A 57,671-nucleotide genomic window follows, 5' to 3' on the forward strand; every position below is an offset into this window, starting at 1 on the left:
TCTGCGGTCGCTGCCGCCCGCCGCCAACTGTCCACGACATGGGCGTACTGGCGAAGCCCTTCCTCGCCAGCCGGTGTCAACGCATATCTCCCGCGCACCACGCGGCGGAACCAACCGTAGTAATCGCGCTGCAGGATCGCGGCGGCGCTGCCAACGCCGCTGCGGTCGCGCGCGTCCTTGGGCGACATTTCACCGCCGCCTTCCTCAATGGCGAGCGCCACGCGCAGCGCCCGTTCGCGGTAGGCTGTCACCAGCTTGGTGCCGGTGCTGCCGCCAACGTTGTAGTCGCCGCTGCGCTCGTGGAACTCGTGAAGCAGCTTCTCCACTCGGCGCTTAACCACCTTCGGCCCCGGCAAGTATAAGGCGCCGTCTCCCGGCTGGCACAGGACTTCCACGAAGGCGGGTTTTGTTTTATATCGAGTGACCGTGATCAACCCGAGTCCCAACCGGCGGCATAGCATCGTAATTTCGCTCCATCGCTGGTTGTGCGCCCCTTTTTTGGCGCGATTCCGTTCTACGGCTAGATACACCTCAGGGCTCAGGCGTTGGCGCTCCAACCCCTGCAGCAGCAGGGGAAGATTAAACGTCTTTTTGATCTCCACAATCAGCGGCTCATCGCGATCCAGCCGAACGCCAACCAAGTCGCAATGCCGCACTTCCCCCTTAATCACATACCCTCGCTCCTCAAAAAAAGCCTTCAACGGAGCGTACAATTCCGTCTCATGCTGTACCGCCATGACGATCCCCTTTTCCTCTTTGTTCCCATGATCCTGCTCAAGATTATATCACAAAGCTAAATTCCTACTTTTTCCATCTGAATATTTTCGTCGGAAAAAAGGTCAACTTCTCCCTCCCCGGCGCATAGGTATGTAATACACTTTTTTTATCGTGGATGCTCCATATCTGGTCATGTAAGTTCTAAAGATCGGGGACGCGGGAGAACCCCTAAAGCGGGAGTACAGGAGGTACCTAACATGGACATTTTTGAGCGAATTGCGGCTTATCGGGCGGAAAGCGACTCCTTGTCGTGGAGCGGCACATTTAAAGACTATGTTGAACTGTTGGCCAAAGACCCTTCGCCGGCGATGACCGCCCATGCCCGGGTTTATGAAATGATTAAATCCTACGGCATTGAAGAAGTAGACGGCCGAAAAAGGTATAAATTTTTTGAGCAGGAAATCTTCGGTCTGGATCGGGCCATCGAAAAGCTGGTCGAGGAGTATTTTCACTCCGCCGCTCGTCGGCTTGACGTACGCAAGCGGATTTTGCTGCTGATGGGGCCGGTCAGTGGGGGCAAGTCCACCATTGTAACGCTGCTGAAGCGCGGGCTAGAGAAGTTTTCCCGGACCGATAAAGGGGCGGTGTACGCCATCGCCGGGTGCCCGATGCATGAGGACCCGCTGCACCTCGTTCCGCATGAACTCCGGCCGGAAGTTGAGCAAACGCTGAAGGTTAGAATCGAAGGCAATTTGTGCCCGGTGTGCCAGATGCGGCTGAAAACGGAGTATGGCGGCGACATCGAGAACGTCAGAGTCGAGCGGGTGCTCTTGTCCGAAGAGGAACGGGTGGGGATCGGCACGTTTAGCCCCTCGGATCCCAAATCCCAGGATATCGCCGATTTGACCGGCAGCATCGATTTTTCCACCATCACTGAATATGGTTCCGAATCCGATCCGCGGGCCTATCGCTTTGATGGTGAGCTGAACAAAGCCAACCGCGGCCTGATGGAGTTCCAGGAAATGCTGAAATGCGATGAAAAGTTTCTATGGAATCTGTTGTCGCTGACCCAGGAAGGGAATTTCAAGGCGGGGCGGTTTGCGTTGATCTCGGCGGATGAGCTGATTATCGCGCACACCAACGAAGCGGAGTACAAAGCGTTTATTGCCAATAAGAAAAATGAAGCCTTGCAGTCGCGGATGATCGTCATGCCGATCCCTTATAACCTCAAGGTGTCCCAGGAGGAGAAAATTTACGCCAAGCTGATCGCCCAGAGCGATATGAATCACGTTCATATTGCGCCGCATGCTCTGCGGTCCGCCGCGATTTTCTCCATCTTAACCCGGTTAAAGGAGACGAAGAAACAAGGCGTCGATCTGGTGAAAAAGATGCGGCTCTACGACGGAGAAGAGGTTGAAGGATACAAGGACGCCGATTTGAAGGAACTGCAAAACGAGTACCTGGAAGAAGGCATGTCCGGCGTCGATCCGCGTTATGTCATCAACCGGATTTCCAGTGCGCTGATTAAGCAAGATTTGCATTGCATGGGCGCACTTGATATTTTGCGGGCCATCAAGGACGGTCTCGACCAGCATGCTTCGATTACGAAGGAGGAACGCGAGCGTTACTTGAACTTCATCAGCATCGCCCGTAAGGAATACGACGAGATTGCCAAGAAAGAAGTGCAAAAAGTGTTCGTCTACTCGTTTGAGGAATCGGCGCGTACGTTGTTCGAGAACTACCTCGACAACATTGAGGCGTTCTGCAACTGGACCAAAATCCGCGATCCCCTTACCGACGAGGAGATGGATCCAGACGAGCGGCTGATGCGCTCGATCGAGGAGCAGATTGGCATCTCGGAGAACGCGAAGAAGGCGTTCCGGGAGGAAATTTTGATCCGGATCTCTGCGTATTCGCGGAAAGGGAAGAAATTTGAATATAATCACCACGACCGGCTGCGGGAAGCGATCGAGAAGAAGCTGTTCGCCGACCTGAAGGACATCGTTAAGATCACGACATCAACCAAAACGCCGGATGAAAATCAACTTAAACGCATCAACGAGGTCAGTAAGCGGCTGATTGACGAGCACGGCTACTGCCCGGTGTGCGCCAACGAGCTGTTGCGTTATGTCGGCAGTTTGTTGAACCGGTAAAGCGCAGCAGTTGCAAGGTGGGGGAGATCCCTCCACCTTTTTTTGGTGTGCTGGGGCGTGCATCTACCTGTCCTTACGTTCTACCGCTCGTGTTTCTCCATTAAACAAACGGTTTTTCCTTCCCCCATTTTACCCACCTTACTCACGTCACTCACGTCGTACCTCTCCAACAATTTTATGTCCCACCATGCCACACTCGCTCCCTAATTAACCGTGACACGTTACCTTATGTTCGCGCTCCCCTAATTTACTGGCTTCACACCCCCACGCGGCACTTTATCCACCAACTAACTGGATTTTCTACCGCTAATTTCGTGTCGGAAAGGCTTGTTAAACAATTTAACTGGAAAAAGTACCGCTAATTTCGCATCAAACTCGCCAATCCAGCAAAATCGCCCAAATTAACGTTACTTTTTACTGCTAATCCTCTCCTAAGGGCAAAATGAGCAAAATTAACGGTAGGTTTTACAGCTAATATGTTTCCGCGTGTTGAAGTCCCTAAGCGAAGATCAGGTTCAACCAAGCAAACCTCAAGCAAACCCAACCCAAGCCCCATCCGTTGCCCCTTCAACTAACCTAATCACGCCCGACGGCATCTGGCAAGACCGGGCCGGATTTCTGCGCCAAGCATCACCGCCTACTGGGTATTCGCATACGATAATTTGAACTTGAAACGTTGGAGGCGAAGAACGAATGAGTGTTCAACCATGGGGTTATCCGCAGCATCGAGTCGTTTACCAGGCGAATCCGCAGCATGTTCAGCACTTGCGGACGGTTCGTAACCAGGTGCACGACATCTGCCGGCAGCATATGAATCAACGGGTGCGTATTGAAACGATGGATGGTCATGTGCATGTGGGCCGAATCGTGGGCTGCCAAGGCGGGTTATTGCAATTGGCTGTTCCGCGGCAAGGGGGCCAGCGCGCCTTTGGCGTTCCTTATTGGGGGCTTAGTCCCAGTGATGAGACCATTTTGACACTGGTTCTCTACGAGCTGCTGGTCATCGCACTGCTGTCCTGATGGACTCTTAAAGGGGCATACCATACTGAGTGCTCCCCAGATCAAACAAGAGCCGCCAGATCAATTGATCCGTGCGGCTCTTTCTGTTAGTTTGAAACCATAGGGGGCGATACCTTGGAAAAGAGTAACCAACTCATGATCATCGTTGCTGCCATCGCAATCTTAGCATGCACCTTCTGGGCCGGATATGCGATTGGCTTGAAGCAGAGGGCACCTATGGATCCTTCTGCTGTTCAGCAAGCCATTCATTCCAGATGGGTTCAGGCTGACACGCCGCCTTCGCCTGCGGTGACCGTACAAGGAAAGGCCATCGAAGTGGCTAGGGGCGGTTACTCGTGGTGTAAGCCTGTATATAACAGCAAAGGCAGCTGTGTCAGCGTGGATTCCAGCATTCTTGAAACCGAGCCCGTTGAAGTACCCGCAGGCGCTCCAATCGATACCGAAGCGCCCAAGGGCATCAAGGAATTTACGCTAACGGGGATGGATTCAGCAGGCGGGGCGCTCGAGCATCCCTACACGGTCCCGCAAGAGAAAGGAATCTATAAGTACCGCATCCATTGCGAATGGTTTCTGGATCAAGGCCAAAGCGACTTTTATTTCACCTTAAAAGTCACCTGAACTCAAAGCATCTTCCTCACATGCTTCTGCCCGTCATAAGAGAAGAGCGCCCGTTTATCCTCCACCACCGTCTCCAGATGCACCGGGCGGCCCCATAACTTGTAAACGTAAGGGAGTGTATGCTCCAGATACTTCAGGTCCAGCTCAATTCCTTCATATTGATGCTTCAGCAGCAGCTCGCCGGAGCGCAGGTAGTCGCCGTCTTGGACAACGATGTAGGGCGAGCCGCCGTTGACGCGGGAGGCGATCAGCTGGTCGCGGACATTTTCCCATGACTTGTCGGTGATTTTCCACTCCGGACCTTGCTTCTCGAAAATATACAAGTCCAGATCACGGACGAGATCCTTGGTCAAATAGCTGCGCAGGAAGGAAATGTCCGAATCGAGCTCACGCACCTCGAAGATTTTCTCACGGCCTTTTCCAGGCTCCCGGCCAAAGCGGCGGCGTTCCTCTTCGGTCGGGTTATCCCAGCGGCGCTCGATGTCCTCGAAGATCTTGAGCCCGAGGTAATACGGGTTCAGGCTTTGCCGCGACGGCTGGACGACCGAGGCGTTCAGCTTGGCGAATTCGACCGTTTCGTCGCTGGTTAGGTCCAGCTCACGGATGATGCGCTGATGCCAGTACGAAGCCCATCCCTCATTCATGATTTTCGTCTCCATCTGCGGCCAGAAGTACAGCATCTCCTCCCGCAGCATGCTCATGATGTCCCGTTGCCAGTCTTCCAACACTTCGGAATATTCCTGGATAAACCAGACGATATCCTTCTCCGGCTCAGGCGGGAAGTGGACGGCGGCCTCTTTGGCGTCGTCGTTTCGTCCGCTCGAAGGTTCATCAAGCGCCCAAAGATCGTCGTAAGGCCCTGCTTTCACCGAACCTTGCCGTCCTCCCTTTGCCCTCCGAATCTTTTCTTCCATCTGCTGTCGTTTATCATACCGCATCGGCTTGATCAGCTGCGGGTCGACGTGTTCCTGGATTGCCAGCACCGCGTCGATGAAGCTCTCCACCGTTTCCGCACCGTAGGCCAGTTCGTACCGGCTAATTCGCTCCGCGGTGGCGGCCATGCTCTCGACCATATCTCGGTTGGTGGCGGAGAAGCGCACGTTATTTTTAAAGAAGTCGCAGTGGGCGAGCACGTGGGCGATGATCAGCTTGTTCTGGATCAGTGAATTGCCTTCCAGCAAAAAGGCGTAACACGGATTCGAGTTAATGACAAGCTCGTAGATTTTGCTAAGTCCGAAATCGTATTGCATCTTCATCTTGTTAAACATTTTGCCAAAGCTCCAATGCGAAAACCGGGTTGGCATTCCGTAAGCCCCAAACGTATATATGATATCGGCGGGGCAAATTTCGTAGCGCATCGGATAATAATCAAGACCAAACGAGTCGGCGATCTCCATAATTTCTGCGATGGCATATTCGAGCTGTTCTAATTCGCTGCTCAACTAGCGGCACCTCCTTCGCGCTTGTGGAAGAACCGTTTTAACGCGTTGTAAACTTCGCCTTTTTCCTTAATGACGTAATACATGAATTTCTCTTGCTTGATCGTCCGGTAGGCGGACATCAAGGTACTGCCGCGATTGTACTGATTGACTTCCCCGTAGCCAAACATGTTGCTGCGCTTCATCAGCTCGCCAATCAGCTTGACGCAGCGCTCGTTATCGGAAGTCAGGTTATCCCCGTCGGAGAAGTGGAAAGGATAGATGTTGTAGCTGGACGGCGGGTAACGGGTGTCGATGATTTCCAGCGCTTTTTGATAGACCGAGGAACAGATGGTGCCGCCGCTTTCCCCGCGGGTGAAGAACTCTTCCTCGCTGACCTCCTTGGCCTCGGTATGATGGGCGAGAAACACAATTTCGACCTTCTCGTACTGACGCCGCAGGAATCGGGTCATCCAGAAGAAGAAGCTGCGCGCACAGTATTTCTCGAACGCCCCCATTGAACCGGATGTATCCATCATCGCAAGGATCACCGCATTGGAGTGGGGCACAACGACGTCCTCCCATGTTTTGTAGCGGAGATCGTCCGGCGTAATGCCGTGGATGCCAGGAGTTCCGGCGGTGGCGTTACGGCGCAGATTCTCCAGGATCGTACGTTTCTTGTCGATGTTGGACATGAGGCCTTTTTTGCGGATATCGTTAAAGCGGATAGATTCGGTTTCCAAATCTGCCTTGTCTTTTTCCTCGATATAAGGCAATTCCATCTCTTCGAACAGCATATCCTCCAGTTCTTCGATGCTAATCTCCGCTTCTACGTAATCGTAGCCCGGCTGATCACCGGCCTTGCCGCCTTTCCCGCCTTTTCCATTATCCTTCGGGCTGTCTTGGCCGAGTACGTCTCCCACCTCGCTGCTCCCGTCGCCTTGGCCAACATGCTTATGTTTCTGGTAATTATGGATGAAGCGGTACTCTTCCAAATTGCGGAGGGGGACCTTAATGATCTGCTTGCCGTCAGACATGATGATATTTTCTTCGGTGACGAGATCAGGCAGATTCTGCTTAATGACCTCTCTCACTTTCTCCTGATGACGTTGTTGATCCTGATACCCTTTCCGGTGCAGCGACCAGTCCTCTTTGGAGACGACAAAGTGATATCGATCAGGCGTTGGCATAGATGAACACCTCCATATCGGGATTTCCCGGTACGCTAGATTTTGTGGATGTAAATAAAGTATATTCACGGAGAGGTGCGATATGTGAGCGAGCTTGCGCTCGTTTGGAACAATCAGGCTGGAAAAAGGCAGAGATCCGGGTTAAGCTGGATATCAATGAGGGAGGCTGCCAAAGGAGGTCGCAACGGGTGCAAATCAATCAAGTTTGGCTAAACTTATATCAAGCTGCGGATCAATTTAAGAAGCTGGAGCCCTGGGTATGGCTGACAAACGTTCATTTGTTTGGCGTGCGCAGTCCACGGGATCACCGCATCGGATATTGCTGTGTAATGGGGAGCGGTAAGGAGATGTATGGACTGGCCGTTTATTTGGGAACGGAGGGCTTGCAGACGGTACTCGAGATGTTAAATGGGGAGTTCACCGGCGATCCGCTGTTTGCCCAGCATTGTTATATGCTGTCCTTTGGCAGCCGAGATGAGTTGTACCCAGAGGAATATGAACGGTTGAATGAGCTTGGTTTATCCTATCAAGGCAAAACCGCCTGGCCGTCCTTCCGTCTCTACGAACCCGGATACGTGCCCTGGCCGCTGACACAACGGGACGATATGGTTTTCTTGACGGAGATTCTCCACCAAGCGATCGAGGTGTGCCTGACCTATCGACAGAATCCCGATGCTTTGTTAGCAGGTAATGGGGAACGATTTCTCGTGCGAGTCCCGTTGACGGAGGGAGAAAGCGACACAATGCAGTGGAGAAGCGAATGGCAAGAGCCGGATCCAGCCGATCAATGGCAGCCCGCCGGACGAGCGGCCGTAGTGGACGAACTGCGGATGGTGAAAGCTCGGCGCGCAGTCAACGGCGATGCAGGGATCTGGGAGGTCGACAGCTTTTATATCCCGATGCCGATTGAGGAGGAAGGACGGCCGTTCTACCCCACCTTGAACATCATTGCAGATCAAGAGACTGGGCAAATTCTGCACTACGGGTTGACTCCACAGAAGGAAGCGTCTGAGAATCTTGCAGAAGGCTTATTAGCGCTGATCGAGATGCATCGGGTGAAGCCAACGCGGCTTGCGGTCCGTACTTCGAAGATGGAGGAAGAACTGGCGCGGGTGATCGCAGGCTTTGGGCTGGTCAGCCGGATCGAACCGCATCTTCCGGCGATTGAGGAGTTTCAGCGATCGGTGGGCGGCAGGCTGTTCTAACTAGATAAAATCAGATTGATCACCGGGACTCCAGCGTTATTACTGAGAGTCCCGTTTTTTTGTGCCTCAAGACGCAAAAAGGAAGGCCGGGGAGAGTCCCTGGTCTTCCTTTTTTATTTTGCATAAAACTTATGCCAGCTTCTTCGTATACAGGATACCAATCGTTTTGGCACCGCAATGGCTGGAGATGACGCAGCCGGCATTGGACACCGCAACTTGGCGGGCGTTCGTCTTGGCTTCTAACGCTTCCTTCAGCACCTTCGCGTCCTCATCCGCCAAGGAATGCGTGACGAAGATGAGATCATTATCCATCTCAGATAGATGGCTAAGCGCATTGTTTAACAGCTGATCGAGCGCTTTGTCCCGGCTGCCGCGAATTTTGTATGCTGGCGTCATTTTGCCGTTCTCGACCTTGATCACAGGCCGAATTTTTAGCAGACTGCCAACGATGTTCTGCATCCCCGAGCAGCGACCACCCTTATACAGATAATCCAGCGAATCGATGACAAATTCGGTCTCGACCTGCGGACGCACGGCAGTCAACAGGGCAATGATTTCTTCAACGCTCTTGCCTTCTGCAGCAGCGTTAACGGCTTTCATCACCTGCAGCCCGATGCCGCTCGATAAATTCAGGGAATCGAACACCGTCACCATCCCTTCGGCAAATTCGTCTGCGGCAATCAGCGCATTTTGATAAGTCGAGGACAGCTCTGAGGACAAGCTGATATAGAGAATTTTCCGGCCTTCCTCAATATGTGGACGAAACGCTTCGATGAAATCCGCCGGTGACGGTGCCGCCGTCTTAGGCAATTTGCCCGTCTCATCGACTTTCCGGTAGAGCTCGGGCACCGTCAGATCGATCCCGTCCTTGTAGGTTTGTTCCGAAAACGTCACATACAGAGGCACAATGCCGATGTCGTACTGCGCAATCCATTCAGCGGGGAGATCGCAAGTGCTGTCTGCAAAAATTTTAATGGAACCCATATAAATCCTCCTAAACGTCTATGGTTATCTATGGGACTTATGAAGCCGCCGATTTTCTTGCATACATAATCGCGACGGTATGGGGGCCGCAGTGGCTCGAAATGACGCAGCCAGCTTCTGCAACAGCGACTTCTCGTACACCGGTCTGCTCCCGCAAAATCACGGATAACCGATGGGCCTCCTCCTCCGCGAGCGTATGTGCGACCAAGATCAAATCCTCATCCATCTGATCTTTGTCGGCCAGGGCATTGTCAAGCATGAGCTGCACGGCTTTCTCCTCGCGGCCTCGTACTTTGTAAGCCGGGATGATGTTCCCGTCCACCATCTTCAGGACCGGACGAATCTGCAGCAGGCTGCCCATGATGTTCTGCATCCCGGAACAGCGACCGCCTTTGTACAAATAATCCAACGTATCAATGACAAATTGTGTCTCCACTTGGGAGCGTAAGGCGGCAACTTGTCCAGCGATTTCTGCGGCTTCCCACCCTTGCTCAGCCAGGCGTACGGCCTTCATGACCAGCATCCCGATCCCGCTGCACAGCGTCAAGGAATCTACGATATGAACTCGACCCTCGGGATATTCCGCAGCTGCGATAAGCGCGTTCTGATAGGTGGACGACAGCTTGGACGACAAGCTGATATACACGATGTCCATTCCTTGATCGATGTAAGGGCCGAAAGCGCTCATAAAATCCTTGGGGGATGGGGCTGTTGTCTTAGGTAATTGCCCCTCGGCCTCCACCCGGCGATAAATATCGAGCGGGGTAATGTCGATGCCGTCCCGGAACGTTTCATCGCCGAATACGACGTAAAGCGGAACCAGGCCGATATCGTACCGTTCGACCCAGCCAGCTGGCAGATCCGAGGTACTATCCGCAAAAATTTTCACTTTAGACATAAGCAGTCTCCTTGAGTAGTTGATGCAAATCACATGTAATGTAAAAGAAGAACTTTCATACATTCTATCAAAAAGAACAAGACAAGGAAAAGCCCCAAGACCGACCAAAGACCCGCGGGGTTTGGGGCTTTCGGCAGTTGTCCGCGATGGACGCCGCCGATTCGAGGGAAAGCTTACATGGTACCGCGTTATCCTAGGCCGTGAGGCTGCCAAGCACGATTAGCAAGATGAAGAGAACGAACGGCAAGACCGAAAAAATCGTGCCTAATATCGCAAACACTTTCCTCCGATTACGGATCGCCAAGCCTACGATGCCCAGAATCAATCCAATCAAGTCCAATAAGCCGGAAATCAGGAACAGCAGAACGCCAAGCACGGTCCCGCTTCGCTGCATCAGGTCTTCGGCGATGACCTCCGCAGGCTGGTCCACGAGATCCATCGCTGTAGAAATAATCAGTGCCAGCGCAGCGATATAGCCAATTACGGCAAGTAAGCTGAGTACGAAGGAGGCGATGCCGGGGCCGGAGAATTTCATCCGGTTTGTTGGCTCGTGGGGGGCAAAATAGGGTGATACAGGATCTTGCTCCGATTGACGATAATCCATCCCAAAACTCCTTTATAGACAGTAATGTAAACCTATTCAAGACCATCTTCAAATATCCTCCTGAAAATTGCAAGGATATTTTTGGTTGAAACGGTGGTGGAAATCAGGCTAAACCCTGCGGTATGATGGACACGAAGGCTATTGGACATGATCAGAAAGGGGCGAAATCGATAGTGCAGCGTAAATATGCGGGGATCGGAGCGATTGTCATGCTTCTCTCCGTGGCGTTTGGTGCGTTTGGCGCCCATATTTTGAAAGAGCGGATCGGGGAGGCAGCAATCGGCACCTTTGAGACCGGAGTCCATTATCAAATGATTCATGGCATCGCCATGCTGCTGACCGCGCTATTTGCCGCGAAGTGGGGAGACTCCAAGCGGCTGCTGTGGAGCGGACGGTTATTCCTGATCGGCGTGATCTTATTTTCAGGCAGCTTATATGGCCTTGCCACCTTGGACTTACGATGGCTTGGTCCGGTGACACCGCTTGGCGGCGTATCATTTCTAGCTGGCTGGCTAATGCTCGCACTGGAAGCCTGGAAGGCAGCACCGCGGGCGGGGGCTTGAAAAGGGCTGGCGCAACCTGCATCCACAGGAAACGCCAGCCCTTTTGACTGCATTGTTCAGATATTTTTCACGTATCTAAAAAATCGATGATCTCGCTTAGCTTCAGTGTGTAGACCTGCTTCTCGTCGACGTGGTATACACTCACAGCATAAGTTTCCGGAAGGAAGTTTAGGATTCGGCACGGCATACTCGTCCGCTTCCCGTTACGATTGATGTACAATCGGACAAGCTTATTGCCTGTAATGTAGCTTTGAATCCAGTCTTGGAATTCATCGCTTGTGGTCAACTCCTTGAAGTTGCTCGAAGCCGGCTCACTTTTCTTCTTCTCCACCGCAGCGGATGGCTTCGTCGTTTCTTTACCGCTATTCTTGGCCTTTTCGGCTTGGGCGGTATCAATGCGGGACTGCTTACGAGAAGCCAAGGTAGATTCGATGATTCGTCCCAGCTCGATTCCGGAATTAATGCGGTAATCTATAATGTCAGGGCTGTCGTTCAGCAGCTTCATCAGCGCTTGCAGAGCCATCGGGTTCGTTGTCCCTTTGACTAGAATCTCGACGTTAAATAAATAGCCCAATTCGTCATCTTGTTTCTGATGTTGACCGGTTTGATTTTCCATAATTCCCCCATAGTGATTTCAAGTTGGCAGAGAAAGGTCGTCCCTCTTCTGTTGAAAATCCTCAATAATAATAGCACCACTATGACAACAATCATAGCCCAAATTTCAAGAAATTTACACAAATCTATACATCTCATGGATCTTTTGTTTCGTCCTCCCGGAATCAGGGTAAAATAATGACAACTTTTAATTGAAGAAAGCAGGGGATAAGGATGGGCAAATCGGAAGCTACACCGGCAAAGAATACGAAGAAATCCAGCCTGGAGCAGCTGCTGAATGAACAGGTTGCTAACCTAAACGTGCTTTATGTCAAACTGCACAACTACCATTGGTATGTTAAAGGGACGAACTTCTTTCGGCTGCACGCCAAATTTGAGGAGCTATATAATGAAGTTACTGAACAAATGGATGCCATTGCCGAGCGGATGCTCGCACTGAAGTGGAACCCGGCAGCTTCGCTGAAGGAGTATCTGGACTTGGCCACCATTCAGGAGGCTACCGGGAAGGAGGAGCCGCAGGCCATGGTTCAGCATGTGCTTGAGGATCTGGCAACCTTAACGGAGGCGTACAATGAAGGGATTGGGCTAGCCGATCAAGCGGAGGATAACGTCACCAGCGATTTATTAACCGGTTATCTCGGCAAATGGGAAAAACAGATGTGGATGCTCCGGGCTTACCTGGATTGATAGATCTTCTCTGAGCCAAAGGCAGAGATCACGCATTCCAAGAGGGCTTGGCCGCAAGCGCGGGCCGAGTCCTTTTGCATTGTCTGGGATGACGATATTGCATAACAATGAACATCCGCCGTCATACGTTGCTTATGGATATAAAGTAGGTTAGAATGAAATGAGAATCAGTGAGAATCACTTAGAATTATTCTAATGTGATAATTGTTATGATATAATGGCAAGAACGAGGGCGGCGGCCCTAAGCAAATACCGTAATTTTCGTGAATGGAAGGAGCAGTTACATGGCAACGCATTTTGTAGTTGAGGGTTTGAAAGCAACAATCGAGGAGAAGGAGATCCTGAAAGGGATTAACCTTGAGATAAAAGGCGGAGAAATTCACGCCATCATGGGTCCGAACGGAACCGGGAAAAGTACGCTGGCTTCTGCGCTGATGGGTCACCCGAAGTATGAAGTTACGGATGGTAAAGTGACGCTGAACGGGGAAGACGTGCTGGAGATGGCCGTTGACGAACGCGCCCGCGCTGGGATGTTCCTCGCGATGCAATATCCGAGCGAGATCGCTGGCGTAACGAATGCAGACTTCCTGCGCAGTGCCATTAATGCCCGCCGCGGTGAAGGGAATGAAATTTCCCTGATCAAATTCATTCGTCAAATGGAAGAGCAAATGAAAGTGCTGGAGATGAATCCAGAGTTTGCGCACCGTTATTTGAACGAAGGTTTCTCCGGCGGGGAGAAGAAACGGAACGAAATTTTGCAAATGCTGCTGCTGGATCCGAAGATCGTTATTCTGGACGAAATCGACTCTGGTCTTGACATCGACGCTTTGCGGATCGTGGCCAATGGTGTTAACTCCATGCGCAGCGAAGACCGCGGCTTCTTGATTATTACTCACTATCAACGTCTGTTAAACTACATCAAACCGGACTTCGTTCACGTCATGATGCAAGGCCGTATCGTGAAATCCGGCGGTCCTGAGCTTGCCGAACGCCTGGAAGCGGAAGGTTACGATTGGGTCAAAGAAGAGCTGGGTATCGTGGACGAAACAGTTGGTCAAGAAGCCTAATCGGAAGGAGGAGTAAAGAATGACGACACAAACCGTACTTCCGGTAGAAGCGGAGCAACTCAAACAACTGTCCGCGAAGCGCGGCGAACCGGACTGGCTGACCGACAGCCGGACGAAGGCGCTGCAACTGGCGGCGGAACTGGAACTGCCCAAATTGGAGAAGACGCGGATTGACCGCTGGGATTTGAGCAACTTCGGAACACTTGCTGAAGCTCGGGGTGAACATACGCAGCAGTTACCTGACAGCATTCAATCGCTGGTGGAATTGAATGAGCAGAGCAATCTGCTGGTTCAACGGAATGCAGATACTGTATTTACCAAGTTGGCACCGGAGCTGGCAAGCCAAGGCGTGATCTTCACCGATTTGGAGACCGCCGTGCGGGAGCATGGGGATCTGGTGAAGGCGCACCTGCACAGCGTGATCAAGCCGGATGAGAATCGCTTGGCCGCTTTGCATGCAGCTTTGTGGAATGGCGGAGTTTTCCTGTACGTTCCGAAGAACGTGGTGATTAATACGCCGCTGCAAACAATTTTCCTGTTGGATGACGCGAGCTCTTCGTTCACGCCTCACGTTCTGATCGTGGCGGACACGAACAGCCAAGTTACCTACGTGGATAACTATATTTCAGTAAATCTGAATGGAAACATCGTGCATAACGGTGCAGCCGAAGTGGTCGTAAAGCCGGGCGCCAAAGTCCAATTCGCGACGGTGCACCATTTGGCTGAGCAAGCAACAGATGTGACCTATCGCCGTGCTGTTGTTGAGAATGATGGCAGCATCGAATGGATCATCGGCGAAATGAACAATGGCGATTCGGCGAGTGAGACGCTGTCGATCTTGAAAGGGAACGGCTCGAACTCGGATGCGAAGGTCATCGCCGTGGGTTCGGGGAAACAACGTTTGAACTACACGACGAAGGCCATCCATTACGGGAAGAGCTCGAACAGCCAAATGATTACCCGCGCCGTAATGCGGGAAGAAGCTACTGCGATTATTAACGGGATCACGAAAATCGAGAAAGGTGCCACGAAAGCGGACGGTCAGCAAACTGAGAAAGTGCTCATGCTAAGCCCGAAGGCTCGCGGTGACGCCAACCCGATTCTGCTGATTGACGAAGATGACGTTTCCGCAGGACACGCCGCTTCCGTTGGGCAGGTGAACCCAGAGCAAATTTACTACTTGATGTCCCGCGGGATTACCCGTGCAGAGGCGGAACGCTTGGTAATTTACGGCTTCTTGGCGCCGGTCGTTTCGGATATCCCGCTGGAACCGTTGCAGAAGCAACTGCAAGGTCTAGTGGAAAGGAAGCTGGGACAATGAGTATCCATGCTGAAGAGCTGAAGAAGCAATTTCCCATTCTGCAGCAAGAGATAAACGGGCATCCGCTCGTTTATCTCGACAGTGCGGCTTCCTCGCAGAAGCCGACGGTCGTAATTGAAGCGTTAAAGCATTATTACGAATGGGATAATGCGAACGTGCATCGCGGCGTGCATACGCTGGGCAGCCGGGCGACCGATGCTTATGAGAATGCCCGCGAGAAGGTAGCCAGATTTATTGGGGCTGCGCGCCGGGAAGAAATTATTTTTACCCGTGGCACTACGACCTCGCTGAATTTGGTTGCATCCTCTTACGGAGCAGCGAATGTCGGAGAAGGCGACGAAATCGTCATTACTCCGATGGAGCATCATAGCAATCTGATTCCTTGGCAGCAATTGGCGTTGAAGAAGAAGGCTGTATTGAAATATATCCCGCTGCAGCCAGACGGTCATATCGATTTGGCGGATGCGGAGAAGACGATTACCCCCAAGACGAAGATCGTGGCGACCGCTTACGTATCCAACGTCCTTGGCGTTGTGAATCCGATCAAGGAGCTCGCAGCCATTGCTCATCGCAACGGGGCGGTTATGGTCGTTGACGGTGCGCAAAGCACCCCTCACATGAAGGTTGACGTACAGGAACTGGATGTTGATTTTTATGCTTTTTCCGGTCATAAGATGTGCGCACCAACTGGAATTGGGGTACTCTATGGTAAGAAGCAATTGCTGGAAGCCATGGAGCCGATCGAATACGGCGGGGAAATGATTGATGATGTCGGATTGTATGAGTCAAGCTGGAAAGAGCTTCCTTGGAAGTTTGAAGGCGGGACGCCGATTATCGCAGGTGCGGTTGGATTGGCGGCGGCCATCGATTTCCTTGAAGGCATCGGACTTGAGGAAATACACCGTCACGAGGCCAAGCTTGCCACTTATGCGATGAACCGCCTGTCTGAGATTGAAGGGCTGACTCTTTATGGACCGCGCGAGCGCGAAGTGGGATTGATTACCTTCAACCTGCTGGACATTCATCCGCATGACGTTGCGACCGTGCTTGACGCTTCCGGCATCGCCATCCGGGCCGGACATCACTGCTGCCAGCCGCTGATGCGTTGGCTTGAAGCCAGTGCAACGGCTAGAGCGAGTCTGTATTTATATAATACGGAACAGGATATCGACCGACTGGCGGAAGCTTTAATCCAAACAAAGGAGTATTTTGGATGATGCAACTAGACGACTTATACCGCCGTGTCATTATGGATCATTATAAAAATCCGCGGAACCGCGGGAAGTTTGAGGAAGGCGCGCTGACGGTTGATCTGAACAATCCGACTTGCGGCGACCGCATTTCCTTACAGTTGATTGTGGAAGGAGACGTCGTCAAGGACGCCCGCTTTACCGGGGAAGGCTGCTCCATCAGCATGTCGTCGGCATCGATGATGACGGAGGCCGTCAAAGGTCGGACGATTGATGATGCAATGGAGCTTGCTGGACGTTTTTCCCGGCTGATGATGGGAGAGACGGTGGAGTTTGACGACTATGAAGATCTCGAGGCCTTATCCGGCGTTAGGAAATTTCCTGCCCGCATCAAATGCGCTACATTAGCTTGGAATGCGCTGAAAAAAGGAATCCAAGCGGAAAACTAATCCCCTGAGGAGGTAGCCGAACATGGCCAAGAAAGCACCGGAATTAGAAGAGTATAAATACGGTTTCCGGGATGAACATAAGGCGATCTTTCAATCGGGTAAAGGCTTGACCCGTGAAATCGTAACGGAAATCTCCCGGATCAAAGGCGAGCCGGAGTGGATGCTTAACTTCCGCCTGAAATCGCTGGAGCAATTCGAGAAAATGGCGTTGCCGCGTTGGGGCGGTGACTTGAGCGAGCTCGATTTTGACGATATTCAATACTACGTGAAGCCATCTGAGAAACAAGGCAAGACATGGGAAGAAGTTCCGGCTGAAATCAAAGAAACGTTTGATAAGCTGGGGATTCCAGAAGCCGAGCAGAAGTTCCTGGCCGGTGTCTCCGCGCAATACGAGTCGGAGGTCGTATACCACAGCATTCAGAAGGACCTTGAAGATCAAGGGGTTATCTTCATGGATACAGATTCCGCATTGCGTGAGTATCCGGAACTGTTCAAAGAGTATTTCGGGACGGTAGTTCCTGCTGCGGACAACAAGTTTGCAGCTCTGAACAGCGCCGTATGGTCCGGGGGCAGCTTCATTTACGTGCCGCCAGGTGTGAAATGTGAAGTGCCGCTTCAGGCATATTTCCGGATCAACTCCGAGAACATGGGTCAGTTCGAACGTACGCTGATCATCGCCGATGAAGGCAGCTTTGTACACTACACCGAAGGCTGCACGGCACCGATCTACAGCACGAACTCGCTGCATAGCGCGGTCGTGGAAATCATCGTGAAGAAGGACGCTCGTGTTCGCTACACGACGATCCAGAACTGGGCACCAAACATCTATAACCTGGTTACTAAACGTGCGGTAGCCGAAGAGAATGCTACGATGGAATGGGTTGACGGCAATATCGGTTCGAAGCTGACGATGAAGTACCCGGCAGTTATCTTGAAAGGCCGCGGCGCGAAAGGCAGCGTGCTGTCCATCGCCGTTGCCGGCAAAGGTCAGTTGCAAGATGCCGGTGCGAAAATGATCCACTTGGCGCCGGATACCACATCGACGATCGTATCGAAGTCGATTTCCAAGCATGGCGGCAAGGTAACTTACCGCGGTCTCGCTTCCTTCGGCCGTCAAGCGGAAGGCGCGAAATCGAACATCAAATGCGATACGCTGATTCTCGATAACGAGTCGACGTCGGATACGATCCCATACAACGAGATCATGAACGACAACATCACGCTGGAGCATGAGGCGACCGTATCGAAGGTGTCGGAGGAGCAGCTCTTCTATCTGATGAGCCGCGGTCTGACCGAAGAAGAAGCAACGCAAATGATCGTTATGGGCTTTATCGAGCCGTTCACGAAAGAGCTGCCGATGGAATATGCGGTAGAGATGAACCGCTTGATCAAATTTGAGATGGAAGGCTCGATCGGTTAAAAGTTTAGGCCAAACGAAAGGAGAAGCCCCTGAGCGGGACTTCTCCTTTTTTTTGCGTGGTTGGGCTTTACTGACGGATCGTTACGCTGGTTCCGATCGGCACGATCCGGGCTAGCTCGATGACGTCCGGGTTATACATTCGGATACACCCGTGTGAAACCTCTTTGCCGATGGAGGAAGGATCATCAGTGCCGTGGATCCCGTAATGGGGCTTGGACAAGCCCATCCAATAGGCGCCAAACGGCCCGCCGGGATTGGGGGCCTTGTTGACGATCGCAAACGTTCCTACTGGGGTTTGCGTAAGCATTTTTCCGATCCCTACCGGAAAGCCACGAACGACGATGTCGTTATCGAGCAGATACAGCATACGATCCGATATATCCACGATGATGCGGTAATTGGGCATGTAGGCGCGCCTCCCGTTGTTTTTTGCTAGTGTATGACGGTTAGGCATAAGTTGGTTGGGCGAATGCGTAAGAGCCGATCGCCAAGGCTTAAGGCAAAATAAAACCCGGGTCCTATGCAGGCCCGGGAGAAAAAGCGTATTAGAGATAGACTTCTGCGATTGAGGTTTCGCGTTCTTTGGACAGGTCGACAAATCGGGAATCCGTCTTGACCAGCGGACGGAAGAAGTCCGTTTGATTCGTCATGACGATAGAACCGATCTCGCCGGTGCTCAGCATCACTTTCTTGCCGATGAAGTTCGGCAACAGATGACGGATCAATGCTTGCGTTGGCTCCGGGCTCAACTGGCCGAAGCTAAGGCTGTTTAACTCGCGCAGCACGGACAGCAGCTCCTGCTTCGAGCGGTAGACCCGGTTGGAGGTCATCGCCGCATACACGTCTGCAACCGCGGCGATCTTGGCGAACGGATGGATATCCTTGCTTGTTAAGCCATGCGGATAACCGCTGCCGTCCTCCCGTTCGTGATGCTGCAGCGCCACCAAGGCCGAAAGCTCGTCTCCGGTAGAATTGAGAATAATGTCATGACCGTATTCGGAATGACGCTTCACTTCTTCGAATTCCTCCGGCGTCAGCTTGCCGGGCTTGGATAAAATGCTCTGTGGGACCTTGCTCTTGCCGATATCGATCAAGTAGCCGGCTTTCCCAGCCTTGTAGGCTTCTTCCTTAGGATACCCTAACCAGGAGGCGATATAATAACTGAGCATGCCGACTTGCATGGAATGATGGTAAGTATAATTGTCACCGTCACCAATCATCAGCAATAAAGAGACGACGTCCTTCTGGTTATCCAGTTCTGAGATCATCGGCTCTAACAGCTTGTCCACTTTCGCTTCGTCGATCGTCCCGTTCGTTAGCGCTTTCAGGAACAGTTCCTCGAAACCGTCAACGGCTTCATCCATATATGGCTTGGCCCGGAAGGCAGGATCCGAAGGGAATTCGGCGTCTAAGGTTTGCGGTTCGATATCTACGTAGTCGATCCCATGCTGCATTAGCTTAACGATGGAATCGCTGCTCAATTCACAGCCTTTCTGCAAAACAAAAACGCCGAAATGATTAAATACGTCATGTTGGAGACGGTCGCCTGGACTGAGCTCCATAATATGTACTTTCAAAGACGATGACACCTCGTAATCTTCCTGTTTTTCTTAATCATATCAGGAAACAAATGGGTTGACAACGAAATTGTTAGGTTTGTCAATCACCCGAAAGGAGGTGTTCTCCCGGTACACGAGGGTCCCACGGACCAAGTCCATGGCCCTTCCACTCCGAACCGTCTTCCCAGATTTCCTTTTTCCAGATCGGGACAATCTGCTTAAGACGTTCAATGGCATAACGGCTGGCATCATAGCAACCGCCCCGGTGCGGAGCAGATACGGCGATGACAACGCTGATTTCCGCGATATCCACGCGACCGATCCGGTGGCTGATAGCACAGCGAGTTCCTGGCCAGCGCTCCGCGATCTCATCACCGATTTGACGCAGCTTGGCTAAGGCCATCGGCACATACGCTTCGTATTCGAGATGTACGGTCCGTTGACCTTGTGTCCATTCCCGGGTAGTCCCGGTGAATGTGAGAACGGCGCCATGGTCGGGACTGATGACCTTCGCCGTAATCTCCTCCACGGACAGCGGTTCTTCCGTGATGATGTAGAGTTGATCGTCTGCTGCGTCGTCAGAAGCATCACCTGAACTTGATTCGCCGCCGGATACCGGCGGGATCAGCGCAATCTCGTCCTCCGCATGGATGGGGGTATCCCCTGCAGCGTACTCTTGATTGACCGCAACGAAGGAGGCGGAGATCAATGCAGCTGCCGAAGGGTAAGCCTCAGTCAACGCTTCCTTTAATGAGGCTGCCGTAATTGGACGTTCTGGATAAGGATATACAAAGCTTAAGGTTGACGTACCGATCCGGTCCGCCAACCCGGCAAAAAGAGCAATTTGAATATTCATAGGAGTCTCCTCGGAATGGTTTGTTAGTAATATACATTATAACAAGACAACGATCAATTTTAAGGTATATAATACACATTGAACTCTAAAATTTAGAATAAGCCGAATAGATTGAGAGGGCAAGGAGGTAGTGCTTATGCCGGAGATGAACCAGGAAACGTTAACGATACTCTACACCAACGATATTCACAGCCATTTTGAAACGATGGGGCGCATCGCGGCGATGATTGATGAGTTGCGTGCCGAGGCGCCGGCTTCTACGCTCCTTCTCGATATCGGCGACCATATGGACCGGGCGGCGTTCGAAACGGAAGGGACTTTAGGACAGGCCAACGTGGACGTGCTGAACCTAACGGGATACGATGCGGTAACGATCGGCAATAATGAAGGGCTGACCTTTACGCCGGAAATGTTGGGCCAGGCTTACGCTGGCCTGCATAGTTCTGTCGTATGCGGCAATATCATCGAGATGCAGACAGGACAGCCCCCGGCGTGGATGCAGAGTCGTCTCATTATACACAAGCAGGGGTTTAAGATCGGGCTGGTGGCTGCGACGGCTGCGTTTGCCGAGTTTTATGAGCTGCTGGGCCTGGAATCCCTGAATCCGCTGGACACGATCGCCAGGGATGTAAGTCAGCTGCGCGATGAGGTCGATCTGGTTATCGTGATGTCCCATTTAGGCCTGTCGATGGATCGGCAGCTGGCTGAGACGGTTCCGGGCATCGACCTGATCATCGGCGGTCATACCCATCATCTGCTGGAGGAGCCGCTGCGTATCGGATCAACGGTGATCACGGCTGCCGGGAAGTTCGGCAACTACTTAGGTAAGGTTGTTGTTTACCGGGAGGCCGGAACTGGCCGTTTGTCGATGGACGGCATTTGTCTGCCTGTCGGGGAAGGGCCGAAGCTGGAGCAGGTAGAGACAGCCATCGCCCTGCAGCGAGAAGCAGCCAAGCTCCGTTTGAATCGCACGGTTGCGGTGACGGATCGCGAATTGCCGGTGTCTTATGAGGCGGAATCGCCGTTTGGCAATCTGCTGGCTCAAGCCGTGCGACGCCATACCGGCAGCGAGTTCTCTCTGGTGAACAGCGGTCAGCTGCTCGCCAGCCTGCCAGCTGGAGAGATCAGCGAAGGAATGCTGCATGAACGGTGCCCTTCGCCGATTAACCCTTGTACGATGCGGCTGTCTGGGGAAGATATTTTGGCAAGTCTGGAGGAATCGCTGCTTGAGGAGAAGAGGGGTAAATTCATTATGGGATTTGGCTTTCGGGGAAAGGTGCTTGGCGGCATTTGCGTTGACGGATTGGAGATTGAATACAACCCTGACGCTCCCCCTTTCGAGCGGATCATCCGGGCAAGCGTTGCGGGCAAGCCATTGCGGAGCGACCAGACGTATCTCGTAGGCACGCTGGATATGTTCACCTTTGGCGTCGGTTATGAACGATTAAAGCGGGGGACGGAGAAGCGTTATATGCTCCCTGAATTTTTGCGCGATCTGCTCCGCTTTGAACTGCAGACGGCCGGCGCAGTGGATACCTGTTTTCAATCCCGGTGGAAAAAAGTAGAATAACTATAGCGCGAAGTCACACTCGATCAGGAGGAACGAATGAGTCTTATTGTCTCGATTATTTTAGCCATTGTGGAAGGTTTAACCGAGTTTATTCCGGTCTCGTCGACGGGACACATGATATTAACTGCCAAGCTGATGGGATACGATGATCAGTCGCCGGAGATGAAGACCTTTGAAATCGTCATTCAGCTTGGGGCGATCCTTGCCATGGCTTGGGTTTACCGGGAACGGATCTTAAATCTGCTTGGCTTAAGCAAAAAAATAACGGTCGTTGACCTGAACGCCCCGAAGGGCCGTCTTAATTTAATCCATATTCTGCTGGGGATTGTGCCGGCGCTGGCTGTCGGATTTTTCTTCCGCGATTTTATCAAAGGCCTGTTCAGCTCGCAGACGGTATTGTGGGCGCTGGTCGTTGGCGGCATATTCATGATCTTTGCCGAATGGTTTAATAAGAACAAAGCGGTGGTTACCGCGCAAGAAATGGATCAGCTGACCTACAAGCAAGCGCTGCTGATCGGGTTGTATCAATGTATTTCCGTGCTCTGGCCCGGCTTCTCCCGGTCTGGATCCACGATCGCCGGCGGGATGCTGAGCGGTGCCAGCTACAAAGCGGCTGCCGACTTCTCGTTCCTTATCGCCATCCCGATCATGTGTGCGGTGTCCGCTTACGAAATGCTGGATTCATACCGCTATTTAACATCTGAAACGATCGGGTATTTCTTGATCGGTTTTGTGGTTGCTTTTGTGGTAGCCTATGTGGTTGTACTGGCGTTCTTAAAACTCATCCAAAAGGTACAGCTTCGCCATTTTGCTTATTATCGGTTTATTTTGGCGGCCTTGTTCTGGATCTTTATTATGCGTTAATTCTGTTCAAAGACCGACGATATTTCAAGCTGGAATGAAATCCAGGAAAAAGATTTATAATGAGGACGGGAGAAACGTCTTCTTGCACAGTAGATATGTCCGCTTTCGCTCTCTAGTCGGATTGCGGGAGCGGACGGATTAGAATGGTGGTAGTGGAGAATGAGAAAACAGACGATAGCGATAAATGAAGGTACTCGGCCGATCAGCCCGAGTTATGATCCATGGGACCCGATTTTGTCCCTGCGGGAGTTTGGTCGGCATGCCTTAACCAGCGTCGAGCTGACGGTAACGAATTTATGCAATATGCGTTGCGAGCACTGCGCGGTTGGCGACAGTCTCGTGCTGAAGGAACCCGAGCAGCTTCCGCTGCCGCTGATTCTGAAGGCGCTGGATGAAGTTGAACATTTGCAGACGATTAGTATCACGGGCGGCGAGCCGACATTTCGGCGCCAAACCGTGGAGGAGAAAATTATCCCGCTGCTGAAATACGCCAAGGAGCGCGGGATTCGTTCGCAAATCAATTCCAATCTGACATTAGACTATGAACGTTACGAGAAGCTGCTTCCTTATTTGGATGTGATGCACATCTCGTTTAACTATACAAGCGAACGCGATTTCCATGAGATCGGATTCGCTCGCAGCGGACACCCGGTCAAGCCGGAGGTCGCTTATAAAATGTACGAGACGATGATTGAGAACACACGCAAACTCAGCGAAGCGGGCATGTTCGTGTCTGCCGAGTCGATGATTAACTATCGGACGCACCGCAAACTGCCGGAGATTCATCGCATGATCGTAGAAATGGGCTGCAAAAGACATGAGGTCCATCCGATGTATGCGGCCGATTTTGCCGAAGGGTTGCCTGTGCTGGCGTTAAGCGATATGCGAGCGGCGATCCACTCGCTGCTGGACGCTCGGGATCCGGACGTATGGATGCTGTTCGGAACGCTGCCTTTCTTTGCTTGTAACGGGAATGAAGAAGACTTGCAGCTGCTGCGCAGGCTGCGGAAAGAGCCTAACGTGACCGTTCGCAATGATCCGGATGGACGTAACCGCGTAAATGTGAATATGTTCACCGGGGATGTCTTTGTAACGGATTTTGCTGCCATCCCGGCCTTTGGCAATGTGCGGGAAGGGAAGCTGGACGAGATCTTCAGCCGCTGGCTGACGGAGCATCCATTAAACCAGAAGGTCAACTGCCACTGCGATGCGGCTGGTTGCTGCGGCCCGAATCTCTTGGTTGCGGACATGTATTATCAAGATACGGATTTTAAATCGCGTAAAGCGGCTGCTCTATAAGTAGAACTAAACTAGAAAAGAGGCGTATGACATGCCGGTAGCCCTCGATGCTCATACCAATTTTGAAATCGGCAAGCTGATATGGAACTTACTGATCGTCCTAATTCTCGTCTTCTTAAACGGATTCTTTGTGGCTGCCGAATTTTCGCTCGTGAAGGTTCGCCAATCCCGGCTGACTCAACTGGCCCGGGAGGGCAACCGCCGGGCGAATTACGCACTGAAGGTCAATAAGCGGCTCGACACCTACTTGTCGGCGACACAGCTTGGCATCACGCTGGCATCGCTGGGGCTCGGGTGGGTCGGAGAACCTGCGGTGTCCGAGCTGTTAATTGAACCGCTGATGCATAAGATGGGCGCAACCGATCCCACTCTGATCTCCACGGTCTCGGTGGCGGTCGGTTTTGCGATCATTACGTTTTTACATATTGTGATGGGGGAGCTGGCTCCAAAATCGCTGGCGATCCAAAAGTCGGAAGCAACGTCCCTATGGCTGTCTTGGCCGTTGTTGATGTTTTATCGCTTATTCCTTCCCGTGATCTGGCTCTTGAATACAGCGGCAAACGGCGCGCTCCGGCTGATTGGAATTGAACCGGCCAGTGAGAGCGAGGCGGCGCATTCCGAGGAAGAAATTCGCATTCTCATGGATCAAAGCGCCAAAAGCGGCGTCATCGATAAAGATGAAATGAAGCTGGTGGACAATATTTTCGACTTCTCCGACATGCTGGCCCGTGAGGTCATGCTGCCGCGGACGGATATGGATTGCTTGTACACGAATTTGAGCTGGGAAGATAATATGAAAATCGTAGCCAACACGAAGCACTCCCGCTATCCGGTTGCCGTCGAGGATAAGGATCAGATCATCGGGTTCGTACATATTACCGACCTGCTGCTGCCCGATTCGGAGAAGCCGCTTCGTTTGGAGGAGATGGTTCGCCCGATCCTGAACGTGCCGGAGTCGATGGAAATCAGCCAGGTGCTTCGCTTGATGCAGAAGAAGCATTCTCAAGTAACGCTTGTCGTCGATGAATACGGCGGAACGGCCGGACTGCTGACCGCGGAAGAAATTCTCGAGGAGATCGTTGGCGATCTCCATGACGAGTTCGAGGATGAACGTCCGGATATCGAGAAAATAACGGATGATGTCTATTCGGTGGACGGCCGCTTGTTGATCGAAGAAGTCAATGAACTGGTCGGCAGCGACATTGAAGACGAGGAAGTGGACTCCATCGGTGGCTGGTTGTTTAAGGAGTTGGAAGGCACCCCGGCCAAAGGCAAAAGAAAACAGGTTGACCGCTTCTTATTCGAGGTTGAGGAAGCCAGCCGATTGCGCATCACGCGCGTGAAGGTCATCCGCCTCGTTGTCGAGGAGCCGGAAGAGGAAATCGAAGAGGAATAAAGCCGGACAAGCTTCATCCGGCTGCATAACGCTGTCCCTGGGATTTAGGGGCGGCGTTTATTTTTTTGTAAAAATACGTCTCTTCTGGTTCATTATTTGGGCGATTGTCATATGTTATAGGTAGGATGCAGGGAAAATTTGGTGGCTTGCCTGCATGACCAATGCTTGAAGTAAGGAGGAAGTTTCTTTGAACCATCCTCAAGAACGTGTGTGGACCCCGTATATTGGCCCATTCGATCCGTGTCCGCCGATCACGCAAAAAACCTACAGCACCCCTCCGCAGCTGTTTATCCACTTCCAACCTCCGAATTTGCCGCAGTTTAGCCCGATGGACGCCTTAAAGCACGGAACGTTGTGGCCAGCTTTGTACAGCCCTTATGAATCCAAATGGGGAAAAGGACGGTGAGCCCATGTCGACAAATCCGAACAACCAACCGTTCGATCAGGAGTATTACGAGAAGCTTGAGAAGCTGCAAGCACTGGACTTCGCACTGGTAGAGCTGAATTTGTATCTGGATACGCATCCGGATGATCTGGCCGCGATCCAGCAGTTTAATCAGCTGACCCAAGAGCGGACGCAGCACGCAAATCATTTTCAACAGTTGTACGGCCCGCTGCAAAACTTCGGGCGCGCGTATTCGAAATTCCCGTGGGAATGGTCGAAAAGCCCTTGGCCTTGGCAGGTGTAGCAAGCTGCCTTCCATCTGTGACGGGAAGCTAAAGGAGGTTAAACAGGCGATATGTGGGTGTATGAGAAAAAGCTGCAATACCCGGTACGCGTCAGCAAATGCGATCCGCGGATGGCCAAACTGCTGATCGAGCAATACGGCGGTGCTGATGGGGAGCTGGCAGCAGCGCTGCGTTATCTAAATCAGAGATACACGATCCCCGACAAGGTGATTGGACTCTTGAATGACATCGGGACGGAGGAGTTCGCCCATCTCGAAATGATCGCAACGATGGTCTATAAGTTGACCAAAGATGCGACACCAGAGCAGCTGAAGGCGGCGGGATTAGACCCGTATTATGTAAACCACGATAAGGCGCTGTTTTATGAGAACGCGGCAGGAGTACCGTGGACGGCGACGTACATCCAGGCCAAAGGCGATCCCATCGCCGACCTGTACGAGGACATTGCGGCCGAAGAGAAAGCGCGGGCTACATACCAGTGGCTCATCGACATGACCGACGACGTGGATATCCAAGACAGCCTGAAATTCCTGCGTGAGCGGGAGATCGTGCACAGCCTGCGGTTCCGCGAAGCCGTGGAAATTCTGAAAGAGGATCGGGAGCATAAGAAAATCTTCTAGTTTCGGAAATGAACTTATTTTATCGTTGAAGGGGATTAGATGATGGCCAAAAATAAACGTGGAAAATCACTTTGGAATTTACCTTCGCGCGGTCGCGGCACTTGTCCAGTGTGTGGAAGCACGCGGATTAAGCTGTTATACGTCAAAAACACCAGCTCAGGGCAACAGCTGAAAGTTTGCAAGAAGTGCTCGAATGCCTCGCAGGCCAGAATTGATGCAGCCGGCCAGCAGGCAGGTTGAAGTGAAGAAGGAGCAGGGAATGAAATCGGAGAAGGGCGGCTATGTCGCTCTTCTCTTTTTGTATTACATTATCACTCATTATGGAAATACTAATATCTAACCCGCAGATGAGCAGCTGAAACTAAGGATATGTTAGCAGATCCGTGGTTTATTTAGAAGGTGGATGGTTTATACCGCTTTTTAACGAAATTTTTAAAAAAATGAGCCCAAACGATGGTTTGAGAAGTTTTGTGCTATAACAAACTAGCAAGTATAATTATGGCGAAAGGTTTCTTACTTAATAACAGTCGATGTATAAAAGTAAGATATAAACTATTTATAAGTTGACTATATAAAAGAAAGGAACATGCCGGATGAAAGCAGCAATCATTCATGCAAAAGGGCAATCCCCGGTTTATGGTGAATTTGAAACCCCAGTAGCGACCGATGGTAAGGTATTAGTTCATGTGAAGGCTTCAGCGTTAAGTAATTTGAGCAGAGCTCTATCGGAAGGGAACCACTACAGTGCAGATGCCGTTTATCCTAAGGTTGCAGGTGCCGAAGGGGTTGGAATTACGGCTGATGGTCAACGTGTTTATTTCTTATTGCCAGAAGCTCCATATGGTGCACTGGCCGAGCAGACCCTTGTTCGACCAGATTACATGGTGAAGATCCCCGATACAGTCGATGATATTACAGCAGCTGCCATTCCGAATCCAGCCATGTCAAGTTGGGTCGCATTGAATGACCGCGCCCATTTACAACCGAATGAAACGGTTTTGATTAACGGTGCTACAGGCACTGCGGGGCGGCTTGCTGTTCAAATTGCGAAGCATCTTGGTGCCAAGAAAGTTATTGCAACGGGTCGAAATGAACGTGAACTTCAAGAGCTACATGCTTTAGGTGCTGATGTCGTTGTCCCATTTCAGTTGGATGGCACGGAGGGTGTTCAGAAGTTTGAAAAGGCATTAGAGGAACAGTTTGCTGAAGGTATCGATGTGATTATCGACTATTTGTGGGGAGAAAGCGCTAGATCCATTATCATGACTGTTTATAAGTGTATTCCTAAGGGGTATATCGTACGTTTTGTGAATGTTGGCGCGTCTAGTGGCCAAGAAAATATTGATTTGCCAAGCTCAGTGCTTCGTTCATCAGCTGTCCAAATACTGGGTAGTGGTCTGGGGAGCGTAATCATGCCTAAGTTTTTTGAGGCAATTCGAAATGTTTATGAAATAGTTAAGACAGCAAATCTACAAGTTAATACAAAGGTTGTACCACTTTCATCGGTTGAGAGTGTTTGGGGTGACTCTTCTGGTAAACCGCGTATTGTGTTTACCATCAATTAAGCTAATCCGGCATTTCGATTTCAGAGATAGGAGAAGACGGCTAGGGCCGCTCTTCTCCTATTTTAGATAGCGGAACTTTTCAGTCGAAATCCCCCATTTTATCTCCTTTTTCACAAAATAATGCCATAAAAGTCCTCTATTTTCTCGATTTACAAACGCACGTGAGAAATAAGGCCAATTTTTACCGCTAACAGGAATTTAACGTCCCCTCAATCTTGATCGATCGGGTGTCATTCCAACGAATTTTATTTTTGATCTGAAAACCAATAATATAGAATAGAGAACTTATTCACAACGAATTATACAAAGATAGGTGATGATGAATGAATTTGTTGGAAAGGTGGACACGTGGAGCAAAGTTTGTTTTGATTCTGCTGGCCATCGTGTATGTATTCTCCCTCGTGAGGCCGTTTTTTCGTCCAATGGAGGCTGTGATCGGGGCCCTGATGATTCCGATCTTGCTGTCCGGTTTCTTTTACTATTTGCTTCGTCCTCTCGTTCAGTACATGGAGAAGCATAAGATACGTCGGTCTTTGGCGATTCTGATCCTTTATGTCGTCTTGGCGATCTTGGCGATGGCCTTTATCGCGGTAGTCTGGCCGATGTTGCAAGCCCAATTGATTAATTTAGTACAAAACATCCCTCAGTTTATCAGCTTGCTTGAGGAGCGATTGCAGGAATGGGGAGATCTGCCGTTCCTAGCGTCCATTCTTCCTTCTGACTCCGGATTAGCCGCTGATTTTTCGAAGTATTTGAGCCAGGGGATTACCTTCTTGACTAATTACTTGAGCAGTTTCTTCTCTTTCCTGTCCCAGTTTGCGATTGTGATGTTTACGTTCCCGATTCTGCTCTACTACATGCTGAAGGAAGGCCATCGCTTCAAACGCAGTCTGGTCAAGCTCTCGCCCATTCGCTATCGGAAAGAAGTGTATCGTGCTGCCACTGAAATGGACAAGGCGTTAAACGATTATATTATCGGCCGGGTGATCGTCAATGCCGCATTGGGTGTGCTGATGTTTATAGGCTTCTTGATCATCGGACTGCCGTATGCGCTGTTATTGACGACGATTGCGGTGATTATGAATTTTATCCCTCTGTTTGGGGCGATTATCTCGGCGATTCCGATTGTTATTATCGGTCTCATTGAGTCGCCGTCTACCGGCATTTGGGCGTTGGTGATCATTTTGGTGGCGCAGCAGATTCAGGATAATGTGATCTCCCCCTACGTGTTTGGTAAAAAGCTGGACATCCATCCGGTAACAACGATTTTGCTCGTATTGGGGAGCGGTAATTGGTTTGGCATCATTGGAATGTTGATCGTCATTCCGGTGTATATGCTGCTGAAAATTGCCTGGAGGCGGATTTACAAGCTGTTCCTCCGATCACAATGGGAAACATTGTGAGGATTATGCTATAATTGGATTGTTCAAAAAAGAACAAGTAACGGAATCTCAGGTAACGAAGGGGTGCCAATTAATGAAACGCATGACCATCTTGGCGGCGATCGGGGGCATTGTGGTTGTCGCGTTAGGAAGCTATTTGCTCATCACGGGACAAGCCGATAAACAAACGGAATCGAACGCTATAGACGCACAGAGCATCAAGCAATTGGTTCATGACTACAGTGTGGGGAAACTCAGCGCCAAGTCTGCTTCAATTACGTCCAGCCATTTGATTGTAGACGGGGATACGGGAGGCTCGAAGACGTATGAACTGCCGAAGGACGAATTTTTCGTCTCGATCGCGCCTTACGAGAATCAGACCCATCCTTGCGAGATTCATAGCTTGACCGGATGCCGCGGGGAGATGACGGAGCAAGAGTTTCAAGTCACCGTCACCGATGCGAAGGGGAATACCGTGGTGGACCAAAAGATGACGTCCCAAGCAAACGGATTTATCGACCTGTGGCTGCCGCGCGATCAAACGTACTTGATTCAAGTCAGTCAGGACGGTAAAACCGCGGAGTCGGAAATCTCCACATTTGATGGAGATCAAACGTGCATTACGACGCTACAACTCAGCTAGTTTTGTACAAAAACGAAGGACCCTCATCAGAGGGTCCGTTTTTTTTGGCCGACGTCTACAACAAGAGAATGGCACCGCCCAGCATGGGAGTGAGCACCATGCACGTTTTGAGCCAAGCCGCAGGTACGCGCTTCGTGAACGTGGCGCCAATATACGCGCCGCTCATCGTACCGATGACAACGGCAGCGAGCAAATGCACATCCAAGTAACCGATGGTAAAGTAACCGGCCCCTCCGGCGAGGGCAATCGGCATGATGACCAGCATCGTTGTACCGGCGGCATATCGCATGGACATTCCAAGGAGCAACATCAGCCCCAGTTGGATGAAAGGGGTCGACCCGATGCCGAACAGCCCTGATAAAGCGCCGGTCAGGAAGCCAACGAGCGGTGCATTCACCCAGAACCGCCAGCCTTGGACGGGGGAGGCGGCGTTCATGCTCTCGGGCGTCTGCGGTCGCCGGGAGACATAGGCCATGCGAAACCATAGGGCGAATCCGGAAGCAAACAGCATGCCGGAGGTCAAGTATCCCAGCTGATCTTCGGGAATCAGGGAGGACCAACCGGAGCTGATCCACGCACCCGCTGCACCGGTTAAGCCGACGACCACCCCGGGCCGCAGCTTCATATTCCCTTCCCGGTAATGGCTGATCGAACCGGAGAAGGATGAGAAGAACATGGCCGCGAGTGCAGTCCCTAGCGCTGTATGAATCGGGTAACCGAACACAACGGTTAGAATTGAAATAATAAATCCCGATCCGCCGGCGCCTACGAAGCCAAGGAGCAGGCCAAGCGCCAACATGACCAAGGCAACTTCGAGCAGCGGAATCAAGGCATCCTCCAAACCGGGTGAGGAACGCAGATCCCCGCAGGAGCCGGCAAGTCCTGATGCACAGAGCTTACGAGGTCCAGCACCATGGTGGCATGATTTGCTCCGTAGACAGGCCACGCGGGTAAAAGATCCGTATTCGGGTCACCATTGCGGATAAAAGCACACCAAGCCGCCCTCATCCCGCGGGCAAGTCCATTCATTTCAGCTGTCACCAAATACGGATCGTCGGAGGGGAGCGCAGGGATGGAGCCGGGGTCACCTGCGGCTAAGGCCGTTTGGATTAGGCTTCCTTCAAACCCGTGGATCGCTCCCAGTCTTCCGCCGCACCGAAGCCGGTACATCCATACGGGCGCTCCCGCTGAAGCTACCGCTTCCGCGAACTGCATGGCCCCTATGGCGTACAGGTGCTCGGTTAACGTTCGATTCCATGCAGCTTCTGGTGTCATCAATGTCTGGTAGTGCTGATAAGCCATCCATGCCACTTCCGCATTGATTCCAAATAATCTCTCCAGCGTCTCCCGGTCCGGAGATCTTAGCAACGGATCATTATGGATAAAGATCGCTGCCTCATCCTCGTTGGACCCGATCAAGAGCGGCGGCAGCCCCTCACTACCTTCAAGGCTCGCCAGCGGATCCATAGGGATCATGAACCCATCGGCCACTGGGCCAAACATATGCAGACCGCGCGAGGTATCGAAGCCAACCGCCGATTGGGCTTCAATTAGTTTCTCTGCGGGAAGCTCGAACAATCGGTGCGCATCTGCCGGTGATATGTTTAGCTGCTCCAGTAGTCTTCGTGTTGTTATGTTAGCCGTCTTGCGATCGCGTATCGCTTGCGTGGCTCCGCTTTGGGCGATGGCTCGGTGAAACAGGCTGCGCGCCTTGGGCATGACGTACAGCGAAGCCACGCATTTGGCGCCAGCGGAGTTCCCGATCACCGTGACGCGCGACGGGTCGCCGCCAAAAGCGGCGATATTGTGCTGAACCCACCGCAGGGCAGCGACAATATCAAGCATGCCATTATTGCCCGAGCTCGCGTATTCTTCGCCCAGTAACTCACTCAACTCCAAGAAACCCAATGCCCCCAGCCGATAGTTGATCGATACATAGACGATCCCTTCCTCCGACGCGTATTTGGAACCGTCACAATCCGCGCCGGTTCCCGATACGAATCCGCCGCCGTGAATATAGACCATTACGGGCTTCAGCTCATCGCCGAAGTCCTCCGGCATCCATACGTTCAGAACCAAGCAATCTTCGGACTGCGTTAGCTCCGCTAGAAGGCCTTCCTGAGCAGGATTCTGAGGGGCAGCATGACCATACCGATCACATCGCCGTACGCCTTGCCAGGGAAGCGGGGGAGCCGGCGGCTTGAATCTTCGTGATCCTCCCGTTGGAGCGGCATAAGGAATGCCACGGAAAACGTAGGCGCCATCTAGCTTAACGCCCTCAACCTTGCCTGATAACGTCTGTACAATCAAGAGGATTCTCTCCTGTCCTGTCGTTGTTGTGACTATTATAGCTTGCTTATGTTGATGAACCATAATATATATTTGTTTATAAAGATCATAACTGATTGGTTATGAAGCAGGAGGCCAGATCGGAGTGGAGTTGTTGCAGCTGAAGTATTTTCAGACAGTGGCTCGTTTGGAGCATATGACGAAAGCAGCCCAAAGCTTGCATATCTCGCAGCCGGCACTAAGTAAAATGATTGCATCCCTGGAAGCGGAGCTTGGGACCGAGTTGTTCCACCGGGAACGCAAGACAATCCGCTTAAACGAGCATGGCAGAAGGTTTCTTCAGCAGGTAGATCTTGCTTTGGACGCGCTCGAGGATGGGAAGCGCCAGCTGCAGGATGCCAGCGGACTCGCCTCTCCCGTTCTTACGCTGGACGTCCGGGTATCCTCGCATTTGCTGCCAGACTTGTTGGCGGATTTTCGCGCGGAATGTCCACAGGCTCAATTCAACTTGCTGCAGCATGTTTCCCCGCTGGACACTCGGACGAACTACGATTTATGCCTCTCGGACGGAGCGGAGTCCCCTCCGGGAGCGGCAACCGTCTCCTTGCTGGAAGAAGATATTCTGGTGGCTGTTCCGGTTGACCATCCGCTCGCTCAGCGGCAGCAGGTAAGCTTAAAAGAGCTTCGGGAGGAAGATTTCATCATGCTTCCTTCCGGCAAGTCGTTGCGGGAAACGACAGATGCCTTCTGCCGGCTGGCCGGATTCAAGCCCCGGATTCGCTTCGAAAGCGACGATCCGGCCACCGTACGCGGACTCATTCGTGCGGGACAAGGCGTGGCTTTCCTGCCCGCCCTTACTTGGGCCGGATCCACTGGTACGGGGGTCCGCTTGCTCAGACTCGAAGAAAGCTGGTGTAAGCGAACCATTTCCTTGTCCTGGCCGAAGGATCGCTATATGAAGCAAATCGCGGCCCGATTCCGTGATTTTACCATTCGATATTTCGCGAGGTTGGCGGAAGCTGGGAGAGCTGGGACACATTACACTCCATAATGGAGTTCATTTAAGAACTTTTTTACTCGAACGAAATGCCACTGGAAAGGAATTGTTCTGATGAATCTAAACGAAATTTTTAATATCAGGCCCTCGAGCAGGCAGCTTTCTTGGCAAAAGTTAGAGTTTTACGGATTTATTCACTTTGGGATGAACACGATGACCGGCAGAGAGTGGGGGACGGGGCATGAAGATCCGGTGCTGTTTAACCCGAAGCAGCTCGACGCCACGGAATGGGTGGCCATCTTAAAACAAGCCGGCATGAAAGCCGTCATACTGACCTGCAAACATCATGACGGCTTCTGCCTCTGGCCCAGCCGATACACGAAGCATACGGTCGCATCCAGCCCGTGGAAAGGCGGCAAGGGGGATGTGGTTCGCGAAGTTTCGGACGCTTGCCAGAAGGCCGGGCTGAAATTCGGAGTATATCTGTCGCCTTGGGATCGGACCGAAGCCAGCTACGGGGAAGGAGCCGCGTATGACGATTTTTACGTGAATCAACTGACGGAGCTGCTTACTCAATATGGCGAGATTAGCTGCGTGTGGCTGGACGGCGCCAACGGAGAAGGCCCCTCCGGCAAGCGGCAGCAGTACGATTGGGACCGTTACTATGAGACGATTCGCCGGCTGCAGCCGCAATGCGTGATCAGCGTATGCGGCCCGGATATCCGCTGGGTTGGCAACGAGGCAGGGCATACGCGGCGGGAAGAATGGAGCGTTGTACCTCGGGCTTTGCAAGATGCGGAGAAAACGGCGGAAAAATCGCAACAAACCGATGACCCGTCCTTCGCTCGTTCGATCAACTCGATGGAAGAGGATCTGGGCAGCAGGCGGGCGATTGCTCGGTATGGCGGAGAATGGGTGTGGTATCCGGCTGAAGTGAACACGTCCATCCGTCCGGGGTGGTTCTACCATGCCGAAGAGGACGGGCAGGTGCGGAGCGACCGTGAACTGTTCGACATCTACTTGAAATCCGTTGGCGGTAATGCCATGTTCCTGCTTAACATCCCGCCTAACCGGGATGGGGTGATCGCAGCGCCGGATCGTGAAGTTCTGGCCAAGCTGGGACGCCGAATCCAGGAATTAAATGATCCAAGGCTGAACGAAGGGGCCGTATGGATAGGATCGAGTGCCGCTTCCCAGGAGGAGGCGGCCGAAGCTCTTGCCGAGGCCACACCGGATCGCGCTTGGAGACCGTCTGCGTCGGATGCTGAGCCTTGGGTACAAATCGTTTTACCGGAGGCGAGGGCATTTAACGCGGTTATTTTACAGGAACAGATTGAACAAGGACAGCGGGTAGAGGCGTTTGAGCTGTGGGCATCGGAACTTACCGAGGATAAGTCCAACGAGGAAACTGCACTTCTCGGTGAATGGCGTTTGATTGGAGAAGGTTCGATAATCGGTTACAAGAAGATTGTCATCCTTCCGGTTACGACAGCCCGGAGGGTGAAGGTTGTTTTTAAACAGTATCGTGAGTATCCGACTTTGGCGGCAATCCAACTCTCATTATTAAGCGAGTAACGATATAGTGACTGGAATCGAAAGGACCCCCTCATTCACATCACGTGATAGGGGGTCCTTTCGATTTGCACACGTTACGCCAAAGCTCCAAGAAACATGGCCATATCTTCCTCTACATTCGTAATGCCCCCGATGCCAAACTTGTCGATCAGGACCTTCGCTACGTTGGGGGACAGGAAGGCCGGCAAAGTAGGGCCGAGGTGAATGTTCTTGACACCGAGATGGAGCAGAGCGAGCAGGACGATGACGGCTTTTTGTTCATACCAGGCAACATTGTACGATATCGGCAGCTCGTTGATATCCTCAAGACCGAACAATTCCTTTAGTTTCAGTGCAATGACGGCGAGTGAATAGGAATCATTACATTGACCCGCATCAAGGACGCGGGGTATCCCGCCAATATCCCCCAGGTCCAGCTTATTGTATTTGTACTTGGCACAACCGGCGGTCAGGATCACGGTATCCCGAGGAAGTGCCTTAGCAAACTCGGTGTAGTAGTTCCGCGATTTCATTCGTCCGTCACACCCCGCCATAACAAAAAACCGTTTGATCGCACCGCTCTTCACTGCCTGAACGATCTGATCCGCCAAACGAGTCACGGTATGATGGGCAAAGCCGCCGACAATATGCCCGCTTTCGAGCTCGGTTGGCGGCGGACAATTTTGGGCATGCGCGATGAGTGCTGAGAAGTCCTTTGGCTTCCCGTCCTTGCCATCCGGAATATGACGTGCTCCAGGATAACCGGTGTTCCCCGTTGTGTAAAGTCGATCCCGGTAACTATCCTTTGGCGGCACGATACAGTTGGTCGTCATCAGAATCGGACCGTTAAAGGCTTCGAATTCTCTCGCTTGCTGCCACCAGGCATTGCCGTAGTTGCCAACGAAGTGGCTGTATTTTTTGAAAGCCGGATAGTAGTGGGCAGGGAGCATTTCGCTGTGGGTGTACACATCGACGCCGGTGCCTTCGGTTTGGATCAGCAGCTCTTCTAAATCCTTCAAATCATGGCCGCTGATCAATATTCCGGGGCGATTCCGTACACCGAGATTGACCTGGGTTACTTCCGGATGACCATAGGTGCTTGTATTGGCTCGATCCAACAAGGACATGGCTTCGACGCCATATTTGCCCGCTTCCAGGACCAAGGCGACAAGATTATCGGTTGTTAAGGTATCGTCCAAGGTTGCAGCCAGCGCCTGGCGCATAAAGTGATGAATCCTTCCGTCGGTATAACCCAATTGATAGGCATGGTAGGTGTAAGCGGCCATCCCCTTAAGTCCGTAGGTTAATAGTTCACGTAAGGAACGAATATCTTCGTTGGCGGTAGAGAGGACCCCGACCTGTTGGGCTTTACCTGCGAACTGGCTTTCATCTCGAGGCTCCCAGAGCGCGGCATCGGGTAAGACAGCCTCATCGTCAGAGTGCTTCTTCATCCAGTAGCTTCTAACAATATCTCGCAAGGCAAGAGCCTCCCGGATATGGCTCACGAAATAGTTGCGATCAAAATTAGCGTTCGTTATTGTCGCAAACAAGGAGTTCATGGTAAATACGGATAGCTGCCGGTCAAGCGGCTCCGGCAGGTCGCTGTCTAAGGCAAGGAATGACGCCCCCTTGAGGACATAGACCAACAAATCCTGCAGATTCGCAACCTCCTCAGACTTTCCGCAAACACCTGTGATGGTGCAGCCCGTTTCACCCGCGGTCTCTTGGCATTGGTAACAGAACATGGACGGCTCGTGACGCGTATCGGTTGGGATTTGACTTTGGTTCATCGAGAAACCTCCTTGATTGATTTCGAAGACAGGAGGTGCTGAAAATTGTGTTGATTTTCACGTAGTTAGATTTGAGACACTGCACCTCCGTTTCTGCCAGAAGCATATCGCTCGATCGGCAGCGATTGAGTGACTGGGATCACAGTCATTTCCACAAAATAGCAAACAAATAACAGAATCTCTTTACCTAGGAAAAATATGCTATAATCCAATTCATAATAGATAAGGGGGGATATGGAAATTGGTAAAAAAGATCATGAAATCAATCCTTTGGGGACTATTGGGTATAGCGATCTTAGGTATTGTGATCGGGTTTGCCACAGACCATTTTACGTTGGCTTACCGAATTATGCTGGTGTTGTTCCTCGTTTTCAGCGGATGGGGTACCTTCTACTATGTAAAAAATCATGAGCGGCAGTATTTAGACGATTATCGGCGGTATAACCGTTCATACGATAACGTCACTCGAGAAGATGACTTATTAAGATAAACGAATTTCGGATCAACTTCGGTTTGAGGCTTGATCATTGTGGGAGCGAGATCTATCTCGCTTCTTTTTGCATTTAGGTTCGTGTTCCTCTTTGCAGTACTCAAGTCACCGTGATGTTCTTCCTAGACGAAGTGTGATGAAAATTATACAATACGGGAAGTTAACCACGAGCTGCGTGAACTTTCAAATGAGGTGAAACGATGCAACGAACACAGAAATGGCGCAAACGGGCTGTACTTTTCGGCTTGACGGCAATGCTGACGATCCTCTTATCCGGGTGCGGAGGCGAGGCGAATCCGAAGGACAAAACGGCGGCCGCAGAGCCGACCTCAAGACAATATTATATTTTTGATACGGTGGTTAACATCAAATTGTATGAGGACCCGAAGGGCGAAGAGCATTTGGATCATATCGATGCGATGTTGAAAACGTTGGACGAGGAGCTTAGCCGGACTTTGGAGACAAGCCAGCTCTACAAAGTGAATCAGGAGGCAGGCGTAGAGGCGGTTGAAGTATCCGAAGATACGATAGAGGTATTAAAACGCTCGCTGAATTATGCCAAGGAGACGGATGGGCTGTTTGACCCAACCGTTGGCGGATTGGTTGATCTTTGGGATATTGGACATGAAGATGCCCATGTTCCGGCTCCGGAGGACTTGCAGCGGGAGCTTAGCTTGGTTGGTTATCAAAATGTGGTGATGGACGAAACCAAGCGAACGATTTTTCTGAAAACACCGGGGATGATTCTGGATCTCGGCGGCATCGGAAAAGGGTATGCGGCAGACAAAATCGCAGCTTATCTTCGTGAAGAAGGCGTAAAGAGCGCATTAGTTGACCTTGGCGGCAGCAGTATCATCGTGGTTGGAAGCAAGCCGAACGGTGACGACTGGATCGTTGGACTTCAGGATCCTGACAGCTCGCGCGGGACGACGATGGGGACTATTCGCTTAAACGATCAGGTGATTAATACCTCGGGAGTCTATGAACGGTATTTTGTTGAGGACGGGGTGATGTACCACCATATTCTTGACCCCAGAACTGGCGCGCCGGCGCAAAACGAGCTGAAGAGCGTAACCATCTTAACGGATAATGCGACGGATGCCGATGCGCTATCTACTGTGGTTTTTGTGATGGGCTTGGAGAAAGGGATGGAGTTTGTTGAAAATTATAATGAGGTAACGGAAGCCTTGTTCATCACGAAGGACGACAAAATTTATGTCACATCGGGACTTAAGGATCAGTTTAAAGTGACCAACGAGCTGTATACGCTGATCCAAGAATAGTGAACTCTGGACGTTCAAGCGATTGGACGTCTTTCTTGTCTTTCTTGCTTATCGGGCGCTGTCTTTGACGAGAAGCGCAGTGAAGATAAGAGATAACAGTAGGATCATTCCCATACCGACCATCTGAAGGATATTGGCATAAGGATCAGGAAACGTTAGCACTGCAAACAGAACATCCTTAAGGAGGAAAAAGAATATCTTCCATATGCCCCAAAAGACAAGAAGGATCACCGCCCATTTTTTGAAGGACTTCATGCAAGGTACCTCCGATTGATCAAGATTTCGATTGTATTTCGCCAGATGTTCTTCCTTATATACTAAAACGAAAGAGATAAGGAGTTGGTTTCGATGAAATTGATGTTGATTTCGGATATTCACGGATCAAGCGCTTGGCTGGACCGGGCGATGGCCAAAGTAGCCGAGGAGCAGCCAGACCAAATCATTATGCTGGGGGATTTCCTGTATCACGGGCCGCGAAATCCGCTGCCTGACGGTTATGATCCCAAGCGGGCCGCGGCGACGCTGAACGAACATAAGCATCAACTCATCGCTGTGCGCGGGAACTGTGATGCGGAAGTGGACCAGATGTTGCTGGAATTTCCGATGATGGCGGATTATGCCATGCTCTACTTGGAGGGACGACGTATTTACGTCACGCATGGGCACGGATACAGCATCGATCAGCTTCCGCCATTGGCGCCGGGTGACGTGTTTATTCAGGGGCATACGCATGTGCCAGTAGCCGATATCAAAGATGGCATCTACGTCCTGAATCCGGGGTCCATCGCATTGCCGAAGGAGAACTTCCCCAATTCCTATGGCCTCTTGGAAGCAGGAGCGTTTAGGGTAAAAGACTTTACTGGTAACGTCATCAAACGGATTGAGCTTGCTCCATGACCAACGAACGGATCGAGCTGCAGCTTCGCACCCTTCCAGCAGCGCCGGGGGTTTATTTGATGAAGGACGCGGTAGGAGGCGTCATTTATGTTGGCAAGTCGAAGAACTTGCAGCAACGGGTACGTTCTTATTTTCATGCCTCCCGTCACCGCTCCAAGAAGGTGGAGAGATTGGCGCATAATGTGAAGGATCTGGAAATCCGCAGGACTGACACCGAATTTGAAGCGCTGATGCTGGAGTGCCGGCTGATTCAAGAACTGAAGCCGATGTATAACAAAAAGATGAAGAGTCCACTCGGTTATGTTTATTTAGCGATCTGCGACACAGACGGGATCTGGGACCTGGAAGTTGCTGATGTGCCGGACGCCCCGGGAACCCGCCAAATTTATGGACCGTATTCGGCGAGTAGGTATGCTGTTGAGGCGGCTGTCCAAAGCGTTCGCGAAGCTTTGCGTATCGCTTGCAGCCGTCCACGATCAGCGCCCATTGGATTTCCCTGTTTGAACCATTCGCTGGGCTTATGTCTCGGCGCATGCTTAGGCGGGGAAGCGGTTGAGCGCAACAACCGCATGATGGATCGGTTTACTGCGCTGCTGGATGGCTCGGATTCCAGCCTCCGGGAGGAGTTGGAGAGACGAATGCAGGACGCCTCCGAACGATTTGATTTTGAAGCCGCAGCCAAGCTCAGGGATGCTCTTCATGCCATCGATCTGTTTGCGAGGCAGGAGGAGATTGCCGGATTTATAGAGCAGAACGAGAATTTCGTAGTTGTGGAGCGCCTGAGTGAGCGGGAGACCAAATGGTTCATCTTGCAGCGAAATACGATCCTGTATAGCCAGAAAGTTGAGCTACTTAGAGAAAGCTCCCAAGCCTCTATGTCTCTGGAAATGGCGGAGCAGGCAGTGGTCTATCTAAGACATCGTTCTTTTCTGACAGGCAAACCTACTCGGGATGAAATTGATGAGGCGCGGATCATCTACCGTTATTTACAAAGCAGCGACTGCCGCTATGCGCAGATTCCACAGGCATGGATTGATGCTCTGGATAAGGCGCGGATTGCACAGCTGATCGAAGAGATTCTCTAACAAAATCTATGAAATCATCTTCCTATTGACAGCGTTTACAATAATAGTTTATGTTTGATATGGAAATATAAACCATTATTGTAATTAAGGGGGATTTGTGATGATCATGAACCAACCGAATGCTGTCCGTGACATCCAGAGATTACTCCGAACCATCCTACTCACGGTGCTACTTACTGCAATGACCTTAAGTAACTCAATGTTTGCACCTTCGGCTCAAGCTGCGGAGGGAGATTCCAGTACGAACGTGTCAAGAATCGAGCAGAGCGGCTTCCTGAAAGCTAGTGGTGCGGTGCTGCGGGACAACTATGGCACAGGGAATATCGTCAATCTGCGGGGGACCAATCTTGGCGGCTGGCTGTTGCAGGAGAGCTGGATGTCACCGCTGGGCGTGAAGGATGAATGGACGCTGCGCGAAACGTTAACGAACCTGCACGGCGCGCAAACGGCGGAAAGCTTGATCAAAACGTATCAAGACGCCTGGCTGACTACACGGGATTTGGACAATATCAAAAACATGGGGATGAATATGGTCCGCGTGCCGATTCTTTACCTGGAGCTGATGGACAAGTATGGCAACTGGAAGGCGGATCCGTGGAGCAAGCTGGATTGGCTCGTCCGTGAAGCGGGGGAACGGGGCATTTATGTCCTGCTCGATCTGCACGGTACGTTTGGCGCCCAGAACACCTTTGATAACTCCGGTGAGGTCAACTCGGACCCGCAGCTCTGGAAGAACCAGCAATACCAGGACCGTACCGTTCGGTTGTGGGAAGGGATTGCCGCCCATTTTAAAGGTAATCCGACCGTGGCAGGTTACGATCTGTTAAACGAACCTGACCGGGTGAGCAAGGAGCAGTTAAACGCTTTTTATGACCGACTGTATAAGGCGATCCGCGCGATCGACCCTGATCATACGATTTTTATCGAAGCTGCTTGGAACTGGAACCAGCTCTATGACCCGGACACCTTTGGTTGGACCAACGTAGTGTACGAAATGCACTATTACGCGATGGCCGGCAACGAGGCTTCGGATTGGAATGCGCAGAACCGTCTGGTGAATACCGCCTTGCAAGGCTTGCGCGACCACCAAGCCCGGTGGAACGTACCGGTGTATGTCGGAGAATTTTGCCTGTTTGATTTTACCGATCTGTGGGAGAAGTTCCTGGCCGGAATGAACGCCTCCAACATTTCCTGGACGAACTGGACGTATAAGGTCAGCTCGAACTACGGGAACTGGGGGTATTTCAACAACAACCCCAATCCGGTACCTAACATCTACAGCGACAGTCCAGAGACAATCGCCGCTAAATGGAGCAAGTTTAATACGGAGAATTTTAGACCGAACACGACCCTGCAAAATTTGGTGAAAAAATATACGACGGGCACAACACCGTCGCCGACGCCTACCGGGTTCGTCTATTTGATCTCGGAAGCGAATAAGAAGATTGTCAGCGCAGAGAACGCTGGCAGCGCTCCTTTGGTCGCCAATCGCGATACCGCCCAGGATTGGGAGCTGTTCGAAGTGATCAACAATAGTGATGGAACGATTTCGCTTAAATCCAAAATCAATGGAAAATACGTCACCGCAGACTTGAACGACGGCGGCAAGCTGATCGCCCGCGGCGAGAGCATTCAACTCTGGGAGAAGTTCCGGAAGGAACAGCTGCCCGACGGGGCGATCGCCCTGTTCGCTTTGGCTAACAACAAGTACGTGAGCGTGGAATTGAATAACGGAGCTGGACTGGTGGCGAACCGGGATCAGGTCGGGGGGGCTTGGGAGGCCTTTTGGCTGATTACCCAGTGATCGGCAGCCTAAGCTCTGACAAAGGCAACGGGGAAGAATAGGTGTCCCCGTTGTCTTTTTTATGCATAATCAGGAAAGGTTCATTGATAAATTTTGCTTGAATTGGGAATAACATATCCAGACCCTTTGGTGAAAGGAGGAATTCCCTTGCAGATCAAGGAAAGCCTTCATTCTTCAGTTGATGAGAATATCGCATTATTCAAAAGCATCTTTCCCAATGATTCCACCATCAAATTTCGTAGATTTCAACACCCTCAAGTGAAGTCGTTATGCGGCTGTTTAATTCATATTGAAGGTATGGTCAGCACGGAGACGTTAAGCAACTACATCCTCCGGCCGATCTTTCATTTCCAGCCTTCCGAGGAAAACCGTGGTATTCCCTATTTACAGCTCTTGATGGAGGGGATCATCGAGGTCAGCATGCTCGAATTATCAAACGACATGAATGCCCTCTTAAGCGAGCTGCTGAATGGCAATACCTTGTTGTTGCTGGAGGGGCATGATCAGGCGCTGCTCATTGAGACGCAAGGCTTACAAAGCAGAGGAGTTTCGGAACCGGGAACGGAAAAGTCGGTGATTGGGCCTCGTGAAGGGTTTACCGAAACGTTGATTACCAATTTGTCGCTGATCCGTCGACGGGTGAAAAACCCAAAGTTAAAGTTTGAATTCATGGAGCTGGGGGAAACAACCAATACGTCGGTTTGTCTATGTTATCTGGAGGACTCGGTTTCCCTGAAAATCTTGGAGGAGCTGAAGAAGCGCTTGGCGCGGATTCAGATCGATGCCCTTGTCGATTCCGGGGAACTGCAGGAATTGCTTCGGGATGACATCCTGACTCCGTTTGAGACAGTGGGCAATACGGAACGCCCTGATACCGTGGCAGGCAAAATTATGGAGGGGCGTATTGCTGTGCTGGTGGATGGGAGCCCGTTTGTACTCACGGTCCCGTTTTTATTTAATGAATACTTCCAGGTGAGTGAAGATTACTACAGCAACTACTTGTTTGGTTCGTTTAACCGGATGATTCGGTTCATTGGCGAATTTCTAGCGGTCAGCGTTCCGGCCATCTACGTGTCCTTGGTGACTTACAATCAGGAGATGATCCCAACTCCACTGCTACTCAGCATTTCAGCAGCTAGACAATCCGTTCCGCTGCCGACGGTGGCGGAATGCTTCTTGATGTTACTCGTGTTTGAAATTCTCCGTGAAGCAGGGACCCGAATTCCCAACTCCATCGGTCAGGCGGTCAGTATCGTTGGAGCTTTGGTTCTGGGGCAAGCAGCCGTAGATGCGAGAGTTGTCAGTGCTCCGATGGTGATTGTCGTTGGTATTACCGGGATCACAACGTTGATTAACGTCAAGATGAAAGCCGCCTCTATTTTTACACGTTTCACTTTGCTGACATTAGCCACGTTTATGGGGATCTACGGATATTTATTTGGCTTAATAGGTGTGGTCGTCCACTTGATGAGCTTGCGGAGTTTTGGTGTGCCTTACATGCTCACCATAGGTTCCATCAAGGATGATGACATTCAGGATACCTTAATCCGAGGCCCTTGGTGGGCATCGAGGGTGGGAACCCTCCGCATCCAAACGAAACGGCGGATTCGTAAGGTTATGAGGTGAGAACGATGTCGATCAAACTTGGGGCCAAGCTGCTGACCGTGATGTTGAGCAGCCTGATGGTTTTATCCTTAACCGGCTGTTGGAATTATCGGGAAATCGAGAAAATGACCACCATCGCCGGAATTGCAATTGACAAAGGCGAGAAGGAGGGGGAAATTCGGCTCACGCTCGAGACGGTCGACGGGTCCGGCGGACAAGACGTGCTGATGGTTGGTTATAGTCATATTTCTTTAACAGGCGAGACGATGTTTGACATTGTACGTCGAATGATTGCGGAGACGGGCAGAAAATTGTACTGGGCGCACGCCAAAGTGATTATTTTGAGTCAGGACATCGCACGGGAAGGAGCCGCCAAAGTTATTGATTGGTATATCCGCGATACAGAGACGCGGGCGGATATCCATATTCTGGTATCCAAAAATGAAAACGCTGCTGACGTGCTTCGAAGCGACAGCTACATGGATATGCCGTTGTCCTTTAAGCTGAATGAAATGCTGGATAATGAGAAATTGTTTTCCTCCGCCCCGGTCATGGAGTTGTTTGATTTCTCTGATACGGTGAATACGCCTGGCATAAGCAGCATACTTCCGCTGATTTACCTGAAGGAGCATGAGAAGGGGAAGATGGCATCGATTGGCGGATTGGCTGTGTTTGACCGAGATCGGATGCTCGGGACGATCAGTGAGGAAGATACCAAATATGTGTTGTTTCTACGCGATGAAATTCGTGGAGGCGTCTTAACGCTGGGCGGATATAATCATCCGCCGGGCATTTCCTTGAAAATTGTCAGGAGTAAAACAAAAGTAGAACCGGTCCTCGTGGATGGAGAGGTCGAAATCCGAGTTAAGACGCACACCACTACCTTCATAGACGAAGCGCAAGAGAACATGGTCGATTTTCTATCGGCTAAAGGGCGGGTAGAGTTGGAACAGCGGATGGAAGAGAAGATGGTCAAAGAAATGGAGAAAGTCATTCAGATCGCCCAAAAACAGTATCAACAAGATATCTTCGGATTTGGCAATCAGATTCATAAGAAGTTCCCAAAATTGTGGAAAAGGTTAGAGCCGGACTGGGACGAGCATTTTTCCAGATTAAAGGTGACGGTACAAGCGGACGTGCTCATCAAAGGCACGGCATCCACCAAACATTCGCTGAAAATGGAGGAAGAGATTCGATGATCCTGCTTACGATTCTCTTATACGCCGTTATCGTATTGTTGGATCAAGTTCAGACTTATAGAACCGCCCCCAAGAAGGATTTTATCTTTAGCTGCGTACTTGGGTTATTGTCGTTCGCAGCGGCATTGGTGGTGTCCACCGGTGAGCGGCTGCCGAGTCCTTCACCGTTAATTGAACGCATGGTGAGTTTGCTACTTGATTTGTAATACGGAGGTGTACTTGCGATGAGCAATGAAAGGATCAGCGGAGGTGAAGCTCGGGCGATTCTGATGCTATATGTCATGGGCAGCACGATGATTATGGGGGCTGCGAGTAATGCACTTAATGATGCCTGGCTCGCCATCCTGATCGGCATTATCCTAACCGTACCACTCGTGTTGATCTATGCGCGTTTGCTCGCCCTTTATCCTGGGCAAAATTTGTTCGACATCTGCTTACAGGTATTCGGGAAGTGGGCTGGGCGAGTGTTGATCCTGATCTACGTTTGGTATGCTCTCCATTTGGCGGCGCTCGTACTTCGGAATTACGGCGAATTTATGGAATCTGAAGCGATGCCGGAAACGCCGATGCTCGTCCCGATGCTGCTCGTTGCCTTGCTGTGCATCTTCGCCGTGATCAAAGGCATTGAAACCATGGGGCGAAGCGCAAGGCTGTTATTTAACATCTGTATAGCTACGGTGATTTTCGTGTTGTTGCTGACGATCGGACGAATTGAGGTGGAAAATATTTTTCCAATAATGGACCATGGCTGGATGCCGATTTGGAAAGGCGCGTTTTATGCCTTTTCGTTTCCTTTTGCCGAAACGGTTTTGTTAACCGGGATATTTTCCAATGTAAAGGATGGAAAATCGTTTGTTCGGATCTTTTTGTATGGCTTGCTCATTAGCGGGGCACTGGTTGTGTTTATTACGTTTCGTAACATTTGCGTATTAGGGACCTACACGATGAGCAACGTGTCCTTCCCCTCTTATGCTGCGGTAGGTCGGATCAATGTCGGCTCGTTTATTCAACGGATCGAAGGCACGGTGTCCATCGTATTCGTCATTTGTGTTTTTATGAAGGTCAGCGTATGCTTGCTTGCGGCAAGTCAAGGGATCGCCAAGCTGTTTAACCTACAGACATACCGGAGTGTGGTTCTCCAATTAGGGCTCTTAACGACGTATTTTGCCTACTCGTTATATGACGACATTATGGAAATGTGGAATTTTGCCATGAAGACCTATGCTTTCTACGCATTTCCGTTTCAGGTGATCTTCCCGATTCTGTTGCTGCTTGGGGCCGAGATCAAGAGACGCCTAAGAACTCAGGAGAAATCAGGATAAGGGTTCGGTTTACAAGGAATGCCGATTGACATATCATGAGGCTATATCATACATACGGAAGGAATGTGGAGATGGAGAGACAGGCTGTCAAACTTTCTAAGCCGGAAGCGATGATTTTTGACATGGACGGGACGTTGTTCAAAACGGAAACCTTGCTCGTCCCAGTTTTTCATAAGGTGTTTGATCAATTGCGTAAAGAAGGTCTGTATACCGGGGATACACCGCCGGAAGAGCTGATCCTTAGCTGCTTGGGGATGCTGTTGCCGGACATTTGGCGTCGAGTCATTCCGGACCATGATGAGCAGGTGCACCGCCGGGCCGATGATCTGCTGCTGGAATATGAACTGGAAGGTCTGCAACAGCTGGCGACCGAGCTGTATCCCCAGGTGGCGGAAACGCTGCGGGAGCTTAGTGCCAGAGGTGTGCGGCTGTTCGTGGCCAGCAACGGGTTGGAGCATTATGTCAAGGGCGTGGCCAAGGCGCATGGAATTGCTTCGCTGTTTGAAGGACTCTATAGCGCAGGGGAGTTCCAAACGGCAACGAAAGTCGATCTCGTGAAGCTGCTTCTGGATCAGCACGGCATCACCCGCGCATGGATGGTTGGGGATCGTTCCTCGGACGTTGAAGCGGGCAAACGGAACGGACTCGTTGCAATCGGCTGCGCTTATGCCGGCTTCGGAGATGATCGGGAGCTGGCCGGCTCCGACGTGCGGATTCACACTTTCGATGAATTGATCTCGTTGTATGAGCAGGCGGAGGAAGTGAAATAGCCAAACCTCCCATGGAGCATAACAAAAGCCGCTGCCCTCCTAATTGGAGGGGGAAGCGGCTTTCTGTTTATGCAGCCATAACGCATACTCCAGCGGCCTGACGATCGCTGCGCGGTACGCTTGGGAGTCACCCGATTGATGGAACACTTCGCGGGCAGGCTTGGGATTCACCTCAAGCAGGTAGATCTGTCCGTGGCGGTTGATGGCCAAGTCCAGCGCCAGCTCACACAACGCCCCAAACGTATTCTCCAGGTAGGCGGCGACCTCCAGACTGAGCTTCTCCGCCGCCCGGCGCACTTCCTGCCGCCGTTCTTCATTTGAGATCCACTGCTTTAGCAGCGTATTCATCGCTACGGCATGACCACCGCCGTGAAGATTGGACGTGACACTGCGGGGAGGACCGACCCTGGCAGCGCAGCCAGTCACTTCCCACTCTCCTTCACCGTTCTTCTGTACCAGCATCCGATAGTCGTGTACGCGGCCGTTGGGCAGCTTAATCTGGATCCCTTGCTGGGCGATGAAGCGTCCGCTTCCTTTCCAGCTTAGCAGGAACGTACCCAGCCGGGATTTATGGATTTTTTGCGGAGCGATGATCCTGCGGTTCTGTCTCCGCCCTTGGATCAGGAAGTGATCGCTGTCCAGGCGTTCTACGCGCAGGATGCCGCGGCCCCCTGTGCCGTTAATCGGCTTGACATAGACGGTGGAATACTTTTTGAGCAGGTGAAACACATCGCTGCTGCTCTGAAATAATACCGTCTCCGGGAGGTTGGATCGGAATCGGCTTTTGCGAGACAATGTTTGATATATCGTCCATTTATTGCGCAGCGGCCGGTTAAGGAAAGTCAGATGACGATAACGCGCCCGGAACTTCAGCAATTGCTCGAACCGCTTGCTGCGCTGGATTCGGCAGCGATCGAAGATTAGGTCGGGGAAGCTGCGCCATTTGCGAAACCATCTCTTGCCCTTGGGGTCATACTCGAGGGCGAGAATCTGCTTTTTCTGGTCATTCACGTCCATTGGGGTGAACACGAAAATGTCCAGGCCCATTTTTTTTCCCTCTGTGATCATGCGCTGGTAGATATGGCGTTCCTCCAGCAGCTTCTTGTCATTGAGGTACAAGGTTAGGATGCCCAGGACGGGTTGTGACAACGATATCACCTTCTTTGCTGGTATGGGAGACCGACGCTGCAGGCGTTGGGGAAACGGGCCGGGTCTCCAGCAAAAGCAGCGGTTTCCCGTTTGGATCCCGGGTCAGGCCCGAAGCGTACATCCCTGCACGAAAACACAGGCGCAAGCTCTGAATCTGATTTAACGCCACCTGGCAGCTAAGCTGCTTCAGCCGAGTCTGCTGGGCTTGAAGCAGCCCTGCGCCGAGCCCACAGCCGCGGTACAGGGGATGGACAACGACAACGCACAGGGTGCGGCCGTAATCCATGACGCAAGAGACGCCGGCCAGCCGCTCTCCATCCTCCGCCCGGATGCGGGCAACGAACATGGAGCCCCCCGGCTGCAGTAAGTCGCTTGGCGTCAACCGGAGCAGATTCCGAAGGACGGTGGGCGGAACGCGGCCGGAGTTATATTTACGAATGAAAGCTAAGATTTCGCTGTGCTGCAGCTCCCAAGGAGTCTCATCGTCCACGGTCACGGCTCGGATCTCCATCACGACCGTCCTCCTTTCGTGTTGATATTCGTTCGTTTCAAGGTTTGTGTTTCGGTTGGCGGTATAAATATTGGCTGTATTGAAAAATCCGCTCCAGCGATTTCTTGCGAATATGCGGCTCATCGAACTTCATCGGCTTAGCGTTCGCTTCGAAAAACCACAGGCGTCCGTCGGTGTCCACCCCAAGATCCATGGACATCTCCCCAAGCAGGAAGCCCGATTCCTTCTCGATTTGCTTGGCGATCAAGAGGGCGCTGGACTTAATCCGGCTGAGGAGCAGTGTCGTCATATCGGACCCGAAGGCGGGGAGAAGCATCTTCTCCGGGTCTTCAATGCTGCCGCCTTGCGGAACATGGGTTGTAATCCGTTTCGGCCCGGCCAGACGGGCGCCGATCCCGGTCACCATCCAAATGCCTTTGCCGTTCTTCTGCACGAGCACGCGCATGTCGAAGTGGCGGCCGTGATAGGAGGTCAGCTCGATGCCCTCCTGCATGATGTAGGGCGTTGCGCCAGCCTCCTTTTTAATTCTTTTCCACAGCAAGGGCAGCTTAGCGGTTCGATAAATGATGTTTCGGCGCTTCTTCCCTTGGATCGTCAGCCGGTATGGTCTCGGATGATTTACATCCAGCCGCAGCAGCATAATGCCTTTTCCGGCTTTGCCGCTTTCCGGTTTAAGGTACAGGGAGCCGTATTTCTCCAGCATCGTGGTTAGCGTTTTGGGCCCTAACATTTTTTTCGTGTCCGGCACCAGCGTTTTAGTCGCCCGTCCTTTCTTCAGCCATTCGAAGAGCCGTCGTTTGTTGAAGAAAAAAGGATTAAATAGATGAATCGATTCATGTTGGATGACCTCATCGATTTTGCGTCGTACCTCCGGCTTCTTCTCATCCTCCCGGAGGGGAATGCGGTTGTAGATGACGTCGGGCAAGGGGAACCAATGTTTCTTCCACGTCTTCTCCTCCGGGTGGAACAAGTATCCTTGAACGCGTTTGGCGCTAAGCTTCAAGTCTTTGGCTGTCAGAACATACACGGGACAATCCAGCTCTTGCCCGGTTTTGACGAGATCTCTGAAGTTGCTGCGATTCCCGCGGAACATTCGGACGTTATCATCCACGGTCAGTACGGCGACAACGGGCTTCTTCTCGCTCAATACTGGATTGATCATGAGCCATCTCTCCTCCGGAATTTGCTCAAATAGAGGCAATGATCCAGGATGTGATCGACCGATGCCTTCCCTTCAGCCCGAAGCGAAGGGTGCTTAAAGATCGAACGGCCTGGCTTGGCGTTGGCTTCGAACATCCAAATCTTCTCATCACGGTCGATCCCGATATCAAATCCGATCTCGCCGATCAGATGCTGTTGATGGGATTCAATCGCTTCAGCTAACGTGATCGCAACGGATTTCGCGTTCCGCAGCACTTCATCGGCACGCGAGCCAAATGCGCGGGAAAGCGCCTGCTCTGGCGTAAGCAGGGAGCCGCCGTTCTTCAAGTGCGTGGTGACGCTGCCTTTGCCGGCTTTTTTCGCACCGATCCCCACGACAACCCATTGGTTCTTCCCGTTCTTATGCATGTGGAAGCGGAAATCGATCGGGCAGTTGTCGATTTCGATGAGACGAATCCCCTGCTGGGCCACGTATCCGCGGAGCGCCCGACCGTGTCTGGCTTGCAGCGTACGCATCAGGCTGTTGAAGGAAGAGAAGCGCAGCAAGGCGTTCCGTCCGTTTTTCCGATACCTGGCATAATAGCCGCTTCTCGGAATATAGGATAAACGATAGATCCCGTTGCCCAGGCTGCCGCTGTTCGGCTTGTAGTAGACCAGAGAGTGCCGATCCAGCATCTCCTTGATTTGCTCCGGCGTCGGACTCATGAGCGATTCCGGAACGTAGCGGCCCACTGTGGGGTCTTTTTCCAGCAGACGGTAAATATCGGATTTATTAAAAAAACTCCAGTTAAAGAAAGGGATCCTCCGGCGGACGAACCGTTCCCGAAGCTGACTGATTGAGCTGGTTGTTTCGGCTCGGCGGCTGGGGAGACGGTTATAAACCACGTCAGGCAGCGGTACCCGCTTCCGCACGAACCGCCCCGCTTCGTTCAGAAAATAGCCGTTCACCGTTTCGTCTTCCCAATGGATATCCCGCGGAGTGAACGCAAAGATATAGGAAACTCGGCTTCCCTGCCGAAGGAGTTGCTTGATGAATGCGGTGCGCGAGCCAAAAGGGTTCGTTGGTGAGGACGTGGGTCCGTCGGACAGCACGCCGATGAGCGGGCCGATCTGCACTTCTCCCTCTTGCTGGCTGCGGAGGTAGACGCCGCCGGGTTTGGGGATTTTAATGCCTCTGCGAACGCCGCTGGCAAGGTACAAGTGGTTTCCCGCTTTATTAATCCGTTTAATGGCGGCGGGGACCCGTTCCCCCCCGAGTCTCAGATGAACCGACTTTCTTCCGGATAGCTTCAGATTCTTCATAAGAGCCCCTGACACGTAAACCACCCGGTCGGGGGCTTGCGTGAAATGGACGTTGCAAAAAGTCAAACTCATGGATTTTATCCTCCTAAAAGTGATCAGGGTTTGCTCAGCAGTAAATAGCGGGCATAGCCTATCGGATTTTCCAGCGACCTTCTGGCGGTTTCCGGATCGCCGATCCGAAAGAACGAGGAGCGCCCCGGTTTGGAGTTGACCTCCAGCACCCATACACGGCCTTGGCGGTCAACGCCGAAATCAAGGCCCAGCTCCGCCAGCCTGCCGAAACGGGTCTCCAGATAGGCCGGAATCAAGAGTGACAGTTTGCGGATTGCGGCTTCAGCGGCTTTGCCTTCAGACTTCCCGAGTTCGCGAATGAGATAAGGCAGTGCCCGATGGGCGGTACCGCCTCCATGCAAATTGGAGGTTAGCGAATCCTTGCGGCCCGCGCGGACCGCCATCCCCGTCAAGCTCCATTCGCCCTTGGCGTCTTTCTGCATGAGGACGCGGACATCAAAGGGTTCGCCGTCCGAGCTGTTCAACTGCAAATACGGCTGAACCAGGAACGGCTGTCTCCCGGTAAAGCGGTCAATCCAAACCAGCCCTGCTTGCTTGGTGGAAAAGCGACGCCGAAAGATCGTATTCCGCCCGCTGCGACCGACAACCCTGACTTCATCACGCGGCAGATGCCATTTAACGTATAGCGTCCGTTTGCCGTGCGTGCCGTTCCGCGGCTTCAGGAAGGCTTCCCCGTCATGGGCCTGCAGCCATTGGTCCAGCTGAGCCCGCCCTTGGTACAGCGCCGTTTCTGGTAAATGTTCGGCAACCTCCGGGCATTCCAGCAGAGCTTGGTATACCGCCCATTTTCCCGCAAGGCCCCGGGCCAAATAAACGAAGGGATGCTCATTCGCCAGCCGTTCGAGCAAACGGTGCTTGCGCAGCTGCTGCTTGCGGTCATGGACCAGGCAGCGATCGTAAATGATGTCCGGCCGGGGGCACCATTTGCGAATCCAGGTTCCGCGTTCGAAGGTATAGGCGGGAATGCCGGCAGCGTTCCCCGATGCGATCCAGCTCAGGCAGAAGACATACACGTGAAGCCCATGCCTTGCCCCGATGATGCATAATCTGCGGCAGAACGCAACTTCCGCGAAAGGGAGCGGTCCGCTGCTTTCGGAGACCAGGATGCCGACGTTTCCTTGTGGTGTTTTGTACATGGCAGATTCCCTCCTTCCAAGAGGCCCTCCAGGGGCAACCTCTAAAAGCCGGACAAATATCGGGTATATTCGATCACTTGCTTGACCGATGGGCGGATCTTCCCTTCGCCGATCGGGGTATTGTCGTTCTTGGACGGCTTGGAGTTGACCTCCAACAGCCACACTCGCCCGCTCGTTTCCACCGCCAAATCAATCCCGAACTCCCCGAAATGAGCCGGGATTTGTGCATCGACGCTCTGGGCGATATCCAAGGCAGCCTTCTTCAGCTTTAAGGCGAGCTTGCTCTTGATTCCCGCTGGCAGCGAGCTTCGGGCAATCGCGTCCTTCACCTTGCTCAGCGAGCCGCCGCGAGCCAGATTGGACACAAAATGATGGTTGCCGGCGATCCGGGCCACGATGGACGTCGTATTCCATTTGCCGTACAGGTTCTTCTGAACCAACGCCCGAAAATCAACTGGCCGGTGATCCACCTCAATCAAGTTCAGCCCTTGCTGGATTTGGTAGCGAGTTGTTTTCATTTTGCCGGACAATGCGTTGAACAGCTTCGCAAGGCTCGGATAAACTTGGCGCCGTGCGCCTCCAACCTGAGTCGATAGGGTCTGGAAGGCCCCGCCTTCAAGCCGCGAGATCCGGATGATGCCTTTGCCCAAGCTTCCCTTGATTGGTTTCAGGAAGACGACGGGATATTTGCTGCACATCGCTTTCAACATCGCGTAGTTGCGAAACAGATGCGATTCCGGCAAATAACGCTGCACGGAGGCATCTCGGCTAAGCGCGTCGAACACTTCGGTTTTGTCGAGATATTTCTCGTTAAAAAAATGGCTCCCGTAGCGGGATTTTACTTCTTTCATAAAATGCTGTACGCTAGGTTTGTTCTCCAATTTCCGCGAATTCAGCCGGTTGTAGAATACATCTGCGGCGGGCAGTTGGGTTTGCTTCCACCCGTTGCCATAGACCCAGCCCGAGACCTGGCTTGCGCTGTTGCCGATATGATTGGGGGTAAAGAAATAAACGAATACCCCTTGGCGCGAGCAAGCGTTCACGAGCTCTCTGCAGAACAAGGTCATTTGGCCAAACGGCCGTTCCGGATTCCCGGGGAAATCCTGACTGAGCAGAACTCCTAACAGCGGACCCAGTTGAAGGGTCGAGGATTGCGGCCGATAGATGAGTCGCAGCGGCGACCGCGGTTGGATGCCCATTTTTCTGGCCAGACCCGAGCTCATGCGAACTCCATCGGATCTGGATAAGGGGATGACCTTCACGCGGTGCCGAAATGATCCGAAAGTGAGTAGAAGCGGAAGATGCGTTGGGATTTTCCATTGTTTGATCAGCATGTCTCCGAGCACGATCATGTCGTCTTCAAGAATGCCCGGACTCATGATTTGTACCGTAATTTTTTTGGAGGGCATGAATGCGGATCTCCTTCCAAGCTAAGCTAGAGTCTTGGATGCAAGTAAAGATCATCTGCGTAAAATGCATGTAATGCATCATATGAGGACATAGAATCCTTGGTGATTAACCTATGCCCGTTTTCGGCGGCATCCGGGCGAAGGAATGAAGCGTTCTACTCCTTGCCGGGCGCGGGCCGAGGACGGATATCGCGGAAGATAGTTAGGGCAGCAGCCTAAGAGAAAGAAGGAGGAAGAGAGGGTGCCCGATTGGCTTTACGTGTTGGTAAGCGTTGCAGTGGCTGCTTTTGTCGGCGGCGTAACCAACCATTTTGCAATTAAAATGTTGTTTCATCCGCGCAAACCTATACATATCGGCAAATTTCATGTTCCCTTTACACCGGGACTAATCCCAAAACGCCGTGACGATATCGCTGCATCACTGGGGCAGGTGGTAGCTGAGTATTTGGTAACGGCCGAAGGACTGCAGGAAACGGTGTTGCGTCCGGCGTTCCGGAATAAAGCGGAGGACACGTTGCGCGGCTTCGTGGAACGCGTAAGCTCCAGCGAGTTAACGCTTCGGGAAGCGGCACTCCGGGTGTGGAGCGAGGAGGAGTTCGAAGCACTGAAGTCTAAGCTTACGGCAGGGGCAAGGGCTACGGCGATGCGGAGTCTGACGCGCTTATGGGAGCAGGCGGACCTTAGCAGCCTGCCGGTGAAGCGGCTTGTTCCCGGTTGGTCCGAGGAGAACCGCAAAGCCTGGAGCGCCGCGCTGGCCAGCGCGCTATTGGGTGTCGTGGAGGAGGAACTGCTGTCGGCGAGCGGCCAGCGTATGCTGTCGAAAATGGCGGCAGGGCTGATGGACCGAGCCGGCGGATTCCTGGGCACGATGGCCGCGATCTTTGTGGATGAGGACAAGCTGGTGCAAAAAATGACCCCAGCGCTCGTTCAGACGCTGCGGGGCGAGGACGCTTTAAACAAAACCGCCCACGCGATCGAGACGCGGCTGGAGCTGTATGGCGAGAAGCCGGTGGCGGAGCTGCTGGCGCTCTTAACCGGCGAAGAGGCGCTAGGCTGGCTGAACGGCAAGCTTGAGCAGCTGCCGCTGGAGCGTTGGCTCGAGCAAGCGGAGAACCGGCCGGTTCGCTCGTTGATCGAGCCGTGGAAAGCGTCGGTGCTGGGCTTCATTCCGGTGCTGACCGAGCGAACACTGCGCCTGATTGCCAAAGGCATTCCGGCGGCGATGCAGGCCGTGGATTTGCCGGGTCTCGTCGAGGAACAGGTGTCGAGATTCCCGATCGAACGGCTGGAGGAGGTTATCCTCAGCGTCTCCGGCAAGGAGTTTCGCGCCATTACTTGGCTTGGCGTGGTGCTTGGCGGGATCATCGGCTTGTTGCAGTCGTTGTTGCTGCTATTCGGCGGGGTAGGCTGATGGCTAGCGGCTGTCAATTGTCGGTGTAGGGTCTGACGGTTGTCAGTTGTCTGCTGTCGCGGGCCATGAGTCCTCGCGGTACTTCTTCTAACGCTTGTGAGGAGCGCTATTGGTGCCGAAAAGAGGGAGATGAAATTCTAACGCTTGCCACAGAGCTTATTTCTCGTAATTTGCGCTAAACAGCGATGTTTTCGGGTCGATAAGCTTTGTGATCAGCGTTAGAATTTGGATTCCTAATTTTTGAGGCAAATAAGGTTCCTGATCAGCGTTAGAGTGGGGAAAGAAAGTTAGCAAGCAAGTTTGCAGACAAGTGAGTGACTAAGTAAGTTAGTACAAGCAAACAAGTAAGTTGCCAGCAATCCGAAGTCAAGCAATTTTCATGCACCAGCAAGCAAGGGACAAGCCCGCCTTACGCCCGCTTGGATCCCACTAAAACAAATTTGGAGGTTTAATTTAATGAACATTTGCGACAAAGCACATGAACTGGCGGCAGCCTTGAAGGACAGCCAGGAGGTAGCCGAAATTACAGCAGCTATGAAGCTAGTGGAGGCCGATCCTGAAAGTAAACGGATGCTGGACGATTTCCGGATTCGACAAAATGAAGTTCAGCAGCGGATGATGACCGGAGAGATGCCGACGCAAGAGGAAATGGAGCAAATGGAGAAGCAGTTCGAGGTGCTGAGTCTGAACTTGAATATCCGTCGCCTGTTTGATGCTGAACGCCGCCTTAGTGTGATCATTCAGGACGTCAACAAGATTATTACGGACAGCCTGGCCCATCTGTATGGAGCGGGGATCTAACTTCGCGCTTAGACGACCGCATTCTTGGATTCACAAGTATCTATCATATTTCTGCAGCCCCGTTCATAGAGATAGAAGAGACAAGGGGAAGACCTAATCAACGGTTCTCGTAATCTATGAAAATAAAGGAGCTGCAGAGGATGAAAGTCGTAAAAAAACCAAGCAAATGGAAGCATGCCGTTTATCTGATTCTGGCATTAGCGATGCTCGTTTATGCCTTGCCGATGATTTCGTTTGAGCCTGGAGCCGGCTGGGTTTCGGTGTTTGGCGCAGTGTGGGCAGGGTTTGCCTTCCTCGTCATCGGGGCTCACCTCCATTTTCTTCTTGGAGTCAATGAAGAGAAGCAGCGGGAGCTGGACCGAATCCGGCGGGAGAAATACCGGGAATGGGAGCTCCAATGGGGCGCGGACGGAAAACACGGTGAACAAGCATAAGCCTGTGCCCAAAATGGACAGGGCGGTTCTGGAAGGTTGATGATCTTCCGGAACCGTCTTTTTTTCGTCTAAGCTCGCTGAATACGCGGTACTACTTCTCGTCTTCGCCGGTCAGCATTTGATCGTTGCTGGCTCCAGGCGGGACCATCGGGTAGACGTTTTGCTCCTCCCGTACGTTAAATTCCATCAGAACGGGGCCGGGGTGCGTTAGCGCCTGCCGGATCACGGCATCGGCTTCCTCCGGCGTTTGCGCCCGCAGCCCGGGTACTCCGTAGGCGCCGGCAAACGCTACAAAATCCGGCGAAGTGAGGTGGACGGAGGAGTAGCGCCGTTCATAGAACAGCTGTTGCCATTGCCGCACCATCCCCAAATAACCATTGTTCAGGATGGCGATTTTGATCGGTAAGCCGTAATCCACGGCTGTCATCATCTCCTGCAGGTTCATTTGGAAGCTGCCGTCCCCGGTGATGCAGACAATCGGCGGAGCGGACGGACCTTCCAACGCGATGGCGGCACCGATGGCGGCGGGGAAGCCAAAGCCCATGGTTCCAAGTCCACCGGAGGTCAGGAAAGAACGGGGACGGGAGAACTGGTAGTGATGGGCAGTCCAGATTTGATGCTGACCTACATCGGTTGC

Annotated in this window: 58 protein-coding genes (2 of these 58 cut by a window edge); 37 read left to right on the forward strand and 21 right to left on the reverse strand. The window is 52.0% G+C overall.

All coding sequences use genetic code 11. From position 1 onward, the window contains the following. Positions 1-737: the 5' portion of a DUF2161 family putative PD-(D/E)XK-type phosphodiesterase gene (locus M891_RS23420; RefSeq protein ID WP_036699519.1), read on the reverse strand. 16 nt of this gene lie to the left of the window's left edge; 737 of the gene's 753 nt are visible here — the first part of the coding sequence; its start codon is at positions 735-737; its stop codon lies beyond the left edge, outside the window. A gap of 237 nt (positions 738-974) precedes the next feature. On the opposite strand from M891_RS23420, the gene M891_RS0106260 reads away from it, so the two are divergent. The 3 genes from M891_RS0106260 to M891_RS0106270 all read left to right on the forward strand — a co-directional run bounded on the left by M891_RS0106260 (position 975) and on the right by M891_RS0106270 (position 4,508). Further along, entirely contained in the window at positions 975-2,870 is a 1,896-nt protein-coding gene (locus M891_RS0106260) for a PrkA family serine protein kinase (protein ID WP_028538218.1), read from the forward strand. A gap of 693 nt (positions 2,871-3,563) precedes the next feature. After that, positions 3,564-3,890, forward strand: coding sequence for a hypothetical protein (locus tag M891_RS0106265; RefSeq protein ID WP_028538219.1), 327 nt, complete (start codon positions 3,564-3,566; stop codon positions 3,888-3,890). A gap of 114 nt (positions 3,891-4,004) precedes the next feature. Next, entirely contained in the window at positions 4,005-4,508 is a 504-nt protein-coding gene (locus tag M891_RS0106270) for a hypothetical protein (RefSeq protein WP_051416856.1), read from the forward strand. Positions 4,509-4,510: 2 nt separating this feature from the next. On the opposite strand, the gene M891_RS0106275 is transcribed toward M891_RS0106270, so the two are convergent. Both M891_RS0106275 and yhbH read right to left on the reverse strand, forming a co-directional pair. Then, entirely contained in the window at positions 4,511-5,905 is a 1,395-nt protein-coding gene (locus tag M891_RS0106275) for a SpoVR family protein (RefSeq protein WP_371859565.1), read from the reverse strand. A 41-nt stretch (positions 5,906-5,946) separates the two neighbouring features. Further along, complete coding sequence (gene yhbH, locus M891_RS0106280; RefSeq protein ID WP_028538222.1) at positions 5,947-7,116, reverse strand: sporulation protein YhbH; 1,170 nt, start codon at positions 7,114-7,116, stop codon at positions 5,947-5,949. A 188-nt stretch (positions 7,117-7,304) separates the two neighbouring features. On the opposite strand from yhbH, the gene M891_RS0106285 reads away from it, so the two are divergent. Beyond that, positions 7,305-8,321, forward strand: a complete 1,017-nt coding sequence (locus tag M891_RS0106285; protein WP_028538223.1) for a DUF7309 domain-containing protein — start codon at positions 7,305-7,307, stop codon at positions 8,319-8,321. A 129-nt stretch (positions 8,322-8,450) separates the two neighbouring features. On the opposite strand, the gene M891_RS0106290 is transcribed toward M891_RS0106285, so the two are convergent. From M891_RS0106290 to M891_RS0106300, 3 genes are all read right to left on the reverse strand, one after another. Beyond that, positions 8,451-9,305: a DegV family protein gene (locus M891_RS0106290; RefSeq protein ID WP_028538224.1), complete on the reverse strand. Its 855-nt coding sequence runs from the start codon at positions 9,303-9,305 to the stop codon at positions 8,451-8,453. 37 nt (positions 9,306-9,342) lie between these two features. Further along, positions 9,343-10,203: a DegV family protein gene (locus M891_RS0106295; protein ID WP_028538225.1), complete on the reverse strand. Its 861-nt coding sequence runs from the start codon at positions 10,201-10,203 to the stop codon at positions 9,343-9,345. Between the two features lie 193 nt (positions 10,204-10,396). Then, positions 10,397-10,807 (reverse strand): hypothetical protein, encoded by a 411-nt coding sequence (locus M891_RS0106300; RefSeq protein ID WP_009227081.1) that lies wholly within the window; start codon positions 10,805-10,807, stop codon positions 10,397-10,399. A 173-nt stretch (positions 10,808-10,980) separates the two neighbouring features. Here M891_RS0106300 and M891_RS0106305 point away from each other — a divergent pair, with 173 nt between their 5' ends. After that, entirely contained in the window at positions 10,981-11,370 is a 390-nt protein-coding gene (locus M891_RS0106305; protein ID WP_028538226.1) for a DUF423 domain-containing protein, read from the forward strand. 67 nt (positions 11,371-11,437) lie between these two features. Here the strand turns inward: M891_RS0106305 and M891_RS0106310 are convergent, their stop codons facing one another. Continuing rightward, complete coding sequence (locus M891_RS0106310) at positions 11,438-11,986, reverse strand: hypothetical protein (protein ID WP_028538227.1); 549 nt, start codon at positions 11,984-11,986, stop codon at positions 11,438-11,440. 212 nt (positions 11,987-12,198) lie between these two features. Here M891_RS0106310 and M891_RS0106315 point away from each other — a divergent pair, with 212 nt between their 5' ends. From M891_RS0106315 to sufB, 6 genes are all read left to right on the forward strand, one after another. Next, positions 12,199-12,672, forward strand: a complete 474-nt coding sequence (locus M891_RS0106315; protein ID WP_028538228.1) for a Dps family protein — start codon at positions 12,199-12,201, stop codon at positions 12,670-12,672. A gap of 284 nt (positions 12,673-12,956) precedes the next feature. Further along, entirely contained in the window at positions 12,957-13,739 is a 783-nt protein-coding gene (sufC, locus tag M891_RS0106320) for a Fe-S cluster assembly ATPase SufC (protein WP_016312906.1), read from the forward strand. Between the two features lie 19 nt (positions 13,740-13,758). Beyond that, positions 13,759-15,060, forward strand: coding sequence for a Fe-S cluster assembly protein SufD (gene sufD / locus M891_RS0106325; protein ID WP_028538229.1), 1,302 nt, complete (start codon positions 13,759-13,761; stop codon positions 15,058-15,060). Continuing rightward, positions 15,057-16,277: a cysteine desulfurase gene (locus tag M891_RS0106330; protein ID WP_036699524.1), complete on the forward strand. Its 1,221-nt coding sequence runs from the start codon at positions 15,057-15,059 to the stop codon at positions 16,275-16,277. The genes sufD and M891_RS0106330 overlap by 4 nt, the downstream gene beginning before the upstream one ends. Then, positions 16,277-16,699, forward strand: a complete 423-nt coding sequence (gene sufU / locus M891_RS0106335; RefSeq protein WP_028538231.1) for a Fe-S cluster assembly sulfur transfer protein SufU — start codon at positions 16,277-16,279, stop codon at positions 16,697-16,699. Before M891_RS0106330 ends, sufU begins: the two co-directional genes overlap by 1 nt. Before the next feature lie 22 nt (positions 16,700-16,721). Further along, the gene (gene sufB / locus M891_RS0106340; RefSeq protein WP_016312902.1) at positions 16,722-18,119 is read left to right on the forward strand and encodes a Fe-S cluster assembly protein SufB; all 1,398 of its coding nucleotides are present in this window, start codon (positions 16,722-16,724) and stop codon (positions 18,117-18,119) included. A 67-nt stretch (positions 18,120-18,186) separates the two neighbouring features. Here the strand turns inward: sufB and M891_RS0106345 are convergent, their stop codons facing one another. The 3 genes from M891_RS0106345 to M891_RS0106355 form a co-directional block, all read right to left on the reverse strand. Further along, positions 18,187-18,525 carry a L,D-transpeptidase gene (locus tag M891_RS0106345; protein WP_028538232.1) on the reverse strand — a complete coding sequence of 113 codons (339 nt, stop codon included), beginning with the start codon at positions 18,523-18,525 and terminating at the stop codon, positions 18,187-18,189. Between the two features lie 139 nt (positions 18,526-18,664). Beyond that, entirely contained in the window at positions 18,665-19,696 is a 1,032-nt protein-coding gene (locus M891_RS0106350) for an HD-GYP domain-containing protein (protein ID WP_028538233.1), read from the reverse strand. Positions 19,697-19,778: 82 nt separating this feature from the next. Next, positions 19,779-20,534 (reverse strand): molybdenum cofactor biosynthesis protein, encoded by a 756-nt coding sequence (locus tag M891_RS0106355; RefSeq protein ID WP_028538234.1) that lies wholly within the window; start codon positions 20,532-20,534, stop codon positions 19,779-19,781. A gap of 136 nt (positions 20,535-20,670) precedes the next feature. On the opposite strand from M891_RS0106355, the gene M891_RS0106360 reads away from it, so the two are divergent. From M891_RS0106360 to M891_RS0106410, 11 genes are all read left to right on the forward strand, one after another. After that, a complete protein-coding gene (locus tag M891_RS0106360) occupies positions 20,671-22,104 on the forward strand; it encodes a bifunctional metallophosphatase/5'-nucleotidase (RefSeq protein ID WP_028538235.1) in 1,434 nt (477 codons plus the stop codon). 36 nt (positions 22,105-22,140) lie between these two features. Then, positions 22,141-22,968 carry an undecaprenyl-diphosphate phosphatase gene (locus M891_RS0106365; protein ID WP_028538236.1) on the forward strand — a complete coding sequence of 276 codons (828 nt, stop codon included), beginning with the start codon at positions 22,141-22,143 and terminating at the stop codon, positions 22,966-22,968. 159 nt (positions 22,969-23,127) lie between these two features. Beyond that, entirely contained in the window at positions 23,128-24,267 is a 1,140-nt protein-coding gene (gene yfkAB / locus M891_RS0106370; RefSeq protein ID WP_051416857.1) for a radical SAM/CxCxxxxC motif protein YfkAB, read from the forward strand. A gap of 31 nt (positions 24,268-24,298) precedes the next feature. After that, entirely contained in the window at positions 24,299-25,663 is a 1,365-nt protein-coding gene (locus tag M891_RS0106375; RefSeq protein ID WP_028538238.1) for a hemolysin family protein, read from the forward strand. Between the two features lie 187 nt (positions 25,664-25,850). Further along, positions 25,851-26,069: a spore coat associated protein CotJA gene (locus M891_RS0106380; protein ID WP_028538239.1), complete on the forward strand. Its 219-nt coding sequence runs from the start codon at positions 25,851-25,853 to the stop codon at positions 26,067-26,069. 4 nt (positions 26,070-26,073) lie between these two features. Next, positions 26,074-26,352, forward strand: a complete 279-nt coding sequence (locus M891_RS0106385; protein ID WP_016312893.1) for a spore coat protein CotJB — start codon at positions 26,074-26,076, stop codon at positions 26,350-26,352. Positions 26,353-26,403: 51 nt separating this feature from the next. Further along, positions 26,404-26,973, forward strand: a complete 570-nt coding sequence (locus M891_RS0106390; RefSeq protein WP_028538240.1) for a manganese catalase family protein — start codon at positions 26,404-26,406, stop codon at positions 26,971-26,973. 42 nt (positions 26,974-27,015) lie between these two features. After that, the gene (locus M891_RS25730) at positions 27,016-27,213 is read left to right on the forward strand and encodes a hypothetical protein (protein WP_036625379.1); all 198 of its coding nucleotides are present in this window, start codon (positions 27,016-27,018) and stop codon (positions 27,211-27,213) included. Between the two features lie 353 nt (positions 27,214-27,566). After that, on the forward strand, positions 27,567-28,538 hold the full coding sequence (locus M891_RS0106400) for a quinone oxidoreductase family protein (RefSeq protein WP_028538241.1): 972 nt from the start codon (positions 27,567-27,569) through the stop codon (positions 28,536-28,538). A 323-nt stretch (positions 28,539-28,861) separates the two neighbouring features. After that, entirely contained in the window at positions 28,862-29,941 is a 1,080-nt protein-coding gene (locus tag M891_RS0106405; RefSeq protein ID WP_028538242.1) for an AI-2E family transporter, read from the forward strand. A gap of 73 nt (positions 29,942-30,014) precedes the next feature. Then, positions 30,015-30,563: a CueP family metal-binding protein gene (locus tag M891_RS0106410; RefSeq protein ID WP_028538243.1), complete on the forward strand. Its 549-nt coding sequence runs from the start codon at positions 30,015-30,017 to the stop codon at positions 30,561-30,563. Between the two features lie 55 nt (positions 30,564-30,618). Here the strand turns inward: M891_RS0106410 and M891_RS0106415 are convergent, their stop codons facing one another. Then, positions 30,619-31,362: a sulfite exporter TauE/SafE family protein gene (locus M891_RS0106415; RefSeq protein WP_036699534.1), complete on the reverse strand. Its 744-nt coding sequence runs from the start codon at positions 31,360-31,362 to the stop codon at positions 30,619-30,621. 26 nt (positions 31,363-31,388) lie between these two features. Next, a complete protein-coding gene (locus M891_RS0106420) occupies positions 31,389-32,873 on the reverse strand; it encodes a carboxylesterase/lipase family protein (RefSeq protein WP_028538245.1) in 1,485 nt (494 codons plus the stop codon). A gap of 124 nt (positions 32,874-32,997) precedes the next feature. Between M891_RS0106420 and M891_RS0106425 the strand changes: the two genes are divergently transcribed. Together M891_RS0106425 and M891_RS0106430 are read left to right on the forward strand one after the other, a co-directional pair. Continuing rightward, positions 32,998-33,903: a LysR family transcriptional regulator gene (locus M891_RS0106425; RefSeq protein WP_028538246.1), complete on the forward strand. Its 906-nt coding sequence runs from the start codon at positions 32,998-33,000 to the stop codon at positions 33,901-33,903. A gap of 159 nt (positions 33,904-34,062) precedes the next feature. Beyond that, positions 34,063-35,424 carry an alpha-L-fucosidase gene (locus tag M891_RS0106430; RefSeq protein ID WP_232228297.1) on the forward strand — a complete coding sequence of 454 codons (1,362 nt, stop codon included), beginning with the start codon at positions 34,063-34,065 and terminating at the stop codon, positions 35,422-35,424. Between the two features lie 74 nt (positions 35,425-35,498). Here M891_RS0106430 and hcp read toward each other — a convergent pair whose 3' ends face one another. After that, the gene (gene hcp / locus M891_RS0106435; RefSeq protein ID WP_051416858.1) at positions 35,499-37,193 is read right to left on the reverse strand and encodes a hydroxylamine reductase; all 1,695 of its coding nucleotides are present in this window, start codon (positions 37,191-37,193) and stop codon (positions 35,499-35,501) included. Positions 37,194-37,449: 256 nt separating this feature from the next. Between hcp and M891_RS23425 the strand changes: the two genes are divergently transcribed. Next, the gene (locus tag M891_RS23425) at positions 37,450-37,683 is read left to right on the forward strand and encodes a hypothetical protein (RefSeq protein ID WP_036699541.1); all 234 of its coding nucleotides are present in this window, start codon (positions 37,450-37,452) and stop codon (positions 37,681-37,683) included. A gap of 200 nt (positions 37,684-37,883) precedes the next feature. After that, entirely contained in the window at positions 37,884-38,966 is a 1,083-nt protein-coding gene (locus M891_RS0106445; RefSeq protein ID WP_016312874.1) for an FAD:protein FMN transferase, read from the forward strand. 48 nt (positions 38,967-39,014) lie between these two features. Here M891_RS0106445 and M891_RS0106450 read toward each other — a convergent pair whose 3' ends face one another. Beyond that, on the reverse strand, positions 39,015-39,221 hold the full coding sequence (locus M891_RS0106450) for a hypothetical protein (RefSeq protein ID WP_016312873.1): 207 nt from the start codon (positions 39,219-39,221) through the stop codon (positions 39,015-39,017). 93 nt (positions 39,222-39,314) lie between these two features. Between M891_RS0106450 and yfcE the strand changes: the two genes are divergently transcribed. The 8 genes from yfcE to M891_RS0106490 all read left to right on the forward strand — a co-directional run bounded on the left by yfcE (position 39,315) and on the right by M891_RS0106490 (position 47,648). After that, positions 39,315-39,863 carry a phosphodiesterase gene (gene yfcE / locus M891_RS0106455; protein WP_016312872.1) on the forward strand — a complete coding sequence of 183 codons (549 nt, stop codon included), beginning with the start codon at positions 39,315-39,317 and terminating at the stop codon, positions 39,861-39,863. Beyond that, complete coding sequence (locus tag M891_RS23430) at positions 39,860-40,948, forward strand: GIY-YIG nuclease family protein (protein WP_084628832.1); 1,089 nt, start codon at positions 39,860-39,862, stop codon at positions 40,946-40,948. The genes yfcE and M891_RS23430 overlap by 4 nt, the downstream gene beginning before the upstream one ends. 100 nt (positions 40,949-41,048) lie before the next feature. After that, positions 41,049-42,752 carry a cellulase family glycosylhydrolase gene (locus M891_RS0106465; protein ID WP_232228298.1) on the forward strand — a complete coding sequence of 568 codons (1,704 nt, stop codon included), beginning with the start codon at positions 41,049-41,051 and terminating at the stop codon, positions 42,750-42,752. 147 nt (positions 42,753-42,899) lie between these two features. Continuing rightward, positions 42,900-44,378, forward strand: coding sequence for a spore germination protein (locus tag M891_RS0106470; RefSeq protein ID WP_127576002.1), 1,479 nt, complete (start codon positions 42,900-42,902; stop codon positions 44,376-44,378). A gap of 5 nt (positions 44,379-44,383) precedes the next feature. Then, the gene (locus M891_RS0106475) at positions 44,384-45,556 is read left to right on the forward strand and encodes a Ger(x)C family spore germination protein (RefSeq protein WP_028538251.1); all 1,173 of its coding nucleotides are present in this window, start codon (positions 44,384-44,386) and stop codon (positions 45,554-45,556) included. Then, positions 45,553-45,762: a hypothetical protein gene (locus tag M891_RS0106480; RefSeq protein WP_016312867.1), complete on the forward strand. Its 210-nt coding sequence runs from the start codon at positions 45,553-45,555 to the stop codon at positions 45,760-45,762. Before M891_RS0106475 ends, M891_RS0106480 begins: the two co-directional genes overlap by 4 nt. An 18-nt stretch (positions 45,763-45,780) precedes the next feature. Then, positions 45,781-46,878 carry a GerAB/ArcD/ProY family transporter gene (locus M891_RS0106485; RefSeq protein ID WP_028538252.1) on the forward strand — a complete coding sequence of 366 codons (1,098 nt, stop codon included), beginning with the start codon at positions 45,781-45,783 and terminating at the stop codon, positions 46,876-46,878. 71 nt (positions 46,879-46,949) lie between these two features. Beyond that, positions 46,950-47,648: an HAD family hydrolase gene (locus M891_RS0106490; RefSeq protein WP_016312865.1), complete on the forward strand. Its 699-nt coding sequence runs from the start codon at positions 46,950-46,952 to the stop codon at positions 47,646-47,648. A 39-nt stretch (positions 47,649-47,687) separates the two neighbouring features. On the opposite strand, the gene M891_RS0106495 is transcribed toward M891_RS0106490, so the two are convergent. Genes M891_RS0106495 through M891_RS0106520 form a run of 6 tightly spaced genes read right to left on the reverse strand, consistent with a single transcriptional unit; the run spans position 47,688 to position 54,388 of the window. Further along, complete coding sequence (locus M891_RS0106495; RefSeq protein ID WP_016312864.1) at positions 47,688-48,797, reverse strand: YheC/YheD family endospore coat-associated protein; 1,110 nt, start codon at positions 48,795-48,797, stop codon at positions 47,688-47,690. After that, complete coding sequence (locus M891_RS24575) at positions 48,754-49,308, reverse strand: GNAT family N-acetyltransferase (RefSeq protein WP_016312863.1); 555 nt, start codon at positions 49,306-49,308, stop codon at positions 48,754-48,756. The genes M891_RS0106495 and M891_RS24575 overlap by 44 nt, the downstream gene beginning before the upstream one ends. Positions 49,309-49,345: 37 nt before the next feature. Next, positions 49,346-50,470, reverse strand: a complete 1,125-nt coding sequence (locus M891_RS0106505) for a YheC/YheD family endospore coat-associated protein (RefSeq protein ID WP_016312862.1) — start codon at positions 50,468-50,470, stop codon at positions 49,346-49,348. Continuing rightward, complete coding sequence (locus tag M891_RS0106510) at positions 50,467-51,843, reverse strand: YheC/YheD family endospore coat-associated protein (protein ID WP_028538254.1); 1,377 nt, start codon at positions 51,841-51,843, stop codon at positions 50,467-50,469. Before M891_RS0106510 ends, M891_RS0106505 begins: the two co-directional genes overlap by 4 nt. A 23-nt stretch (positions 51,844-51,866) precedes the next feature. Further along, entirely contained in the window at positions 51,867-52,979 is a 1,113-nt protein-coding gene (locus M891_RS0106515; RefSeq protein ID WP_016312860.1) for a YheC/YheD family endospore coat-associated protein, read from the reverse strand. Between the two features lie 41 nt (positions 52,980-53,020). After that, a complete protein-coding gene (locus M891_RS0106520; RefSeq protein WP_009227037.1) occupies positions 53,021-54,388 on the reverse strand; it encodes a YheC/YheD family endospore coat-associated protein in 1,368 nt (455 codons plus the stop codon). A gap of 241 nt (positions 54,389-54,629) precedes the next feature. Between M891_RS0106520 and M891_RS0106525 the strand changes: the two genes are divergently transcribed. The 3 genes from M891_RS0106525 to M891_RS0106535 all read left to right on the forward strand — a co-directional run bounded on the left by M891_RS0106525 (position 54,630) and on the right by M891_RS0106535 (position 57,034). After that, positions 54,630-55,799, forward strand: a complete 1,170-nt coding sequence (locus M891_RS0106525; RefSeq protein WP_028538255.1) for a DUF445 family protein — start codon at positions 54,630-54,632, stop codon at positions 55,797-55,799. Between the two features lie 456 nt (positions 55,800-56,255). Then, a complete protein-coding gene (locus M891_RS0106530; RefSeq protein ID WP_028538256.1) occupies positions 56,256-56,600 on the forward strand; it encodes a YlbF family regulator in 345 nt (114 codons plus the stop codon). A gap of 140 nt (positions 56,601-56,740) precedes the next feature. After that, the gene (locus tag M891_RS0106535; RefSeq protein WP_016312857.1) at positions 56,741-57,034 is read left to right on the forward strand and encodes a hypothetical protein; all 294 of its coding nucleotides are present in this window, start codon (positions 56,741-56,743) and stop codon (positions 57,032-57,034) included. Between the two features lie 91 nt (positions 57,035-57,125). Here M891_RS0106535 and ilvB read toward each other — a convergent pair whose 3' ends face one another. After that, a protein-coding gene (ilvB, locus tag M891_RS0106540) for a biosynthetic-type acetolactate synthase large subunit (protein ID WP_051416859.1) crosses the window boundary here: on the reverse strand, positions 57,126-57,671 show its 3' portion. 1,176 nt of this gene lie beyond the right edge of the window; 546 of the gene's 1,722 nt are visible here — the last part of the coding sequence; its start codon lies off the right edge, out of view; the stop codon is at positions 57,126-57,128.

Source organism: Paenibacillus sp. J14 (assembly GCF_000518465.1).
Taxonomy (GTDB): Bacteria; Bacillota; Bacilli; order Paenibacillales; family Paenibacillaceae; genus Fontibacillus; species Fontibacillus barengoltzii.

Bases quoted from the DNA above. Each gene is read 5' to 3' on its own strand.
- M891_RS0106260 (WP_028538218.1), top strand. From the start codon at position 975: ATGGACATTTTTGAGCGAATTGCGGCTTATCGGGCGGAAAGCGACTCC.
- M891_RS0106265 (WP_028538219.1), top strand. From the start codon at position 3,564: ATGAGTGTTCAACCATGGGGTTATCCGCAGCATCGAGTCGTTTACCAG.
- M891_RS0106275 (WP_371859565.1), bottom strand. From the start codon at position 5,905: ATGGAGATCGCCGACTCGTTTGGTCTTGATTATTATCCGATGCGCTAC.
- yhbH (WP_028538222.1), bottom strand. From the start codon at position 7,116: ATGCCAACGCCTGATCGATATCACTTTGTCGTCTCCAAAGAGGACTGG.
- M891_RS0106290 (WP_028538224.1), bottom strand. From the start codon at position 9,305: ATGGGTTCCATTAAAATTTTTGCAGACAGCACTTGCGATCTCCCCGCT.
- M891_RS0106295 (WP_028538225.1), bottom strand. From the start codon at position 10,203: ATGTCTAAAGTGAAAATTTTTGCGGATAGTACCTCGGATCTGCCAGCT.
- M891_RS0106300 (WP_009227081.1), bottom strand. From the start codon at position 10,807: ATGGATTATCGTCAATCGGAGCAAGATCCTGTATCACCCTATTTTGCC.
- M891_RS0106310 (WP_028538227.1), bottom strand. From the start codon at position 11,986: ATGGAAAATCAAACCGGTCAACATCAGAAACAAGATGACGAATTGGGC.
- M891_RS0106315 (WP_028538228.1), top strand. From the start codon at position 12,199: ATGGGCAAATCGGAAGCTACACCGGCAAAGAATACGAAGAAATCCAGC.
- sufC (WP_016312906.1), top strand. From the start codon at position 12,957: ATGGCAACGCATTTTGTAGTTGAGGGTTTGAAAGCAACAATCGAGGAG.
- sufD (WP_028538229.1), top strand. From the start codon at position 13,759: ATGACGACACAAACCGTACTTCCGGTAGAAGCGGAGCAACTCAAACAA.
- M891_RS0106330 (WP_036699524.1), top strand. From the start codon at position 15,057: ATGAGTATCCATGCTGAAGAGCTGAAGAAGCAATTTCCCATTCTGCAG.
- sufU (WP_028538231.1), top strand. From the start codon at position 16,277: ATGCAACTAGACGACTTATACCGCCGTGTCATTATGGATCATTATAAA.
- sufB (WP_016312902.1), top strand. From the start codon at position 16,722: ATGGCCAAGAAAGCACCGGAATTAGAAGAGTATAAATACGGTTTCCGG.
- M891_RS0106345 (WP_028538232.1), bottom strand. From the start codon at position 18,525: ATGCCCAATTACCGCATCATCGTGGATATATCGGATCGTATGCTGTAT.
- M891_RS0106355 (WP_028538234.1), bottom strand. From the start codon at position 20,534: ATGAATATTCAAATTGCTCTTTTTGCCGGGTTGGCGGACCGGATCGGT.
- M891_RS0106360 (WP_028538235.1), top strand. From the start codon at position 20,671: ATGCCGGAGATGAACCAGGAAACGTTAACGATACTCTACACCAACGAT.
- M891_RS0106365 (WP_028538236.1), top strand. From the start codon at position 22,141: ATGAGTCTTATTGTCTCGATTATTTTAGCCATTGTGGAAGGTTTAACC.
- yfkAB (WP_051416857.1), top strand. From the start codon at position 23,128: ATGAGAAAACAGACGATAGCGATAAATGAAGGTACTCGGCCGATCAGC.
- M891_RS0106375 (WP_028538238.1), top strand. From the start codon at position 24,299: ATGCCGGTAGCCCTCGATGCTCATACCAATTTTGAAATCGGCAAGCTG.
- M891_RS0106385 (WP_016312893.1), top strand. From the start codon at position 26,074: ATGTCGACAAATCCGAACAACCAACCGTTCGATCAGGAGTATTACGAG.
- M891_RS0106390 (WP_028538240.1), top strand. From the start codon at position 26,404: ATGTGGGTGTATGAGAAAAAGCTGCAATACCCGGTACGCGTCAGCAAA.
- M891_RS25730 (WP_036625379.1), top strand. From the start codon at position 27,016: ATGGCCAAAAATAAACGTGGAAAATCACTTTGGAATTTACCTTCGCGC.
- M891_RS0106400 (WP_028538241.1), top strand. From the start codon at position 27,567: ATGAAAGCAGCAATCATTCATGCAAAAGGGCAATCCCCGGTTTATGGT.
- M891_RS0106405 (WP_028538242.1), top strand. From the start codon at position 28,862: ATGAATTTGTTGGAAAGGTGGACACGTGGAGCAAAGTTTGTTTTGATT.
- M891_RS0106410 (WP_028538243.1), top strand. From the start codon at position 30,015: ATGAAACGCATGACCATCTTGGCGGCGATCGGGGGCATTGTGGTTGTC.
- M891_RS0106415 (WP_036699534.1), bottom strand. From the start codon at position 31,362: ATGTTGGCGCTTGGCCTGCTCCTTGGCTTCGTAGGCGCCGGCGGATCG.
- M891_RS0106430 (WP_232228297.1), top strand. From the start codon at position 34,063: ATGACCGGCAGAGAGTGGGGGACGGGGCATGAAGATCCGGTGCTGTTT.
- hcp (WP_051416858.1), bottom strand. From the start codon at position 37,193: ATGAACCAAAGTCAAATCCCAACCGATACGCGTCACGAGCCGTCCATG.
- M891_RS23425 (WP_036699541.1), top strand. From the start codon at position 37,450: ATGAAATCAATCCTTTGGGGACTATTGGGTATAGCGATCTTAGGTATT.
- M891_RS0106445 (WP_016312874.1), top strand. From the start codon at position 37,884: ATGCAACGAACACAGAAATGGCGCAAACGGGCTGTACTTTTCGGCTTG.
- M891_RS0106450 (WP_016312873.1), bottom strand. From the start codon at position 39,221: ATGAAGTCCTTCAAAAAATGGGCGGTGATCCTTCTTGTCTTTTGGGGC.
- yfcE (WP_016312872.1), top strand. From the start codon at position 39,315: ATGAAATTGATGTTGATTTCGGATATTCACGGATCAAGCGCTTGGCTG.
- M891_RS23430 (WP_084628832.1), top strand. From the start codon at position 39,860: ATGACCAACGAACGGATCGAGCTGCAGCTTCGCACCCTTCCAGCAGCG.
- M891_RS0106465 (WP_232228298.1), top strand. From the start codon at position 41,049: ATGATCATGAACCAACCGAATGCTGTCCGTGACATCCAGAGATTACTC.
- M891_RS0106475 (WP_028538251.1), top strand. From the start codon at position 44,384: ATGTCGATCAAACTTGGGGCCAAGCTGCTGACCGTGATGTTGAGCAGC.
- M891_RS0106480 (WP_016312867.1), top strand. From the start codon at position 45,553: ATGATCCTGCTTACGATTCTCTTATACGCCGTTATCGTATTGTTGGAT.
- M891_RS0106485 (WP_028538252.1), top strand. From the start codon at position 45,781: ATGAGCAATGAAAGGATCAGCGGAGGTGAAGCTCGGGCGATTCTGATG.
- M891_RS0106490 (WP_016312865.1), top strand. From the start codon at position 46,950: ATGGAGAGACAGGCTGTCAAACTTTCTAAGCCGGAAGCGATGATTTTT.
- M891_RS24575 (WP_016312863.1), bottom strand. From the start codon at position 49,308: ATGGAGATCCGAGCCGTGACCGTGGACGATGAGACTCCTTGGGAGCTG.
- M891_RS0106505 (WP_016312862.1), bottom strand. From the start codon at position 50,470: ATGATCAATCCAGTATTGAGCGAGAAGAAGCCCGTTGTCGCCGTACTG.
- M891_RS0106510 (WP_028538254.1), bottom strand. From the start codon at position 51,843: ATGAGTTTGACTTTTTGCAACGTCCATTTCACGCAAGCCCCCGACCGG.
- M891_RS0106515 (WP_016312860.1), bottom strand. From the start codon at position 52,979: ATGTACAAAACACCACAAGGAAACGTCGGCATCCTGGTCTCCGAAAGC.
- M891_RS0106520 (WP_009227037.1), bottom strand. From the start codon at position 54,388: ATGCCCTCCAAAAAAATTACGGTACAAATCATGAGTCCGGGCATTCTT.
- M891_RS0106530 (WP_028538256.1), top strand. From the start codon at position 56,256: ATGAACATTTGCGACAAAGCACATGAACTGGCGGCAGCCTTGAAGGAC.
- M891_RS0106535 (WP_016312857.1), top strand. From the start codon at position 56,741: ATGAAAGTCGTAAAAAAACCAAGCAAATGGAAGCATGCCGTTTATCTG.